A 57,671-nucleotide genomic window follows, 5' to 3' on the forward strand; every position below is an offset into this window, starting at 1 on the left:
GTGCGGGTCCACTGTTGCAGCAGGGCCCCGTCGGCGGTGGAGGCACCGCTGACGTCCAGGGCCTTGCCACTGGTGCGGTTCACCAGCACATACCAGGCGGACGTGTCCACCGTGGCGGCCGCAGCAGCGTTGGTGAACGGGTTGAGTACGGTCGCGGCGGCGGCCCCGGCGAGCACGCCGGCCCCGCCGATGAGCATCCGCCTGCGGCTCTTAGGGGTTTCCATCCAGGCCATGATGGCCTCCTTAGCTGAGGTTCGTCGGGTCATGGAGATGCAGGATCATTGCTACGGGTGGGACCGGACCGGGCGGTCGCGGACTGGCGGGTGCGCCACCGCGGTCCGGTCCCGGATCAGTCAGTCAGCGGAGGCCGCCGCGAGCGCGGCCATGCCTCGGTCCAACGGGACAGGATCGAGAAATCGCGTGCGGCCGATTTCATCAGCGGAGGTGGGTACAGAGAATGACTGTTATCGCTCACATATCGCAAATCTAGTCCCGAAACATCTGATGATTCTTTTCGGCGATTCGAACTATCGGGATATCTCTATGCGTAGTCAACGGCTCGACGGAAGTTCGTTGGTGCACCTAGCAGTTAAACTGCCGCGTCGAGTGTCGCCTTCACGGTCGTTTCCGAAAGCCCGCAAGTGATCTCCGGAGCGGCGTGGGCGCCTGAGTGCCCACGCCGCCTCGCAGGTTGCTGCTTAAGGATTGGTTCCGGTCACGGTCGTGCCGGTCTTGGTGACCGTGTAGTCGATCGTGCCGCCACCCCAGAAGTGGAACGTGAGGGTGACGGGCTCGTCGTCCCTGACCGCGTTGAAGAAGTCAGGGGTGAGGCTGATCGTGCCGGCATCGTAGTCGGGCCGGTAGGTCGCCCAGAACTCCTTGTAAGCGGTCCAGTCGTGGGGCCCGGCGTTGGTGCCGTCGGCGTACTTGGCCTCCATCGTGGCGATCTGGTCGCCGTTGAACTCGGTCGGGATCGCGAAGCACGAGGAGTTGCAGGGCTCCCACCCGGACCAAGGTTCGCCGTCCATGGTCCCGGACGCATCCGAGAGCTGCGCCTTGTCGTAGGTGATGATGTGGATCGCCCAAGGCAGGCCGTCCGAGAAGCGGGCTTCGATGGTCGCGTTGGTGCCATAAGCGCGGTCGCCCGCGAGACGGGTGAGCGCGGCGGCGGTCAGGGTGAGCGTGTCACCGGAGACGGTGTAGTCAGCGCCCTCGGTAAGTGCGGTGTCCCCCTGCCACAGGCCCTCGAAGTCAAGGCCGTTGCGGTTGAGGGTGAGCGACTCGTCGGCGATGGTCCCGGCCTTCTCGAGGTAGATCGAGTCGAACGAGGCGGTGCCCGAAAGCGTCGTAAAACCTGAGTCCATGTACGCCTTCAGGAGCGGGTCGCGCCATTCCAGGGTGTGGCGGTTGAGGTACGAACCGGCGTCCCACAGCATCAAGGTCAGCTGCTCTTCGACGGCCTGGTGCGCGGTGGCCTGGAAGAACTTCAGCAATTCGCCGTACTGCGGCGAGTTGGGCACGGTGCCGCGGGTGTAGTCGTAGCCGAGGACACCCCACTCCCCGACGATGACCGGCACGCCGTTGTCGACGAAGGTGTCATTGGTGCGCTGGAAGGTGTTCTCGAGGTCCTGCTGGGTCGCCTCGTCATAGGTGGTGACCCCGGCGACGTTGACGCTGAAGGGATAGAACCCGTAGAAGTGGACGGTCGCGGCGATCATGTCGTCGTCGAGCTCGTCGATGGTGGCCTTGAGCGCGTCCAGGTGCGGCTGCTCGGAGTTGGTGACCCACGTCGGCAGCACCAGGAGCCGGTCAGCGTTCTTCCCGCCGGTGGCGCGGACGGTCTCGTAGAAGTTGACGTTGAGCGTGGCGGTGTGGGCGTCCTGGTTGGCCGTGTCAGTGGGGAACTGCGGCTCGTTGATGCTCTCGAAGGACAGCTCGGACGGGTAGTCCTTGAACCGCTCGGCGATCTGGGTCCACATCGAGTTGAACTTCGCCAGCACGTTCTCGCGGTCGTCCGGCAGCTCCTTGGTGAACATCTGGTCGTGGATGTTGACCATCACTTGGAGGTCGTTCGCGATCGCCCAGTCGACGACCTGCGCTACGCGCTCCATGCGCTCGGAGGAGATCGTGTAGTCCGGTGCCGGGCCGGTGTGCTCGTAATCCCAGGCCACCGGGAGGCGGATCGAGTTGTAGCCCTCGGCCTTGATGGTCTGGAGGAGTTCCTCGGTGATCAGCGGGTTACCCCAGGCGGTCTCACCGCCGGTGTCGCCGCCGAAGGCGTCGAGGGTGTTGCCGACGTTCCAGCCCGGCTGCATGGCCGCGACCTGCTCCATGGCGGTGACCGCGTGGTCCGGCGGGGCGGTCGGCTTTTCTGCATTGGCGCTTGTGGCGCCGATCAGGCCCGCGGTCAGGGCGGTGATTGCTGCGGCGATCGCGCCGAGGCGCAGTCGTCTTCTACGGACAGTGACTGAATTTGTCACGGTTCTCCTTGTGAGGGTGGATACCGTGAGGGCGCGGCGTTCGCCGCTGGAGGGGGGTCGATCTCCTTGTGCGCCCCCACATTAAGTTGAACGATCAAACTTTGTCAATAGGTTGATCCTCGATACGGCCTCGTCGGCCGCCTGCCGCAGCGCAGACGCGTTCCGAGATTGCCTGCAGGCCTTGGGGAAGCGAGCGAGAAAACGAGGGCCGAAAGCAAGCGCTTAACGCTAGGTGTACCAACAAACTTTTCGTCAACCCGTTGACTATATATCGAGATTTCTCTATAGTTCGAATCTCCGAACAATCATCAGATGTTTCAGACCCACCCCGTGTCATGTGAGCGATAACAAGCGGTTCTGCCTGCTCACGGAAGGGAAATTCATGCAAAGAACACCGCGAAATCGCGTGCTGGGAGCGGCGACCGCGATCGCCGTGGCCACCACGCTGGCCTCGAGTGCACTCATCGCCAACGCCCAGACCACCGATGCCGGGACCGGCAGCGCCGACGAGGTCGGGGCGCAGGCCCTGCCGACCTCCTACCAGTGGGAGTCCACCGGACCGCTCATCGGCCCCAAGCCGGACGCGACGCACAACGTCGTCTCCGCCAAGGACCCCACCGTGGTCCGCTACAACGACGAGTGGCTCGTCTACAACACCGTGGCGAACACTCCCGAAGGGCACTGGAGCCTGGCCTTCACCCACTTCTCCGACTGGTCGCAGGCCGCGGACGCGCCCGTGACCTTTCTGGACACCAACCCGAACATCGGCTCCCGGTACGCCGCCGCTCCGCAGCTCTTCCACTTCGCGCCGGACGACGAGTGGTACCTCGTCTACCAGACCGGGCCGCCCTCGTACTCCACCAGCAAGAACCCCGCCGACCCGATGAGCTGGTCGGCGCCGAAGAACTTCATCGACGAAACGCCTCCCGTCGTCGAAGAGAACAGCGGCGGGTGGCTGGACTTCTGGAACATCTGCGACGACAGCATGTGCTACCTGTTCGCCGCCGACGACGACGGGCGCGTGTACCGCTCCGAGACTACGATCGGCGAGTTCCCGAACGGCTTCCGCAACACCCAGATCGTCCTGCAGGACACGCGCGACCTCCTCTTCGAGGGCGGCGCGGTCTACAAGGTCGACAACACCAACCAGTACCTGCTGATCTGGGAGGCGATGGGCTCCAACGGCCGCTACTACCGCTCGTACCTCGCCGACGGCCTCACCGGGCAGTGGCAGCTGCAGGCCGGCGACCAGAGCGCTCCGTTCGCCGGGATCGCGAACGTGACGTTCCCCGATGGCAAGTGGACGGCGGACATCAGCCACGGTGAACTCATCCGGCAAGGCAACGACCAGACCATGCAGATCGACACCGGCAACCTCCAGTTCCTATACCAGGGCCGCGACCCGAGCACCGACGGCATGGAGTACTCACAGCTCCCGTACCGCCTCGCGCTCCTGACCCTCAAGGGCGGCGCCTCCTGCTGACCGTCCTGAACCTCCCTCCGGCACTTGGAGAAAGCGCCCAGTGCTAACCCTCACGAAACCCTCATTCCCTGTCCGCGCATTCACTAAGGAGCACCCGATGGCATCGGACGCACCCGATATCTCGATCCTGTCCCGCTGGACCCGAGGCATGGCAGCGCTCGCTGCGGCGATCGTGATCGCGACCGCCGCACTGGTCGCCTTCCACACCGACCGCGCCGAGGCGCAGCCGCCGAGCACCAGCGACTGGTACACGATCGTCTCCCGCCACTCCGGCCTGGCCTTCGACATCCAGGGCGTCTCGACCGCGACCGGAGCGACCCTCACCCAGTACACCAACTGGGCGAATCCCAACCAGCAGTTCCGCTTCATCGACAGCGGCAACGGCTACTACCGGATCCAAGCCCGCCACTCCGGGCTGGTGCTCGACGTCTGGGACTTCAGCACCGCCGACGGCGCCACCGTCGCCCAGTACACCAACCTGAACGGCACCAACCAGCAGTGGCAGGTCAACAAGGACTCGGCCGGCTACTACTCCTTCATCAACCGCAACTCGGGCAAGGCACTCGACGTCTACGGCTGGTCCACAACAGCGGGTGATCCGATCCGCCAGTGGACGCCGACGGGCGCGGCGAACCAGCAGTTCTCGCTCGTCCCGGTGGGCGCCACCTGCGGCGCGGACACCGTCCTCGCCGACATCGCGGCGGCCTCTGCCGACTGACCGACTGGGACCGGACCGGGCGACGCACCCACCGGTCCGCGGCCGCCCGGTCCCATCCCTGGCAATGAGCCCGCATGTCCATGACCCGACGCATCGCCAACGTTCGGGGAAGCGAACCTCGATCAAGGAGACCTCCATGGCCTGGATGGAAACCCCCAAGAGTCGCCGACGCATCCTCATCAGAGGAGCCGGCGTGCTCGCCGGGGCCGCCGCCGCTACCGCGCTCAACCCGTTCACCGCAGCCGAAGCTCAGCAGACGAGCTTCACGAACCCTGTGATCTGGCAGGACTTCGCCGACGTCGAGCTCATCCGAGTCGGCTCGGACTTCTACATGACCGCGTCCACGATGCACTACTCGCCAGGAGCCCCGGTCCTGCATTCCCGGGACCTCGTCAACTGGGAGTTCATCGGCCACTCTGTGCCGAGACTCGACTTCAGCGACTGGTACGACCTGAACGGCGGCCACCGCTACATCGTCGGCATCTGGGCTTCCTCGCTCACGCACCGCGCCAGCGAGAACCGCTTCTACTGGCTCGGCCAGATCGACTTCCACCGCTCGTTCATGTACACCGCCACCGACCCGGCCGGGCCCTGGACCCGCCACGCGGAGTTCCCCCGCTCGTACTACGACGCCGGGATGCTCGTCGACACCGACGACACCATGTACGTCGCGTACGGGAACACCGAGCTCTACGTCGCGCAGCTCTCGGCCGACGGCAAGACCGAGGTCCGCAACGAGCACGTCTTCTCCAGCCCGTCCGAGATCGGCGGCCTGGAGGGCGCCAGGTTCTACAAGATCAACGGCAGCTACTACATGTTCCTCACCAAGCCCCCGAACGGCCAGTACATCCTTAAGTCCTCATCGCCTTGGGGCCCTTACGAAATCCGGGAGGTGCTGCTCGACATGCCCGGACCGATCCCCGGCGGCGGCATCCCGCACCAGGGCGGCCTCGTCTCCACACCCGGCGGCGACTGGTACTACATGGGGTTCGTCGACGCCTACCCCGGCGGGCGGGTGCCCGCGCTCGCCCCGATCACCTGGACCGCAGACGGCTGGCCGCAGGTGCAGACGGTGAACGGCGCCTGGGGGCAGACGTACCCGTTCCCGAACCTCACCCCGCATCCCGTGCCGTCCATGATCGGTACCGACACGTTCACCACCGCGACGCTCGCCGCCAAGTGGGAATGGAACCACAACCCCGACGACACCAAGTGGTCCACCGGGAACGGACTCAGGCTCCAGACCGCGACGGTCACGGACGATCTCTACAAGGCCCGAAACACGCTCACCCACCGCATCCAAGGTCCTTCTTCCACGGCCACCGTCGAACTCGACCCGGCCCAGATGGCGGACGGCGACCGCGCCGGTCTGGCGGTGCTCCGCAACGATTCGGCCTGGATCGGCCTGCGCCGCGAGAACGGCGTCACCCGCATCTCCATGACCGACGGCCACACCATGGACTCGGGCTTCAACACCGTCGGTAAGGGCATCGAACGCGCGAGCGCCGAACTGTGCGGGTCCACCGTCTGGCTGCGGGTCACCGCCGACATCCGACCAGGCGCCGAACGGCAGGCGCATTTCTCCTACAGCGAAGACGGATCGAACTTCATCCCGCTCGGGACCGCGCACACCCTCGGCACCAGCCCCGCGTTCTTCATGGGCCCACGGTTCGCGGTCTTCAACCACGCCACCCGATCCCTCGGCGGCGCCATCACCGTCAAACGCTTCACGGTCACCGCATAAGCACCCGCAACACCCGATTCGCGCATCCTGCGCGACACCCGTTGGCGCGCGAGCGCCGGAGAGGTTCCCCATGAAGACACCCCGACCGAGACGCCGCCTCGCGGCGGCGCTGGCCGCAGCGTTCGTCGCGGCCCTGCTGAGCGCCGCCGCCGACCCAGCGCCCGACCCGGCACAGGCCGACAACCCGATCGTCCAGACCATCTACACCGCCGACCCCGCGCCGCTGGTCCACAACGGCCGCGTCTACCTCTACACAGGGCACGACGAGGACGGCTCGACCTCCTCGTTCAATATGAAGGACTGGCGGGTCTACTCCTCCGACGACATGGCCAACTGGACCGACCACGGCTCGCCGCTCAGCCTCGACACGTTCAGCTGGGCGGGCGCGAACGCCTGGGCGGGCCAGGCCATCGAACGGAACGGCATGTTCTACTGGTACGTCCCCACGTCGGAGCGGACCACCGGCCAGTTCGCGATCGGCGTGGCCGTCTCCAACAGCCCCACCGGCCCGTTCTGGGACGCCCTCGGGCACCCGCTCGTCATGAACGGCGAGATCGACCCCACGGTCTTCATCGACACCGACGGGCAGGCCTATCTCTACTGGGGCAACCCGAACCTCTGGTACGTGAAGCTCAACGCCGACATGATCTCCTACTCGGGCTCCCCCACCAAGATCCCCCTCACCACGGAGGGCTTCGGCACCCGCCCCGGCGGCACGGACCGGCCGACCCTCTACGAGGAGGGGCCGTGGGTCTACAAGCGCGGATCGCTGTACTACAACGTCTTCGCCGCGCAGTGCTGCCAGGAGTTCATCGCCTACTCGACGGCCCCGAGCCCGACCGGGCCGTGGACCTACCGGGGCACGGTCATGCCGGCACAGGGCAACGCCTTCACCAACCACCCGGGCGTGATCGACTTCAAGGGATCGTCGTACTTCTTCTACCACAACGGCGCCCTGCCCGGCGGCGGCGGTTTCACCAGGTCCGTGGCCGTCGAGAAGTTCGTCTACAACCCCGACGACACGATCCCGCAGATGAACATGACCACAGCCGGGCCGCCGCAAGTAGGGACCCTCAATCCCTATGTGCGCCAAGAGGCCGAGACGATCGCCTGGGCCACGGGGGTCGAGACCGAGTGGACCGCCGCCGGCGGTATGAACGTCGGCTGGATCGAGAACGGGGACTCGATCAAGGTCAGGGGCGTCGCCTTCGGCACCGGCGCGCGCCAGTTCACCGCCCGCGTGGCCTCGGCTACCGGCGGCGGCACGATCGAGCTGCGGGTCGACGGCCCCAGCGGCCCTGTCGTGGGCAGATGCACCGTCTCGGGCACCGGAGGCTGGCAGACCTGGGCGGACGTCACCTGCCCGGTCAGCGGCGCGACCGGCACCCGCGACCTGTACCTGAACTTCTCCGGCGGCAGCGGTTTCCTATTCAATGTGGACTGGTGGCGCTTCGCCGTTTAGCCAGAACGGATCGGGCCTCCGCGAGGGAGGCCCGTTCACGTCGAGCAGCGCCTTCGGCTGGGTGGCCCCCCGAGCACGGGCCGCCCGTCGTCGGCCGCCCGCGCGATTCGGCCTTGGACGACCGCGCTCGGCGTAGTAAGTTGGGCCACCCGTAAGAACTCGGCCGCGATTCCCCTCCGAGAGGAACCGATGAACCAGCCCGCTGCACCTGAGACCTGCACCCGCTGGGGCGTGTACGAAGTCGCGCTCCACGGCCCCGCCGACGGCAACCCGTTCACCGACGTCGACCTGGCGGCGGTCTTCGACGACGGTGAGCGGGAGATGCGCGTCGGGGGGTTCTACGACGGCGACGGGACCTACCGGATCCGCTTCATGCCCGACACCGAGGGGCGGTGGACCTTCACGACCGCCTCGAACGTCCCCGCACTCGACGGCGCGACCGGTGAGTTCACGTGCACCGCGCCGGCACCGGGCACCCATGGTCCGGTCCGGGCCGAAGGCTTCCACTTCGCGCACAGCGACGGCACCCGCTACGTCCCGGTCGGCACCACCGCCTACGCGTGGACCCACCAGGTCGAGCGCCTGCGGGACCAGACCCGCCGGACCCTGGCCGCGGGGCCGTTCAACAAGGTGCGGATGTGCCTGCTGCCCAAGTGGTACCAGTACAACCACGACGAGCCCGAGCGCTACCCCTTCCCCAGCTCGGCCAAGGACGGCTGGGACACGACCCGGTTCGACCCGGCGTTCTTCCAACGGTTCGAACAGGAAGTGGCCGCCTTGCAGGACATGGCGATCGAAGCGGACGTCATCCTCCTCCACCCCTACGACCGGTGGGGATTCGCCGACCTCGGCGCCGAAGCCGACGACCGGCTGATCCGCTACACCGTTCGGCGCCTCGCGGCCTACGCGAACGTCTGGTGGTCCATGGCCAACGAGTACGACATGATGGGCGCCAAGACCGAGGACGACTGGGAGCGCCTGGCCACCGTCGTGACCGAAGAGGACCCGCACGGGCACCTCAACTCGATCCACAACTGCGGCCCGTTCTACGACTACGCCAAACCGTGGATCACCCACGCCAGCATCCAGCGCCAGGACGCCTACCGGACCGCCGAGTTCACCGACGAGTGGCGCGAGCGCTGGGGCAAACCGGTCGTGATCGACGAGTGCGCCTACGAAGGCGACATCGACCAGGGCTGGGGGAACATCTCCGGCGAGGAGTTGACCCGGCGCTGCTGGGAGGGCGCGGTACGCGGCGGCTACGTCGCGCACGGCGAGACCTACCTCAACGACGCCGAGGAACTCTGGTGGTCCAAAGGCGGCGCACTCGTCGGCACCAGCCCCGCCCGCATGGCCTTCCTGCGCGAAGTCATCGCCGCGTCGCCGACCGGGGTCCTCGACCCGCTCCCCTCCAACTGGGACGCGCCGGTCGGCGGAGCCGCCGGCGAATACGAGATCACCTACCTCGGGTTCAGTCGCCCCCGCTTCCGCGAACTCAAACTCCCCGAAGGCAAGCGCTGCGCGGTCGACGTGATCGACACCTGGAACATGACCGTCGAACGCCTCACCGATTCCGCCGAGGGCACCGTCCGCGTCCCCCTCCCCGGCCGCCAGCACATGGCCATCCGCGTCCTCACCGAGAAATAGCGAGGAACCAGAGCAAGGCCCCACAATCGAGAGTGGAGTGGTAAATGACATCGCAAGCCACGTCGCACCGTGACGAGGATCCGGTCTTCGAGTGGGCCCTCCCCGGGCTCCACCTGAAGTTCGACCACCGCGACGGCCGGCCCGTGCGGCTCGTGCGCCTCGCGACCGCACCCGAGGCGCCGTCAGCGGCCCAGCCCTGGGCGATCATCGACGTCACCACCGCGGGGGTCAAGCACGACGCCAGCGACGACCAGGGCCTCCTCTACGCGAGCGCCGGGCAGCGGCTCCGCTACGCGGGCCACGAATCGGATGAGACCGAACTGCGGATCCGCCAGCGCGCACCGGAGTTCGGCGTCGAGGTGCTCAGTGTCTTCCGCGCCGCCGGACCGGGCCTCCAGATCCGGCACACCGTCCGCAACGTGGCCGACCGGAGTCTCGTACTGCTCTCGGTGAGCTCGGCGCTCGTGGCCGTGACCGGCGACGGCGGGCACGACCTCCTCTGGGGCGAGACCGAATGGCGGGCCGAGGGGCGCTGGCGGCAGCGCCCCTTGCGCGAGCTGCTGCCCGACACCGATCCCGCGATGCACGGCGGCCAGCACCCGCGCGGTCTCTTCTCGCTGACCAGCCATGGGAGCTGGTCGACCGGTTCGTTCCTGCCGACCGGGGTCCTCGCGGCCGAGACCGTCCCTTCGATCGCGTGGCAGGTCGAGACGAGCGCCGGCTGGCACTGGGAGGCAGCGCAGACCGGGGCCACGGTGACCGTGGGCGCGTACGGCGCGACCGAGAGGCACCACCAGTTCGCCGCGAGGCTGGCGCCGGGCGAGGAGTTCACCTCGGTGCCGGCGGGGCTCTGCGTCGCCGACGGCGGCCGGGACGCGGCCTTCGCGGCGCTCACCGGTTACCGGCGTGCGATCCGTGAGGTGCGTCCGGTCGACGGTCGGCTGCCGGTGGTCTACAACGACTACATGAACACGCTCATGGGCGAGCCGTCGACGGAGAAGCTGCTGCCGCTCATCGAGTCGGCGGCCGAGGCGGGCGCGGAGTACTTCTGCATCGACGCCGGGTGGTACGCCGTGCCCGGCAGCGCCTGGTGGATCGGTGCGGGCGAGTGGCTCGAGGCTCCCGAGCGGTTCACCGGCGGCTTGTCGTCGGTCGTCGACGCCATCCGCGCCAACGGCATGCGGCCCGGGTTGTGGTTGGAGCCGGAGTCGGTCGGGGTCGAGTCGGCGATGGCGGAGCGGTTGCCGGAAGAGGCGTTCTTCCAGCGGTTCGGTGAGCGGGTGATCGTGGCGGGGAACTTCCAGCTCGACCTGCGGCATCCGGCGGCGCGCGCGCACTTGGACGAGACGGTGGACCGGTTGGTGGACGAGTTCGGGCTCGAGTTCATCAAGCTCGACTACAACCGGAACATCGGCGGCGGGACTGACGTGGACGCCGACGCGCCGGGGGCAGGGCTGCTCGGTCACACCCGGGCCTTCCGCGACTGGTTGGTCGGCGTGCACGCCCGGCATCCGGGAGTGCTGTTCGAGAATTGCGGTTCGGGTGCGCTGCGCATGGACTACGGCATCCTTTCGGTGGCGCATCTGCAGTCGACCTCGGACCAGGAGGACTTCCGGAAGTACGTGCCGATCGCGGCGGCGGCGCCTGCGAGCGTCCTGCCCGAGCAGGCGGGAAACTGGGCATATCCGGCCGCCGCGATGAGCCTGGAGGAGACGGCGTTCGCGATGACGGCTGGGGTCATGGGTCGGCTGTACCTCTCTGGGTTCCTCAATGAGTTGAGCGCGGAGCAGTCCGCGCTGGTACGCGAAGCGGTTGCGCTGCATAAGGACTGGCGGCATCGTATTGCCGGGTCGCATCCGGTGTGGCCGCTGGGACTTCCGGGCTGGGGGGACGAGGTGATCGCCTTGCAGCTCGACACCGGATCTGAGTCGCTGCTGGCGCTGTGGTCGCGCGGTGAGGCTGCGGAGGTCGAGCTGCCAGGGCTGCGCGGGCGGGACCTGAAGCAGGTCTACCCGATCGCCTTGCCGGAGTGGACGATCCGCACCGACGGCGAGACGCCGGTCGTCAAGCTCCCGGCGGGGCCCGACGCCAGGATCTTCACAGTGCAGCGGTGATTCGGGCTTCAGAGGTCAAAAGCCCTATGAGAATCGGTGGGGGACGCTGAAAATGGGATGGTTTGCAGTTATTCATCTGACCTTTTTCGCAGATAGCTCGGCGTCTACGAGCGTTGCAGGCTTGTGGTCTGGTGACTGTCAGCAGGGCTGGAGGCCGCTGGCGGGCGACGGTAACCGATGCCGGCCGCTACTACCTCGAACACGGCAGCCACCCTGACATCGAGGCTGGTGATGCAGAGTCGGCTGTCCAGCCTCAACACCAACGTGGCTGCCCTGGGTCTGCGGAGTCGTCCGACGCTGGAGGGGCTGCGGAGCGCAGGTCGCGGTACTCCCGAACGGCGGCTTCTGGCGAACGGCGAGACGATCCCATCGGCGCTCGTGACGCGACTGGTTCGAGACGGTGCCATCGACCTGTTCTCCCTCACCGAGTCGGAGCAGCGGCGACGGCGAACGACCGTCGACTACGCCAAACGGCACCATCTCGTACCCGAAGGGCATCGGATCGAGACCAGCAGCTTCGGCAGCACCGGCACGCTGACCATCCGACTCACCACCGCCATACGCACCGGCCGGAAACGCAACTTGGACCTGCCGCCCGTCATCGTCTCCGAGCAGTTGGACGACCTTCATCCAGTCGCCGCTCGGCTAAGGGACTCCCCAGAACGGCTCACCGTGCTGGCAGGAGCGCGGGAGCGGTGCCTGCGCATCCTGCAAGCCATCGCTGCCGCCGCGGTTGCCGGGGATGGGAGGTCGCCGAACATCCGGTCGATCTCGACGGTGCCCTCTCCGACGTGGTGCGAACCGCCCGCTATCGGGTCGGCGCCATGCGAATCGGTCTCGAGGGTCACACCGTTGCCGTCGCCATCGACCAGAAGCATCCGCTGTCTCCAGACCAGATCAAGGCCGCAGTCGGGTTGGGCACAAAACTTTGGCGGGTATTCGGCGGAAGATGGGCGGGACACCGCTGGACGGAACGGGTCATGGCTGGACGACGCGATCCCGTGTCCAGGCGTTTTCGCAGTTCAACGGCTTGCAACCGCTCATTCGAACATTCGGGTCAAAGTCGAAGGCCTGGCATTGAAGAAGCCCCGGTGAGCCTGCGTTTCCGCAGGTCAGCGGGGCTTTGTGGCGGAGGATATGGGATTTGAACCCATGATCGGGTATCACCCGAAACCCGCTTAGCAGGCGGGCGCACTAGGCCACTATGCGAATCCTCCAGGACGCGCCGGAGCGCGTACCAAGCACAGAGCATACCGGTCCGGTGCTCGCAGGCCCAAGCGGGTTCGGGTCGGTCAGAGCCAGCTCACGTGGGGTGCGACCAGGAGGTATCCGACGAAGGCCGCGATGTCGAGGAGGGTGTGGGCCCAGATCAGTGGCCCGGTGCGCTTCCAGCGGAGGTAGAAGAGCGCGAAGACGGCGCCCATGACGACGTTGCCGATGAAGCCGCCGAAGCCCTGGTAGAGGTGGTAAGTGCCGCGCAGGAGGGCGTGGGCGGCGATGATCGCGGGGACGCCCCAGGCGAGTTGGCGCAGGCGCGTGACGAGGTAGCCGAGGCCGACGACCTCTTCGATGACCGCGTTCTTGAGCGCGGCGAGGACGAGGATCGGGACGGCCCACCACACGTCGTTGAGGTTCGCCGCGGCGATCGAGGCGTTGAGGCCGAGCGCGCGGGCGGTGAAGTAGAGGCCGAGCCCGGGGATGCCGATGCACGCGGCGAGGCCGGCGCCGCTGAGCAGGTCGAAACCGGGGCGGCGGGCGTCGAGGCCGATGGCGCGGAAGGGGTTGCCGCGGTCGAGGCTGAGGAAGTGCAGGGCGAGCGCGACCGGCGCCATCGCGAGGGCGAGGCTGACGAGCTGCTGCGCGAGGTCGTACCAGGGCCGCTCGGCCTCGGCCTTCGCCGAGTTCATCGACTGGACGCTGTCGGCGAGGCCGCCCGGTTCGGTGAGGGTGCCGATGATGTCGACGATCGACCAGATCGCGGACGCGCCCAGCGAGAGCGCGAGGACGATCAGGATCTCGCGTTTGACGACGCGGGGCGCGAGCAGCGGCGGGGCCGTCGCCGGTTCGTCGGCGAGCGCGGTCTCGGGGTTCGGCATGCGTTCCAGCCTGCCAGAACTCGGACGCGGGCGCGACACGCCCGGGGCCGCAGGCGGGAATGCGGGCCGTCGCACCGAGTGTGCGACGCGGTCGCGCCCGGCGCGGGGATGATCATCGTGCGAGGCGAGGTGCTGTGAGGCTCATCCCACTCGGCGACGCTCACCGTTCACGGCACCTCGCTTTCCTACACCCTGTCGCGGCCCCGTGTCTGTCAGTTTGTTGACACTGGCGGCGACGAATCAGGTAAGGTTAGCCAGTCCTTACCTGAGAGGGGTACGCTATGCGGCTCGCGACTGCGGAGGCTCTGGTCTTGAGCTCCACCGCGCTCGATCGCCGTCCCGCCGTGCCCCTGGTCACGAACCCCGTCGACGCGCTGCGCACCGCCGCCGACCGCGTCGACCGCGAGGTGAGCGTCCATCCGCTCGCGGGCGTACGCGCCTGGCTCGACGGCGCGCCCGTCCGGGACGGCGTCGAGTTCCCCGCCGCCGAGCTGGCCGCCGGGAAGCGGATCGACGAGCTCATGGGCACGGCCGCCGCGCTGTGGGGCGGCTCGGCCCACGCCAATGCGGCCCTCGCCTGGAAGACCTACTGCTACTGGACGCTCGCGCCGGTCGTGCTCGGCTACGTCGCCGCCCGCCGCGTCCCCGTCCTCGACGCCGCCAACGCGGTCTTCCGCGTCGCCGAGGACGCCCCGATGTTCTCGGTGCGCCAGCGCCGCCCGAAGTTCTTGGCGCTGCCGCACGATCCGTGCGCCGCGCACCCGGACGTGGAAGTGGTCGCGAACGGGTCGGTCCTGCTGGACCGCTTGCGCGCCACCGTGTTCGAGGGCCACCTGGTCCCGGTCTTGGACGCGTTCCTCGCGAACGCCCGGGTCGGCCGGCGGACCCTGATGGGCTCGGTCGCCTCCGGCATCGCGTACGCGGTCGCGTCGATCGCGCAGGTCGTGCCCGACCCTGACGACGTGGTGGCCAAGACCCTGCTGGAGCTGTTCGACGTCGGCGACCTGGTCGACATCAGCACCGACGAGGAAGGCCGCCTGGTCTACCGGCGGCGCACCTGCTGCCTCGCGCTCACCATCGAGGGCAACCGCACCTGCTCCACCTGCTGCGTCCAGTCAGAGCGGCCCTGACCGCGGTTTGATAGATTGGCGCTTGCCTCACAGGCCCTGGAGGGGTCGCATAGTGGACTAGTGCAGCGGTCTTGAAAACCGCCAAGGGTGTCAAAGCTCTTCGTGGGTTCGAATCCCACCCTCTCCGCCATCCGCCGCCGTTCTCTGGCGGCGACATTTCCGGCGCATCTGCGCGAGTATCCGATCGAACCGACCTCGGCAGCGCTGTGCGCCTGGGGTGTTCACGAGCTGCGCCCTCGAACCCTGGGCATGAAAAAGGACTCAGCACCCCGGCACGGTGCTGAGTCCACGATTAGGGTAACCCCATGGCGCAACATGCTTCACTTCCGGGTCGGGATATTCACAGAATCGTTACGATGGCGCACCGCTGCGAGGAGGTCGACGGCGTCGCCCCGTTCAACGAGCAGACCACCCTCGCGCTCTCCCGCCGTCCTGAGAAGCATCGCAGGCATTTCGTTGTGCCCCTTGGTGAAACGGTGATCGCGTACGCGGGCGCGGCGCTCGTCGGGGACGCCGCCGAGGCCGAGATCGCGGTCGATCCGGCGCACCGCGGCAAGGGGGTCGGGAGCCGGCTGCTCGCCAACGTCCTGGATTGGATTGAGGCGGATATCACGAATCTGCGGGTGTGGGCGCACGGGGATCTGCCCGTTTCGCAGCGGTTCGCGGCAAAGCACGGCTTCACGCGCGACCGCGTGCTGTACCAGTTCTCGCGCGACCTGGACGGATTCGCTTGGCCCGCGGCGTGGCCGGAGGGCATCGGCCGCAACTGGCCCGTCGGCGACGGCCCGGCCGCGGTGCTGCCCGCCGGGGTGCGCTTGCGGCCCTTCAGGGTCGGGCGGGACGAGGCGGAGTGGCTGCGGGTGAACGCGGCGGCGTTCGCCACCCACCCGGAGCAGGGCCGTTGGACCGCAGCGGATCTCGCCGCCCGTCAGGAGGAGGTCTGGTTCGACCCGGACGGCCTGCTGGTCGCCGAGGACGACGAGGGGCTGCTCGGCTTCCACTGGACGAAAGTGGAGGAGGGCGTCGGCGAGGTCTACGTGCTCGGCGTCGACCCGCGCGCCCAGGGCACCGGCCTCGGCCGGACGTTGACGCTCGCCGGGCTCGCCCACCTTGCGGCGCACGGCATCCGGCAGGTGGACCTGTACGCGGACGAGTCGAACGCCAAGGCGGTCAAGCTGTACCGCTCGCAGGGATTCGAGGTCGTCCGCACCGACGTGCAGTGGGCGAAGCGCCTGCGATAACGCAAGGATCGCTCGCTTGCCGCCCCTGTCGGACCGTCCCGGTACGTTGGTTGACGAGGGGGCCTGCGTTAGGGACATTTCCGTAATTTCGGAAATGCGACTCAGGCCGCGGCGAGCGCGTCCGTCGGGTAGCCCTCTTCGCCGGGGAGCACCAGGCGGGCGTCCTCGCCGTCGACGGCGACGCGCGGCAGGATCGGCGCCATGTCGCGCTGCTCGGCGGCGGCGAATACCTCGCCCACCGTCGAGTACCGCGCGAGCTCGGCGAGCGTGGTCGCCTCCGGGATCGACATCTGGCCGCCGTACTGGCACACCGCCTGCTCCGGCCCGATCCACGTCGCGTACTCCGGTTCGCGCACCCGGATGCGCGGCTGGAAGCCCTCGGCGAGCGTCGCCACGTAGATCCACGAGTCGAACCGCACCGGCTCGTACTCGGGCGTCACCCAGCGCGCCCAGGCGCGCTGGAGGGCGACCATCGCGCCGGTCTCCTCCTCGACGGCCCGCAGGCCGGTCATGGCCACATCGGGGTCGTCGGGCTTGTGGCGCCCGCCCGGGAAGCCGTACTGGGCGCCGCCGCGCGGGCCGTTCATGGCGTGCTCGTAGTGGTCGACGTCGAGGTGCGACCAGCGCTCGCGCACCTGGAGGGTGTCGGCGCGCCCGATCGAGGGGAGCCCGAACGGCTCCTTCGCGGCGTGCCGCAGCAGGAACACCCGCAGCGGGGCCTCGCGGAGGAGGACGACGGCGGCGGCGCGCTCGGGCTCGGCGGGAGCGCCCTGCTTGCGGAGGCGGGCGAGAGCGCGAGCGGCCGACGTGGAGTCGACCGCTCTGAAGTCCCATTTCCCGAAGCGCTGGATGGACATGCCATCACGCTAACCCAGATCGGGCGTTTCCAGTGCGCAACGGCTGAAACGACAGCGGCCCGGCCGAAGCCGGGCCGCGCGCGGAAGCGTCCTAGCCGATGAACTGGATCGGCAGGTAGAACAGGGCGCCGACGAGCGCCGCGATCGGGAACGTGATGATCCACGCGATCACGATCGAGCGGGCCACGCCCCACCGCACGGCGCGCTTGCCGCCGGTCGAGCCGACGCCCATGATCGCCGAGGTGATGGTGTGGGTGGTCGAGATGGGGGCGCCGAGCAGGTAGGTGTTGGCGTACAGCACCGAGCTGGCCACGGTCTCGGCCGCGAAGCCCTGGGGCGGGCCGAGGTCGATGATCTTGCGGCCCATGGTCTTGATGATGCGCCAGCCGCCGGCGTAGGTGCCCGCGGCCATGACGGCGGCCGAGACCCAGTAGACCCACTGCGGGATGTGCGTGGCGTCGTCCTGGATGCCGCCCACGTAGAGGGCGAGGACGATGACACCGATGATCTTCGCGGCGTCCTGCATGCCGTGGCCGAGGGCCATGGCGGCCGCGGAGGCGGTCTGGGCGTGGCGGAAGCCGCGGTTGAGCTTGTCGGGACGGCCGCGGCGGAAGAGCCAGTAGACGGCGATCATCACGAGGAAGCCGAGCGCGAAGCCCACGAGCGGGGAGATCACCGTGGGGAGCACGATCTTCTCGACGATGCCGTGCCAGAGCACCCAGACGTTGGCGTTGCCCATGATGAGCCAGCCGCCGGCCATGGTCGCGCCGACGATGCCGCCGAACAGGGAGTGCGACGAGGAGGTGGGGAGGCCGAAGTACCAGGTGATGAAGTTCCACGTGATGGCGCCGAGGAGGCCGGACATCACGATGAGGAGCCCGTCGAGGCCGGTGGGGAGGGACACGATGCCCTCGGCGACGGTCTTGGCCACCTTCGCGCCGAGGTGGGCGCCGATGAAGTTGCCGATCGCGGCCATGCCGAGCGCGACGCGGGGCTTGAGGGCGCGGGTCGAGATCGAGGTGGCGATGGCGTTCGCGGAGTCGTGGAACCCGTTGGTGTAGCCGAAGAGGAGCGCCGCGGCGATGCAGCCGAATACGGCGATGAGGACAGTGTCCACGTTCAGGATTCCTTGACGTAGACCGACTCGACGACGTTGGAGACCGACTCGAAGGAGTCGCAGGCGGCCTCGAGCTCGTCGGCGACCTCTTTGAGCTTCATGACGGTGAGGGCCGGGTACTCGCCGGAGTACAGGCGCACCAGGAGCATGCGGTAAGCGCGGTCGCCGTCGTTCTCGAGGCGGTTGCACTCGACCCAGAACTCCTTCATCGAGGCGTTGAGGCCCTTGAGCTTCGGCATGTACTCGGCGAGGAGCTCGGCCTGGGAGACGAGGACGGTGATCTGCTCGATCATCTCGCGGGGCAGGGCGGGCAGCTCGGAGAGGCCGTAGAGGTAGACGAGGTTGGCGGCGGCCTCGATGTGGTCGAGGATGTCGTCGAGCTTGCCGGCCAGGTGGTACATGTCGGTGCGGTCCATCGGCGTGACGAAGGTCGAGTTGACCTTGTTGAAGAGCCGGTGGGTGAGCTGGTCGTTGTCGTGCTCGACGTCGACGAGGCGCTCGGAGATCTTCTGGTAGTCGGCCGACTCGTCGCCCAGTTCGGCCAGGATCGACACGCCCCGGCGGATGTTGTCCGCCGCGTCGTTGAAGAAGGCGTAGAACGCGTCGTCCTGAGGCTTCAGCGAGAACCGCACTGGGCACCCCTGCTTTCGGTCGTTTTGACTGTCCTCACTGTACCGATCGGCTCAGGGGACGGGTGGAAATCGTCACCGCGAAGTTAACATCCAGGTGAACGCGACACAAGCTCGTGAAGTCTCCTGTGTGAGACTCCACGAAACCGCTCCAAGCTGGGGTTATGCAAAGGTTTCATTTGAATTCACCTTCTGTTCACCTTTGACTTCCGGGGCGCTCGCAACGCACCCCACTGCGCCCTTCTTGCCGTGTCGGCAAGACGGGTGCCCAGAGCGGGCGGCTCTCAATCAGCGTTCGGCATCAGTCATTCGCGGTCTCGGCGAGGCGCCCCAATGCGCCCACGACCGAATCGGACTTCGTCGTGTACCAGAACGGCGGCAGGGAATCCCGCATGAACTTCCCGTAGGAGCGGCTCGTCTCCAGCCGCGAGTCGAGGATCGCGACCACGCCCCGGTCGGTGGTTCGGCGGATGAGCCGTCCCGCGCCCTGCGCGAGCCGGATCGCCGCGGCCGGGACCGAGACCTCGGCGAACCCCGAGCGGCCCGCCGCGTCCGCCGCCTCCGACCGCGCCGCCGTCAACGGCTCGGTCGGGCGCGGGAACGGGATGCGGTCGACGACGACGAGGCGGCAGGTCATGCCCGGCACGTCCACCCCCTGCCAGAGGCTCATCACCCCGAGCAGGCACGTCGACTCCTCCTCCTTGAACCGCTTCACGAGACTCGCCAGGGTCTCCTCGCCCTGCAGGAGGATGTCGTAGTCGGTCTGCGCGCGCAGCAGCTCGGCCGCCGCCTCGGCGGCCTTCTTCGACGAGAACAGGCCGAGCGCCGCACCGCGGCTCGCCTCGACCAGGCGCACCAGCTCCTTGCCCGACTCGTCCGACAGTCCCGACGCGGTCGGGCGCGGCAGCGACGCCGCCACGTAGAGGATGCCCTGCTTGCGGTAGTCGAACGGGGAACCGACGTCGAGCGCGTCCCACCCCGGGCCGCCGGGCGTCACCTCGCCCTCCGCAGGGGACACGGCCCGCTTGCGGTCCTCCTCGCCCGTCGGCGAGGGCAGGCCGAGACCCCTGGCCACCATGTCGAACCGGCCGCCCAGTGCGAGCGTCGCCGACGCGGCGATCACGACGCGCTCCTCGTACAGCCGCTCGGTGAGCAGGCCGCCGACCGACAGCGGGGCGGCCACGAGGGTCGGGCCGTGCGGCTCGGACCAGATCACGTCGTCGGGCGACGGCGCCGCGCAGCGCCCCGCGGTCGTCTGCGTCTCGGTGATCCCCGCCTTGACCTGCTGGGTGCTCAGCTGCTTCTTAGTCTCGTCGTCCAAGGTGTTCAGCACCGTCGTCGCCTTGACGCAGGCGCGGTTGATCAGGTTGAGCGCCTGGACGAGCGGCTCGGGGAGGGCGTCGGGGAAGCGCCGCTCCCCGGCGAAGTTCAGGGCGTTCTCGAGCTCGTCGGCGGCCTCGCGGAGCTCGTCGGCGACACCGGTGTCGATGAGGCGCCGGCCGCGCTGCGCCAGCCAGCGCAGCCGCGCCGGACTCAGCTCGGCGCGCGCCGCCGCGGTCACGCGGTCGACCAGTTCGTGCGCCTCGTCGACGATGAGGACGGTGTGCTCGGGCAGGACCGTGCGGCCGTGCATCATGTCGATCGAGAGCAGGGCGTGGTTGGTGACCACGATGTCGGCCTCGCGGGCGCGGGCGCGCGCGAGCTCGGCGAAGCAGTCGGGCCCCTGCTGGCAGTTGTTCGCGCCGACGCATTCGGTCGCCGATGTGGAGGCCTGGCGCCAGGCGCGGTCGGAGACGCCCGGGTCGAGGTCGTCCCGGTCGCCGGTGTCGGTGTCGTTCGCCCAGTCGAAGAGGCGCTGCACCTGCTTGGAGAAGGACGCCTGCTGCCCGGCCCACTTCAGCGTCTCGGTGCCCTCGAGGAAGCCCTCCTCCTCGTCCTCTTCACCGGCGAGCTTGCGTTTGCAGACGTAGTTGTGGCGGCCCTTGAGGAGCGCGAAGGTCGGTTTGCGGCCGAGCATGGGCTCGACGGCCTCCACGAGGCGCGGCAGGTCGACGGCGACGAGCTGGTGCTGGAGCGCGAGGGTCGCGGTGGAGACGACCACGGTCTCCCCGGCGGCGAGTGCCGCGCAGAGGTAGGCGAGGGACTTGCCGGTGCCGGTGCCCGCCTGGACGAGCAGGTGGCGGTTGTTCGCGATCGAGTCGGCGACGGCCGCGCACATCTCGCGCTGGCCTTCGCGGGCCTGGCCGTGCGGGGTGGCGGCGACGGCGGCGTCGAGGATGGCGAGGGCGTCTCGTTCGGCCTTGGTGGCGGTCTTGCTCTTGGTCTTGTTCGCGGTCTTCGTCGCGGTCGCGTTGGCGCTCATGCCTCCTGGGCCGCCTGCTCGCCCGCGTCGGTGCTGTTCTTGCGGCCGTTGCCGCTTTCTCGGCCGGGGCCGTCGTCGGGGTCGCCTCCGGAGCTGACTCTGACCGCTTCGGCGGTGGCGTCCTCGCCTTCGAGGCCGCGGGCCTGGGCTTCGCGGCGGGCCTCGCGGTAGCGGTTGAGGGCGCGGACGGTGCCGTTGACGATCGCGAGGATCGGGACGGCGACGAGCGCGCCGATGATGCCCCACACGAAGCCGCCCGCGGTGACGGCGAGGACGATCGCGAGCGGGTGGAGTTTGACGGCGCGGCTCATCAGGAAGGGCTGCAGGAGGTTCGACTCGAGCTGCTGCACGGCGAGGACGATGCCGAGCACGATGAGGGCGGTGACGATGCCGTTCGGGGTGCCGACGAGGGCGACGACGACGGCGATGATGCCCGAGACCGTCGCACCGATGATCGGGACGAACGCGCCGAGGAAGATCAGCGTGGTCAGCGGCAGCCACAGCGGCACTTCGAGGAGGTAGAGGCCGAGGCCGATGAAGATCGCGTCGACCGCGGCCACGACCACGATGGTGCGCATGTACTGCACGAGGGTCGACCAGCCCACGCCGCCGGCGTAGCGGAGCGGCTCGGAGGCGGTGCGCGGGAGCATCCCGGTGAGGAAGGTCCAGATCTTGCGGCCGTCGCGGATGAAGAAGTAGGTGGTGAACAGGACCAGGAACAGGCCGGTGACGAAGTTGCCGAGGCCGGAGGCGGTCGAGCCGGCGACGTCGAGGCCGGTCTGGACGATGGTCTGCTGGTTCTCGTCGTACCAGTCGGTGATGTTGCCCTGGATGTCCTCGAGGAACACGGCGACCTGCGCGCCGTCGAGGCCGTAGGGGCCGGATTCGAGCCAGGCCTGGGCGTCCTTGAGGCCGGTGAGGATCGAGTCGTAGAAGTCGGGGATGCCGGCGATGAACTGCTGGACGACGAAGGTGAGGATCGCGCCGACGGCGGCGAGGCCCGCGACGAGCATGAGGATCGAGGCGAGGGACTTGTTCCAGCCGTGGCGGATGAGCCAGGCGGCGGCCGGCTGGAGCATCGCGGCGAGGAGGAACGAGATCGCGACGGGGATGACGACGACGGTGACGTAGCTGAGGAGGTAGAGCGCGACGGCGATCACGACGCCGATGATGAGGAGCCGCCAGGACCAGGCGGCGGCCACGGCGAGCCCGGTGGGGACGAAGCGGCGCTCGGGGTGCTCGCCGTCGCCGGACTGGTCGAGTTCGGGCGGTATGTCGCCCACCCCGTCGGCGATGACGACGGGGATCTCGGGTTCGTCGTCGGCCTCGCGCGCGGCGAGCGCGCGTTCGGTGACCGGGTTGAGGCGCATGCCGATCCACAACTGACGTGCCCGGGCGGTGGTGCGGCGGAATCGGCTCACGGTCTCTCCAAGGACGGTTCCTCCGGAAGGAGGTGGGTGCAACGTCAACACGTACCGTACCGGTTCGGTGCGACTCTTCCGATACAGCAGCCTGTACCGAGTTACGGTGGGCACGCCCGAAAGCGGCACGCGGCGAAGGGCGGGGGCCGCCCGGCTCCGAGATCGCAGTCCGGTCGCACCGACTGGTTTTCGACGGAGGTCTCGGCGCTCGGCGCTCGGCGCTCGGCGCTCGGCGCTCGGCGCTCGGCGCTCGGCGCTCGGCGACGAATTGTCGTACCCGCCAGGCACCCTGGTATTCGGGGGTGCTCGATTCCGCCACACCCGACCCCGTGGGGCGGTGGCACTCGTTGATCGCTGGATTGTCCTACCCACGAGGCACCCTGGTATTCGGGGGCGCTCGACTCCGCCACACCCGACCCCGTGGGCCGGGAGTGAGACTCCCCGCTCGCACTGCGCTTCGCGGCGCCGCTGCCGGTAAGCTGGCGCGCTGTGACCGATACACCGTTGGACTCCACGACCGGCCTGCCGGTCCGGCTCCTGCACGACCGCCTCCTCGTGCGCGAGGACGCGGACTCCGAGCGCCGCTCCGCCGCCGGCATCGTCATCCCCGCCACCGCCGCCATGGGCCGCCGCCTGCACTGGGCCGAAGCCGTCGGCGTCGGCCCCCTCGTGCGCTCGGTCGAAGCCGGCGACCGGGTCCTGTTCGACCCCGAGGACAAGGCCGAGGTCGAGCTGCAGGGCAGCACCTTCCTCCTCCTGCGCGAGCGCGACATCCACGCGGTCGCCGCCAAGCGCGTCGACAACGACGGCACGGGGCTCTACCTCTGATGCGCGTCGCGGTCATCGGGCTCGGCCTCATCGGCGGCTCCGCCGCGCTCGCCCTCGCCGAGGCCGGGCACGACGTGCTCGGCTTCGACCCCGACCCGGCCGCCCGCGACGCCGCCGCCGCGCACTTCCCCGTCACCGGCGACCCCGCCGGCCTCGCCGGCACCGAGCTCGCGGTGGTCGCCGCCCCGTTCCGGCACCTCGCGGCCGTCGCCGCCGAGACCCTGGACGGCTACACCGGCCTGGTCACCGACGTCTCCTCGGTCAAGGCCGAGCCCGCGCGGCTGTTCGCACGCCACCGGTTCGTGGGCGGGCATCCCATGGCGGGCAAGGAGACCGCCGGGTTCGCCGCCGCCGAGCCGGACCTGTTCCGGGGCCGCAAGTGGGTGCTGTGCCTCGAAGCGGACACCGACCTCGGCGACTGGACCGCGCTTGCCGCGCTGTGGACCTCGATCGGCGCGCACGTCGTGCCCGCCACCGCCGCTGCGCACGACCGGGCCGCCGCCCGCATCTCGCACCTGGAGCACCTGGTCGCCGCCGCGCTCGTGCGCGTCGCCGACGAGCCGCTCGCCCGGACCCTCGCGGCGGGCTCGTTCCGCGACGGCACGCGCGTCGCGGCCAGCCCGACCACCCTGTTCACAGGCATGGTCGAAGGCAATCGCGACGAGCTCATGGCGGCCGCCGACGACCTCGCCGCGGAACTCGGGACGGCGCGGCGGCACCTCGACGCGTACACCGATTGGCCAAGTTCAATCAGTGAATGGTTCGACGAGGCCCGCGCCCGTCGCGCGGACTGGCCTCCGGAACCCCTTGCGGCACAACGTATCCCGCTCACGCGCGAAGCGCTCGCGGAACTCGGCGCGGCCGGCGGATGGCTCGAAGCGGTCGAAAGCGAGGTCGCGCTCGCCCGGCGCCCTCGCGTAAAGTCCACTTCATGAGAAGCATCGATCGCATCGCCGACCAGTACGTAGAGGACGTCATCGCCCTGAGCCCCCTCACGGCCACGAGCATGGGCGTCCCCGGACACGACCACGAGATCGACGACCTCTCGCCCGCCGGGCTCGAGGCCGAAGCCGCCCTGACTCGCAAGGCGATCGCCGACCTCGAGGCCGCCGAGCCCGTGGACGAGCGCGAGCGCGTCGCCAAGGAGGCCATCCTCGAGCGCCTGCGCCTGCAGATGGAGCGCCACGAGGCGGGCGACACCTACTTGAGCCTCAACGTCCTCGCCTCCCCCGTGCACAGCGTGCGGCAGATCTTCGACCTCATGCCGAAGGACGGCCAGGAGGCCGCCGAGAACATCGCGGCCCGCCTCGAGGCCGTCCCCACCGCGTTCGAGCAGTACACCGAGACGCTGCGCGCCGAGGCCGCCGAGGGGCGCGTCGCCGCCAAGCGGCAGATCCTCGAAGTCGCGCTGCACTGCGACAACTGGAACGGCGCCAAGGGCATCGAGACTGACTTCTGGGCGAACCTGGTCAACGGCGTCACGGTCGACGGGCAGCCGATCAAGACCGGGGCCCTGCGCATCGCCCTGAGCGACGGCGCGACCCGCGCCCGGTACGCCGCCACCCGTTTCGCATTGTTCCTGCGCGAGGAGCTGGCCCCGCAGGCGCCCGAGAACGACGCGGTCGGCCGCGACCGGTACTCGCGCGCGTCCCGGTACTTCATCGGCTCCGCGATCGACCTCGAGGAGACGTACGCGTGGGGCTGGCAGGAGCTGGCCCGCATCGAAGCCGACATGCGCGCGACCTGCGAGAAGATCAAGCCCGGCGCGTCCATCGAGGAGGTCGTGGCCTTCCTCGACCAGGACCCCGAGCAGAACATGACCGACAAGGCCGTGTTCCGCGACTGGATGCAGGACCTCGCCGACTCGACGATCGCCGACCTCGCGGACAAGCACTTCGACATCCCCGAGCAGATCCGCACCATCGACTGCAAGATCGCGCCGACCGAGGACGGGGCGATCTACTACACCGGGCCGAGCGAGGACTTCTCCCGTCCCGGCGCCATGTGGTGGTCGGTGCCGGAGGGCCAGAAGCTCTTCGGCAAGTGGCGCGAGAAGTCCACTGTGTACCACGAGGGCGTGCCGGGCCACCACCTCCAGGTCGGCCAGACCATGGCGCGCATCGAGCTCCTCAACCGCTTCCAGCGCCAGATGATGTGGTGCTCGGGCCACGGCGAGGGCTGGGCGCTCTACTCCGAGCGGCTCATGGACGAGCTCGGCTACTACGACGAGGACCCGGCCGGGCGCCTCGGCATGCTCGACGCGCAGGCCTTCCGCGCCGCCCGCGTCGTGGTCGACATCGGCCTCCACTGCGAGTTCGCGATCCCCGAGGACAACCCGTTCGGCTGGCGCGCCGGCGAGACCTGGGACGGCGAGAAGATGTTCGAGTTCATGCGGGCCCACACCCGCACGATCGAGGACGACATGCTCCACTTCGAGGTCAACCGCTACCTCGGCTGGGCCGGCCAGGCCCCGTCGTACAAGGTCGGCGAGCGCCTCTGGATGCAGGCCCGCGAGGACTACAAGAACCGCAAGGGCGCCGACTTCAGCCTCAAGCAGTTCCACTCGGACGCCCTCAACCTCGGCTCGATGGGCCTCGCCCCCTTCGCCGAAGCCCTGGGCCGCCTGTAACGCGAGCAAGCCTCAGGGACCGGTGATGTCGGACCCGAGGGGTATAGGTAATTGACGAGGGGGCCTGCGTGCGGGACATTTCCGGAATTCCGGATTTGTCCTTCACACAGGCCCCCTCGTCAACCAAGCTACGGCACGGCACCGACACGGACCGTAAGCGAGCGGACCTCGCGGTACCCGAGTCAAGGGGCGGCCGGAACCGCGCGCGGCGCCGAGCGGCAGGCCGGGCTCAGGCCTCGTGGTCGAGGACGAGCTCCATCTCCGGCTTGCCGTACCAGGCGCGCAACCGGTCCGCGCCGCGGCGCAGCGCCGCGATCTCGGCGGCCGTGAAGCCCCGGACCCGCCACGTCTCGATGAGCACGGACTCCTTCTTCGGCGTCGCCTTCCAACTGCCGATCACCTGCCCGTCGAGCAGGATCACCGCCGAGTACCGCGCCCGGCCCGGGAAGCGCGTGCGCGGCACCGAATGGTGCATCACGAACTCCTTGGAGTCCGTGTACGCGCACAGCATCTCGTCGAAGCCCTGCACGAAGTCCACCACCGGCCCGCCATCACGCGCCGCCGGCGGCTCCTGCGAGTAGTAGAGCACCCGGTCGCCGACCCGCAGCTCCTTCAGCCCGAGCCCGTCCAGCGCGGCCTTCGCGTCGGCGACCTTCAGCGTCGCCCAGCGCGTGAAGTCCTTGAGCGTCGCCGGCCCGCGCGAGGTGAAGAACCGCTCCGCGAGCGCCCGGATCGCCTCGTCCTGCTCGATCGCGCCGGCCGGGACGCGCTCGTCGAAGTTCGCGTACGTCTGCTTGCCGCCCTTGGGGGTGCCCGAGCAGATCGCCGACTTCAGCTCCGCGTGCATGAGCATGTGGATCAGCCGCGTGCTCGTCGGGTCCGCGATCCCGGCCGCGGCCAGCGCCTCCGCGGCCTCTTCGCGCGTCAGGTGCTGCCCGCCCGCGGTGGCCGCGGCGAGCACTTCGGCACAACGGTCGAGGGTCCTGTCGTCGAGTCCCCAGGCGCGGTTGTTCGTGCCCATGAGGTTGAGGACGCGGTCGCCGCCGGCGGCGAGCATCATCCGCACGTCCTCGATGGGGACGGTGTGCCAGGTGGTTCGCAGGACGTGGGTGCGGACGACCGCGCCCTTGTCGATGAGGGCGTCGATCGAGTCGACGGCCGCGTACGGCAGCCCCTCGGCGTCGGGCCGGGTGCGCATCGCGGGGGTGAGCTTCGAGGGCTGGTACTCCTGGGACTGGACCGCGCCGAGGTGCCTGAACGCGTCCATCGGGGTGGCGAATCGCTCGCCCCAGAGGCGCTGCGAGTAGGCGCGCCAGGCGGCGACCGCGCCCGGCTCGAGATCCGTGCCGTTCTGGCCGGTGGGTGTTGCCATCTGCACATGCTAACCGCCACATGCGACATGAGGGCTCCGCCGATCCCCGTGTTTCGGCCGTGGCGGCGCATGGCCCGAATCACCTCGCCCGCACGCCGTTCGGCGGGTGGACGCGGTTGCGAACAACGGCCACAATTGCGGCATGTCCCTTCCCCACGCGGTCCTGCGGCTCTCCACCGACGTCCTCGCCGAGATCAACGACGACGAGCGCCTGGCGTTCGCATATGCGCACGGCCCCGCCCTGTCCGGTTTCGGGGAGGAGGCGGAGCTGGTCTGCGTGTGGGAGACCGACGCGGTCCCCGCCGACGCCAGCGCCGAGGCCGTGCACCTCACGGTCGCGCGCTTCCAAGCCCACCTGGAGGCCCTGGACCGCGGCGAGGGCTGGCGCTACCCGGGCGACGAGGCGCTGCACGTCATCTCCCGTTTCGCCGAGGGCACGCTCTTGGCCGACGACTCGGAGCTGGGCTCGAGGGCCCGCGCGGAGGCGACCGAGTTCCCGCAGGCCTTGGCCGACGCGTCCCGTGAGGCGGTCGCCGGCGAGGTCGAGGTGATCGCGAAGCGCCTGGGTGACGCCTCGGACCCGTGGGAGCTCTCCGAGACCCTCACTGAGGGCCTGCACCGCGCCTACGTGGCGCTGTTCGCGGCGGGCGGGTACTTCTTCCCCGGCCACGAGCACCGCGCGGCCTTCGTCGAGCGCTACGTCCTGGGCGACGAGGTCCCCGAAGCCGAGGCGGCGGTCTGGGCGGCCGCGACCGCTCCGCTCCCCGAGCGCGCCGAGGCCCTGCCCGCCGCCTGGCGCGCCCTGGCGAAGACGGTCCTCGACAACTGCTGACGTCCGTCCTGATGACCCAGCGCACATCCGCATACCCGGTTGCAGATCCGATTTCGGCCCAGGTAAGGTTATCCCCGGCCTGATCGAAGCGATCAAGTCGCCAAAATGCGCCGCTAGCTCAACGGATAGAGCATCTGACTACGGATCAGAAGGTTGGGGGTTCGAATCCCTCGCGGCGCACCATAGCGAAGAGCCGGATCTGCGGATCCGGCTCTTTTGTGTCTTCGAGGTCCCGTTCGGCGACCATTGTGGGTGATCGATCAGGCGCTGGCGTTGATGTGGCGGGCGAGGAGTTCGTCGAGGGGGTAGGGGCGTTCTTCGGGAAGGAGTGCGCGGGCTGCTTCGGTGTCGCCGGTATTGAGGTGGGTGGCGATTTGGTGGGCGAGGAGCGTGGCGTCTTCGATCTTGGTGATCCAGGTGGTCACGTAGTGGTCGACGGCTTCCGGGGCCAGGCCGATCTGGATGGAGCGGTGCTCGAGGCGGTTGAGGTGGAGGTCGCGTTCGGGGTCCCATTGGATGCGGACGGGGGCGTTCGCGAGGCGGGTCTGCCAGGTGTCGTGGATTTCGCCGGGGGCGGGGGTGCTGCCGCAGGCGTGGGTGAGGGCCCATTCGAAGCCGGCACGGGTGATGGAGAGGGCGAGGACGCGGGTCTGGCCGGGCTTGGCGGCCCAGCCTGAGCGGTACATCATCCAGAGGAATGAGGGCTTGACCCAGGTCATGCGGGCGCGTTTGAAGGGCGGGACGAAGGTCTGGGCTGCGAGCGCGGGTTCGGCGATGGCGGGGTCGTAGGCCTGGTAGACGGTGATCGTGTCGGCGTCGTAGCGGGCGCGGATCTGGCGGGGCGGGGTCATGCGGCGGATGCTGCCACGGAAGGGCATTGCGCGGCAAGGAGTTTTGGGCCAGGCGGCAACGTTCGGGGCGTGGGGGTTTGGACTGGTTCGGGTGTCGCACACTGTTGGGTGGTCCGGGTCCCGGATCGGGTTCGGATGGCTTCATACCCCCCACGAGGAGCAGCAGATGAGACGACGGAACCTATTGCGAGCGGTGGCGATCGGGGCGCCGTTGGCGGTGGCCGGGGCGGTCGGGGTCGGCGTTGCGGCGGCGGACACGGCGAACTTCAAGGTGATGGTGACCGAGCAGGTCCAGAACAAGGTCATGGTGTTCGACAAGAACGCGGCGTTCAGCGACGCCAACCGGTACAAGAGCTGGAGCCCCGGCACGGGCGGGTGGTCGAACCTGTCGGACTGCCGGATCCGGGACACGGCGCAGTTCGGGGCGATCGGGCTGGCGGCGGCGTCGGGAGGGAAGGTCGGGATCTGGAACATCACCGACGAGAAGGATCAGGAGCTCAATGATGTGCTGTGGAGCGCTACACCTGGTGGCAATCCGCATGCGTTGGAGCGGATTCCGAATGTCGGGGCTTTCGTCGCGGCTTCCTCCGACGGGTTCTTGACCGTGTACGGGCCGACGGCCGTTTCGGATCCTTCCACACTCGCCAAGGTGCAGACCGTTTCGCTCGCGGGCGCGCACGGGGTCGTGTGGGACCCGGACAACAGCCTGCTGTGGGCCTGCGGCAACAAGGTCGTGCAGGCGTACACGGTGTCGGGCACGTACCGGAACGTGCGCCTCAATGCGTCGAGCAAGAAGGTCGCGCTCTCGGGGCTCGGGCACGACCTGCAGCCGGACTTCTCGAACAAGGCGAAGCTGCTGGTGTCGGACTCGTACGGCGTCTACTCGATCGACAAGGGGACGCTTGCGAAGACCACCCTGCACACGACGACGCGCATCAAGGCGTACGTCAAGATGAGCACCGGCGAACACTTCTACGTGCGCGGCGACAACGCCGGCTCGCGCGACTGGGGTTCACCGACTGTCGTGTTCTCGCAGTCGGCCGACCGGACTCGGAGTGGTGCGGAGTTCTACAAGGCGCGGTACTACACCACTGCCTACAACTAGTGCTTCATAGTGAACGGCCCGTCTGCCGCAGTGCGCTGGACGGGGCCGTTCACTGTTCGGTGACGGTTACTTCGTCGCCCTTGGCGACGGTGCCTACGGCTCGGATTTCGGCGTAGAAGCCGAAGCAGGTGGCCCGGCCGAAGGCCGGGACGTCGATGCGATGGTGGGTGGCGAGGGTCTTGAGGAGGGCGCGGTCGGCGGGGGCGTCGCCGTGGGCGAGGGACGGGATGACGCAGCGCGGGGTCGGGATCGCGACTTCGAGGACGACGTCGGGACCGATCGAGATGCGTTGTCCCGGTATGGGGTCGGCGGGGAGGTCCAGGATGAGGTTGGGGCGGAAGCGGGCCGGGTCGACGTCGCTGCCGTGCTCGGCGCTGAGGCGTTCGAGGGCGCCGGTGGTGACGAGGTGGACGGCGCCGTAGTCGAAGAAGCGGCCGCCCTCGGCGTCGTGGCGGGCGGCGACGACGTCGTCTCCGCCGGGCTCCTTGTCGGCGGCCCAGTCGGGGATCATGCCGGGCTCGTCCGGCCACCAGTGGTGCCGTTTGAGCTGACTCGGTGGTCGGCGGGTGAGACTGACTCGGCGGCCCATCCAGGTTGTGATCGCCTCGTCGGCTTCCGCGGTGCCGGCAAGGGCCCGAGTTCCGCCAGGAGTCGTGATGGTGACCTCGCCTGCTTCGTAGGCGGCGCCCACGGCGAGGAGCCTTTCCCACAGGCGCGGCTGCTTGGCGCTGCCGATGGTGCCGTCGGCGTCGAGGCAGGTCCAGGTGCGGTCGCCGTCGAGGCCGTGCTTGCCGATGAAGGCTTCGTCGACGTGTTCGGCGGCGGCCGATTTGAGCGGGTGGCGGCGGATGCCCAGGACGCGGTTCACGCCCGCGATCCTATGCCGTCCCGTTCACACCCCCCTCGGGGATGAAGTAAAGGACCGGCGATTCGGCGATCGCCGCGGGGAGTTCGGCGGTCCAGGTGCTTTCGCCGCCGTATTCGATGAACTCGAGCGCGGGGCCCTCGCGGGAGACGTAGCCGTCGGCGTGGAGCGTCGTGCAGCCGTCGTCGGCGGGTCCGACGGCCTCGCCCGAGGCGAGGTCGACGACGCTCGTTCCCGACTCGGCGCGGATCGTGAAGCCGCCCTTGGCGGCGCCTTCGAGCTCGTAGCCGTCGACGACGCAGGCGTAGCGGCCGGCCGGGTCGACGTTGACGAGGCCGATGGTGGCCGGTTCGGCGCCTTCGAGGTCCGCGACCGGGATCGTCTCCAGCACTGCCCCGTTCGCGTCGACGCGGTAGAGCTCGTCGAGTTCGAGGTCGTGGTAGAGCGCCTGTGCGGAGCCGTCCTCGGCGGTGTACCAGCGCATCCGGCAGCCCGGAGTCTTGAGGTCCATAGTGGTCGGCAGGCGGCCGGCCTCCGGCGAGTACCACTCCGTCTCGCCCCAGGACTCGACCGGGAACGGGATGTCGTCGGTGTCCTGGTCGCTGCTGGCGCCCCATACGGATGCGCGGTGGGCGAGGATCGCGGAGCCGTCGGGGAGCCAGGCCGGGTCGAGGCAGGCATGGTCGACGGGGTATTCGACGGCGGTGGTGATCTCGCCGGTCGCCAAGTCCCCGAAGCGGAGTGACGCCTCCGGGCTCGCCCCGTCGACCCAGGCGGCGCGGCTGCCGGTCGGGTCGACGCTGAGGGACGAGCGCAGCACGGTGCCCACGTCGCCCTCGCCGTCCCAGACGCCGCTGAGGTCGAGCACGGCCTCGGGGTCGGCCTCGGCGGCCGGCTCCCAGCGGTAGAGCCGGTGGTCGTCGCCGAGGGCGTAGAACGCGCCCTCGGCACTGCCGTCGCTGGAGACGGTGTCGATGTCGCAGGCGGCGGCCGTGCCCGCCAGCGCGAGCACGGTGACGACGGCCAGGGGCTTCCTGCTGCGGTGCGGATCCAAGGCGGGCTCCTTAGGTCAGTCGCTTGCGGCGGTCCGGGTCATGGCGGCGTCGGCCCGGAATGCTCCGGCGTCGAGGTCGGCGATGCCGTGGCGGCCGATGAGGTTGAGCCAGACGCGGAAGTTGTCGCCTGATGCGCAGGGGTCGATGTCGCCGGTGCCGAGCTGCTCGCGGAGGACTTTGTAGGCGCGCCTGGTCTTGGGACCGAAGTCGCCGTCGACCGCCAGGTCCTTGACGCCCGCGAGATCCCTGGCGGCCCATTGGATGATGCTCGTGTCGGACTGGTATTCCCAGTTGGCGGCGACGGCCAGGCGGCCGCGGTCGGCGTGGATGTGGTTCCAGTGGGAGCCGTCGGGGTCGTGGTTGCAGTGGAGGACGGTCCCGAAGTGCTTGCGGCAGGTGGCGATCACGGCCAGGTAGCGGCGGCGGAAGGTGAGTCGCTTCGACTTGCCGTGGACGGCGGTGTCGACGAAATGCCCTGAGCCCCAGTCGAAGCGGGTGAAGTCGATGGCGGCGCCGTAGCGGTGGTAGCCGGGCTTGCAGACCTTCGCGCCGGCGAGGCCGGTCCACTGGTAGGACCAGGGGATGTCGGTGCGGGCGTAGTCGACGCCGAGGTTGTGGAGGTCCCGGATGACCAGGCCCGCTTTGGTGTGCGCCTCTTCGTGCATGGTGAAGGAGGTGACGTTCGGGTGGACGCCGAAGCCGTCGCGGTCGTAGTCGGTGCGGTAGCGGGTCTTGAGCTCGCGCTGGTGGATCCAGTCGCGGGTGATGTCGGGCAGGTCGCAGTTCGAGCGCGCGAATGCTTTGCTGCTGCTGGGAAAGGGCATCGGTCCTCCTGCTGGGGTCAGTTCGCGCCTCGGATGCGGATGGTCCGGCCGTCGGTCTCGAGCCAGGCGCCGGGCCGGCCCGGGACGGCCAGGACCTCGCCCCGGCACGCGCACGAAGGTGCGGCTTCGAGGAGCGATCCGGTCGGTGTGTACCGGGTTTCGGTGACGGTGCCGTGGTGGTCGGAGAAGACGCTGACGTGGTCGGCGGCCGCTACGGCGGCCATCGGGCGTCCGGCTTCGGCGGTCTCGGCGGCCCGGGTGGGCGCACTGCGGCCGGCGGCGGTGCGGATCGTCTGCGTCCCTTGGCCGTTGGCGGTGGCGATGAACAGGCCGGTGCCGTGGGCGGTGAGGACGGTGCCGTAGCCCTCGCCGAGGCCGTCGGCGAGCGTCCGGTCGGTCCAGGTGCGGCCGCCGTCGGCGGTGCGGGCGAGGTGGGCGCGGGTGATGACGGCCAGGTGCGGGTCGGGGCCGCCTTCGATGACGACGGCGAGGCCGCGGGGGCCGACCGGCGCGATGGCGGTGGCGATGCCTGAGCGGATCGTCTTCGGCACGGGCAGCGCGGCGTAGGCGGCTGTGTTGTCGCGGACGCGGACGAGTGCGGGCCGGGCCCGGTCGGGCGCGAGTTCGGCGGCGCCGGTGATCCAGAGGGTGTCGCCGAGCGCGGCCATCGAGTGCGGGTGGAAGTCGAGTGGGAGCGACAGTGGCAATGGCGGTCCGAGCTCGGCGGGCTCGGTGCCGTGGAGCAGCCGGAGGGCGTAGTCCTCTTCGGTCGCGGAATCGGCGGTGAGCACGAGGACTTCGCCGTCGCGGCCGGTCCAGCCCGCGGCGGCGGCGCGGATCTGCGTCAGGCCCGCGGCGCGGGCGGGAGCAGGGACGGCGAGGCCGGCGGTGCCGGCGGCGAGGAGGGCGGCCGCTCCGGTGAGGACGGAGCGGCGCGTGAGGCCCGGTGTTTCGGGAACGGCCATGTGAGCACTATGACCAACAGTGTCGGTTTATATCGGGAAACCGCGAAATTTCATTCCATAGTGCACTTGCGTGCCGAAGCCCGGTCGCGCTCCGGAGGAGCCGGTGGCGACGGCGGTGATGTGGACGGTCGCGAGGGAGCGCCGGCGAGTTCGCCCTCCGGCCGTAATCCGGTAGCGGCCGGGTGGGGGGCTGCGGCAGACTCGCAGACATGGTCTCTGAACTGCAGAACGTCGCGATCGACTGCGCGAACGCCTACGAGCTGGCGCAGTTCTGGAGCAAGGTGTTCGACCGTCCCCTGCACCCGGAGGACAAGCCCGGTGACGAGGAGACGGAAGTGATGCTGCCGGGCGGCCCGGCGATCTTCTTCAACCAGGTCTCGGAGCCCAAGACCGCCAAGAACCGACTGCACCTGTGCCTGCGTCCGAAGACCACGCGCGAGGAAGAGGTCGAGCGGCTGCTCGGGCTCGGCGCCGCTCTCGTCCACGATCGACGGAACGCCGACGGCACCGGATGGGCGGTGCTCGCGGACCCCGAGGGGAACGAGTTCTGCGTCCTCAGCAGTGCCGCCGAACGCGCGGCGGCGTCTTCTTGAGGCGCTCCGTCAGGAGTCGCTTTCGTGTGCACCGACATCGAGCCGGCCTACTCGGGTCCGGTCGGTTACCGCACCGTCGCGACCCGGAACGACAAGCTCGCCGTCCACTCCGAGGCCACGGTCCATCCTTCTGGACTGAATCCCTCATTCCTGAACGCGGCCTAGAGCCAGACGAGGACGGCGAGGCCGACGAGCGTGCCCGTCACCGCCAGCAGCGCCCCCATCGCCGTGAACCTGCCGATCGGGACGCGGAGCAGCTGGTTTTCGGGCACGCCGGGCCTGCGGCCGGAGACGAGGTCGAACCACAGCAGCGTGGCCATGGACGCCCACGGCAGGATCAGCGGGCCGACGTTCGCGCCGATGAGCACCGCGAGGAGCGCGTCCTCCCGGCCGGCCGGGATCACCGACTCGACGGCCGCGTACGCGGGCAGGTTGTTGACCAGGTTCGAGAGCCCGGCCGCGGTGAGCCCGGCCTGGAACATGCCCGCGTCGCCCTCGCCGCCCCCGGCGAGCGCGGCGACGAGCGTGTCACCGCCGTGGCGCATGACGGTGGGGACCAGCAGGAACAGTCCGGCGGTGAGCGCGATGAGCCGCCACGGGAGGAGTTCGGCGGTGAGGAGGTGGCGGCGGCGCACGAGGCAGTAGCCGATGAGCACGGCGGCCGCGGCGGTGGAGACGAGCTGGATCGGGACGTCGGCGACGACCGCGAGCACGAAGCCCGCGCACACCGCTGCCGCCGTCCAGAAGAGGCGCCGGTCCTCGATGTGCGGCCGCCCGGCCGGGACGAGGTAGCGGTCGCGTTCACGGTGGCGCCTGCGCCAGAACCCGATCCAGAGGCACGCGGCGGTGGCGGCGAGCACCGCGAGCTGCGGGGCCCACATGCGGGCGGCGAAGTCGAGCGGGCCGAGGCCGATGCGGTCGGCGGCGAGGAGGTTCGTCAGGTTCGAGACGGGCAGGAGCAGGCTCGCGGTGTTCGCGAGCCACACCGTGGTCATCGCGAGCGCGAGCGCCGGGGCGCGGGTGACGGCGGCGAGCGCGAGCATGACAGGGGTGAGCAGGACGATCGTGGTGTCGAGGTTGAGGAACGCGGTGGTGGCGGCGGCGAGGAGGACGCAGGCGGCGAAGAGGGCGGCGTGGCTGCCGCGCGCGAAGCGGGCGAGGCCGAGTGCGGCGATGTCGAAGAGCTGGGAGGCCTGGACGATCGCGACCATGGCCATGACGGTGCCGAGGAAGAGGATGAGCGGCGCGACGCGGGCGAGACTGTCGAGGGCGTCGCCGTTGGGGAGCGCTCCGGTAGCCCAGGAGACGAGCCCGGCGGCGAGGATGCCGAGGCTGACGAGGTCGAGGGGGTCAAGGGAGCCGAGGCGGAGGGCCTTCGCGCGGGCCGGGGCATTCGTCACTGAGGCAATGGTAGGGACGGACGCACCGGGTGGCCACGATAAGTGAGCAGGTCGTGGGTGTGGTGAGCGGACGGGTGACCGGAACGACACGGGAGCCGCGCCATTCGGGTGTGTCGGACGGGTCCTCGGTGAACCGGCAGACATCTCCGGGTCACTGTCACGGTGGCTTGCGGTTAGAGCAATCAGCGACGAAGAACTGAGAGAAGGACATGGGTCGGTTGGCGGGTCTCGGGCGGGGCGGGGCGGGGCGGGGCGGGGCGGGGCGGGGCGGGGACACGCCCGAGCGCGGGGCTGGACTCGACCATTTCTCTTGGCGCACAGTGGGTTCAGGCCGGAAACGTGAGGGACTTGTACACCTGCGGGTGATGACAGAGGATGCCTGCACAGGGGATACTTGAAATACGTACAGGGATAGGGAATTGGTACAGGTGTCGAGTAGGTGCAAGCAGACTACGACAAGCCTCTGGCCGATCCGGCAAACCAACCATTTCCGAGGCGACGACCCCGCGAGCTGGGGTTCCCTCCCCCGATCCGGGGGCGTCCGATCTCACCTCCGTGCTACCGGACCGCAGCTGTCCGCGCCCCGATGGGCCGTGATTGGGTGGACGGTTTCCCTGTTGGGATCACCCCAACCGGACGGAAGCGCCTCACACGGAGGCCGCTTCGACCAATAGCCAGACCCGCCAGCGTTCAAGGACGGGCACCAGACCAGGCATTAGAAGACCTGGCCCGGCCGTCCCTCGTCCACGTCTATGGCGACACCATCAGCATCGTGCCCGCAAGGCTGCCATGCCCCCATGCCCGCAGCGGACGCACCACCACTCAGCGAAGGGAGCAGACCCGAGCCCGAGATCCGAGACCACCGCTTTCCGCGCGTGTTCAAGGTGCCTGAGCGACTTCAACGGAAGCTCCGCGCCTGCGAGGACCAATCCCAGCTGATGCTCTGGCTCAGAGGTGCTGCCGTGACCGACGACGTCGAGCGACCGCTTCGCGGTGGCGCCACCGGTCTTTCAGGCCTCTTCGATGTCAACGAGTCGGAACACCACGCGGTCGCCCTTGAACAGCGACGAAGGGCTCGCACTCCAATCGATGGGCGGCCACCAGCGCGGATGTTGCCATGACTGGGTCAGCTCTCCCACTGCGGCACCGTCAACGACGATCGACCAGCGCCGCTTCCCTCCCGTGATCGCGGGGAGCGCCGGGCGGCCCAGCACCGCCACCACAACTTCCTCCAGGCTCCGGATTCCTTCGGTCCGAACCACCACGGTGATCGGGCATCCTCCTCGTCGGGGGCACGATCCAGGACTCGGAGATGCCCGGAGCCATGTCACCGCGCTTTGGCGGGAGGGGCCGCTCGGTGGCTCTGTCCTTGACCCACATCATCAGCGGAAGGATGCCATCCGAGCAGGTAGGCCAGGAGACCGCTCGCCATGCCGGCGGCTTCGACCATGCTCAACGATTGCAACAGGGCGAGCAGACCGCTCACCATGCATATGAGCAGGAAAACCTGGAGAGCGACAGGATGGCAAGGCACACGACTTACTGCCAGAACACCAGCGGCCCAATCCGGCGAATCGCGCGGCTCATGCGGAGGTTCCCTGTTCGATCCGCATGCGCAGGGTGTCGTCTGCGGGGAACGGCTCCTCTGGGTCGCCGATCCAGTCGACCGGCGGCCACCAGCGCGGGTGCTCCCAGGTCTGTGTCACCACGGCCACCGGGACGCATTCGATCATGATCGACCACTGTCGCTTCCCTCCCGAGATCGTGGGGAGCACCTGGCGGCGGAGCACCGCGGCGACGACCGCTCGAAGGCTCAGGGTGCGGTCTACTCGGACGGTCACCGTTATCGGGCGTCTCCTTCGCCCGGGGGCGCGACCGCCAAGACCGCCAACTCGGCGATGCCGTCGGAACTGTACTTCGGCGGCAGCGGCTCGGTGCTTTTGGCACGGGCCCACAACATGGCGGGAAAAACCAGGCAGAGGTGCCAGCAGATCAGGTACGCGGCGACCACTAGCGCAAGGATCAACTCAGTTGTGGGCATGAGGGATGCCCACAGCGTAGTGCCGCGGAGTGCGGAGCGTGGTTCAGCCGATACGGGCAGGGACCGCGTGACGCGGTCCCTGCCGGGAGTTCGATCAGGCTTTGGTGACGGTGAGTTTGTCGCCTTGGTCGCTCACGCCGACTTCGACGGTGTCGCCGTCGATGATCTTGCCTTCCAGGAGTTCCCGGGAGAGCGGGTCGCCGATGGAGGACTGGATGAGGCGGCGGAGGGGGCGGGCGCCGTAGACCGGGTCGAAGCCGCGGTCGGCGAGCCACGATTTCGCGGCGTCGTTGACGGCGAGCTTGAGGCGGCGGGTCTCCATGCGGTGCTCGAGGAAGCGCAACTGGACTTCGACGATCGCCTTCAGGTGGTCGTGCTCGAGCGCGTGGAAGATGACGATGTCGTCCAGGCGGTTGAGGAACTCCGGCTTGAAGTGGGTGCGGATCGCAGCCAGTACCTGGTCGCGCTTCGCGGTCTCCTCGAGCAGCGGGTCGACCAGGGCCGAGGAGCCGAGGTTCGAGGTCATGATGAGGATGACGTTGCGGAAGTCGACCGTGCGACCCTGGCCGTCCGTGAGGCGGCCGTCGTCCAGGACCTGCAGGAGCGTGTCGAAGACCCGCGGGTGCGCCTTCTCGACCTCATCGAGGAGGACCACCGAGTAGGGGCGGCGGCGCACCGGCTCGGTGAGCTGGCCGCCTTCCTCGTACCCGACGTAACCGGGCGGGGCGCCGATGAGGCGGGCCACCGAGTGCTGCTCGGTGTACTCGCCCATGTCAATGCGGATCATCGCGCGGTCGTCGTCGAACATGAACTCCGCCAGCGCTTTTGCGAGCTCGGTCTTGCCGACGCCGGTCGGCCCGGCGAAGATGAACGAGCCGGTGGGCCGGTTCGGGTCGGAGAGGCCGGCGCGGGCGCGGCGCAGGGCGTCGGAGACGACAGTGACCGCTTCGAGCTGGCCGACGACGCGTTCGCCCAGGACCTCCTCGGCGTGGAGGAGCTTGTGCGTCTCGGACTCCTGGAGGCGGCCAGCGGGGATGCCGGTCCAGGCGGAGACGACGTCGGCGATCTCGTCGGCGTCGATCTCCTCCTTGAGCATCGGCTGGTGCGCGGGGTCGGTGTCGGCGCTGGCGAGTTCGGCTTCGGCGTCGGCGAGCTGCTGCTCGATTTCGGGGATGCGGCCGTAGCGCAGCTGGGCGGCCTTCTCGAGGTCGTATTCGCGTTCGGCGCGTTCGGCCTGGGTCTTGAGGTCGTCGAGTTCTTCTTTGAGTTCGGAGACCTTGCCGATGCGGCCCTTCTCGGACTCCCACTGGCGAGAGAGTGCGGCGAGCTTCTCGCGTTCGTCGGCGAGTTCGCGCTGGAGGGACGCGAGGCGGTCGGCGGAGGCCGGGTCGTCCTTCTCGTTCTGGAGGGCGGTCTCCTCGATCTCGAGGCGGCGCACGGCGCGCTCGATGGTGTCGATCTCCTCAGGGCGCGAGTCGATCTCGATGCGCAGGCGGCTGGCGGCCTCGTCGACGAGATCGATGGCCTTGTCGGGGAGGCGGCGGTCCTGCAGGTAGCGGTCGGAGAGCTGCGCGGCGGCCACGAGAGCCGAGTCGGTGATGCGCACGCCGTGGTGGACCTCGTAGCGTTCCTTGAGGCCGCGGAGGATCGCGACGGTGTCCTCGACGGACGGCTCGCCGACGAAGACCTGCTGGAAGCGGCGCTCCAGGGCGGCGTCCTTCTCGATGTGCTCGCGGTACTCGTTGAGAGTGGTGGCGCCGATCATGTGGAGCTCGCCGCGGGCGAGGGCGGGCTTGAGCATGTTGCCCGCGTCGAGGGAGCCCTCGGACTTGCCGGCGCCGACCATGGTGTGGAGCTCGTCGATGAACGGGATGATCTCGCCGTCGGAGGATTTGATCTCCTCCATGACGGACTTGAAGCGCTCCTCGAACTGGCCGCGGTACTGCGCGCCGGCGATCATGCTGGCGAGGTCGAGGAGGATGACGCGGCGGTCGCGCAGCGACTCCGGCACGTCCCCGGCGACGATGCGCTGGGCGAGGCCTTCGACGATCGCGGTCTTGCCGACGCCGGGCTCGCCGATGAGGACCGGGTTGTTCTTAGTGCGGCGCGACAGGACCTGGATGACACGGCGGATCTCAGTGTCGCGGCCGATCACGGGGTCCACTTTGCCCGAACGGGCGGTCTCGGTGAGGTCGACGCCGTACTTCTCGAGGGCCTTGTAGCCCTGCTCGGGGTCGGCGGAGGAGATCTTGCGGTCGCCGCCGCGCAGGGTCGGGAAGGCGCTGATGAGCTTCTTGTCGGTGGCGCCCTGCGCGGTGAGGAAGGTGCCGACGTCGCCGCCCGCCTGGGCGAGGCCGGTGATGAGGTGCTCGGTGGAGACGTACTCGTCGCCGTAGTCGGTCGCGATCTTGTCCGCGGCGTTGATGGCGCGCAAGGACTCCCGGGCCATCGAGGGCTCGGAGACGGACGGCCCGGAGGCCGAGGGGAGCTCGTCGATGCGGCGCTCGGTCTCGGCGGAGACGGTGCCGGGGGTGACGCCGACGAGCTGGAGGAGCCCGGGCGCGGTGGAGCCGTCGACCGTCAGGAGCGCGTCGAGCAGGTGCCACGGTTCGACGGCGGGGTTCCCTCCGGCGGCCGCCGTGCGCGCGGCCTGGGAGATCACTTCTCGGCTCTTGGTGGTCAGACGGTTGACGTCCACGGTTCCCGTGCTCCTCTACGCTGTCGAACGAATGCTGTCCAAGGTGCGGGCCTCAAGCGCTCGACGGTCGGCGCACCCGGGCGCGGCTGCCGAAGCGACCCGAAGTTGAGTGTATCCGACTCAACTTCCGCGGACGGCTCGATCCGTTTCGCCCGTAGCGTAAAGCCCCGGGCCTACCGGCCCAGGGCGTATAGCGGACGTGGCGCCCGCGAACCGCTCGCAAAGCGCGCCGAAGCTACGGCGAAGGCCCCGAGCCGTTCGGTTCGGGGCCTTCGCGGTGCTTGCGGGCGTTACTTCTTGGCGGCGCTGAGGCCGAAGATCGACTTGATCTTGTCGAGGAGGGACGGCTTGGCGGACTTCTCGCCGCCCTTCGCGTCGGTCTCGATGGCGGGCGCCTCCGCCTGGGACGGGACGGTCTTCTCGGGATCGGCCGGGACGTCCTCGGGCTCGTCGATCGCCTCGGCGACCGGCTCGGGCTTCTCGTCAGCCTTCGGCTCGGCGGCCTCGGGCTCCGCAGCGGCCTCGGGCTCGGGGTCGGCGATCGGGTCGGGCTCTTCGACCGGCTCCTCGGACGCGGTCTCCGGCTCGGGGTGGCTCGGCTCGTCGGCCGGCTCGTCCGCGCGCTCGGGCTCGGGGTGGGCCGGCTCGTCGGCGGGCTCGGGCTCCGGTTCGGGCTCGGTGTCCACCACGGCGACGGGCGTCTCGGCGGGCGCGGCTTCGAGCTCGGCCTCGACGACCTCGTCGACCTCGTCCTCGGCGCCCGCGACCAGCAGCGCCTTGAACTCGTCGACCGAGAGGACCGGGACGCCGGCCTCTTCGGCCTTCTTCACGCGGGCTTCGGTGGGCTTGACGGTGTCGTCGACGACCAGGTGGGTCACGGTCTTGGTGAACTGTTTGGCGAGGGCGACGTCGGCGTCGGACTCGGCGATGAGTCGGGCAGTTTCGGCGTCGGGGCCGGTACCCAAGACGATGATCCTGATCTTGTCTCCCGTCTTCGTCGGCACGGGGACCTCCCTTATTCGATGGTTAGCGGCTGCAGGGGCACACGCGGGCTACGCGCCAAGCTTTTGCTCAAGAGCGTACCGGGTCGCAAGGGAGGTCTGGGCCAGCGGAGAGGACTTATTCCCGTTCGATCCCACTCCTTTGTTGCAGGACGGTTTCGATGCCCTTCACGCGGTCGGAGAGCAAGGTGATGGCGCCGACCGCTCTCGACATAGGATCGTCGCTCGCGCCGCCGAGGGTCTGCTCGCGGCGGTACGCCTCCTTCACCGCCTCCCAGCGGGCGGCCCGCTCGGGGGTGAGGCGGCCGCGGAGGTCGGCGAGTTTGAGGAGGTTCGCCTCCGCGCCGGAGGCGAGGGTCTGGGCCTCGCCCGCGTAGTGGTCGTCGATGACCGCTTCGAGCTCGTCGTCGTTCATGACCGGGACGACGCGCTCGGCGAGCCGGTTCATGTTGCGGTAGGAGCCCTGGAGGAGGAACGGCGGCTCGGTGCGCGCGCTGTCGTCCATCGCGGCGGAGGCGATGTAAGCGAGGTTGTTGGCGAGCACGGTCTTCTGGATGCGCACGAGTTTGCGCAGCACCGACAGGACCTGGTCGAGCTCGCCTGCGCTGTACGGGTGGCGCAGCGCCTCGGGCGCGGCGGTCGGGTCGCCGGAGGCGAGGCGGATGAGGACGGCGGTGTCGGCGCGCTCGCGTCCGGCGAGGGGCGCGGTGACCTTGTTGGAGGTGAGCGCGTTCTCGATGTAGGACTGGGCGAAGACCTGGTCGCGGCCGGAGAGGACGTCGCCGAGGTTCCACACGTCGGCGCGGTTGGCGAGCATGTCCGGGATGCGGAACTTCTGGCCGGCCTCGGTGTACGGGTTGCCGGCCATGCACACCGCGAACCGCTTGCCGCGCAGGTCGTAGGTGCGGGTGCGGCCGTTCCAGACGCCCTCCATCTTGCGCTGCGCGTCGCACAGCGAGATGAACTTCTGCAGCAGCTCGGGGTTGGTGTGCTGGATGTCGTCGAGGTAGAGCAGCACGTTGTTGCCGCATTCGAGCGCGAAGTTGATCTTCTCGACCTCGGCGCGGGCGGTCGCGTTCGGCGCGTCCTCCGGGTCGACCGAGACGGTCTCGTGCCCGAGCGCGGGGCCGTTGACCTTGACCAGGAGCATGCCGAGCCGGTCGGCGACGTACTCCATGAGGGTGGTCTTGCCGTAGCCGGGCGGGGAGATGAGCATGAGCATGCCCGACTGGTCGGTGCGGCGGCCCTCGCCCGAGCCGGCGCCGATCTGCTTGGCGAGGTTCGAGCCGATGAGCGGCAGGTACACGTCGTCGATGAGCTGGTTGCGCACGAACCCGGCCATGGTCTTGGGCTTGAACTCCTCGACGCGCAGCGCGCGGCGGTGCCCTTCGATGAGTTCGCCGCGGCGGCGCTGGTAGGCGCGGTAGCCGGGCAGCACGGTGCGGCGGAAGCGGCCGGTGCGGGCCAGGAACTCGTCCAGGCGCAGCGGGAGCACGCGGGACTCGACGCGCGGGTGGGTGCCGAGCAGGCCGGTGACCTGGCTGGAGAGCTCGGCGGTGACGTCGTATCCGTCCACTTCGGCCAGGATGACCGCGAGCGCTTCGGGCAGGTCCGCCTCGTCGAAGCCCTCGGGTTCGGCTTGGCGCAGAAAGGACTCGAGCCAGACGGCCGCGAGCTCCCATTTGGAGGTCATGTCGCTCTCGAGGGCGCGCAGGTCGGATTCGAAGTCCGCCTTGGCGCCCGGGCCGACCTGGCGTTCGAACGCGGCGAGCAGCGAGCGCGCCCGCTGCGAGACGGCGAAGCCGCCGCTGGGGTCGGCCAGCTCCTCCGCGAGGTACTCCCCCGCGAGGTCGGGGTCGACCTCGAGCGGCAGCAGCGTGCTGTTGAGGTAGTGGTTGACGGCCTCGCCGAGGTCGGCGGCGAGGTCGGCGAGGGCGTCGGCGCGGCCGAACACGGCGCGGGCGCGCGCGAGCGACCGGGCCTGGGTGCGGATCGCGATCCGCTCCTCCTTCGGGATGCCGTGGCCCCAGTACAGCTGGGCGGCGGCGCGCTCGGCGGAGCGGTAGCGGAGCAGGCCCGAGGCGGCGTAGAGGCGCAGCACTTCGGCGAGGATCGCGGCGGCGTCGGCGTCGTGGACACCGCGCTCGTACCCTTCGTCGTAGCGTTCGGCCGCGGCGGCGGCGGTGAACGCCGGGAGGTCCTCGGCGAGGAGCTTCGCGGGGCCGTGCTCGGCGAGGAGGGCCGCGGCCAGGTGCTCGGCCCGGTAGACCTCGTTGCTCTCGGAGGGCAGGAACTGGTGCCAGTATGGCTTCGTGTCGGCGAAGCCGGGGTCGTCGACGACATGGCGGTAGTCGGTGCCGGTGAGCGAGAACGCGAGCGCGCCGCCGGAGGGCACGAGGGTGAGGTCGAGCGGCTGGGTGTTGACGGGGATGCGGTGCTCGCCGAACTTGACGGCGTCGCCGTCGAAGAGGTCGAGCCGGTCGCTGAGCGCGCGGCCGGCCTCGGCGCGGGCGGCGGCGATGCGGCCCTCGATCTCCTCGGCGCGCACGGTGTCGTCGAGGCCGCGCAGCTCGGCGATGACCTTGCGGAGGCGCTCCACCATCGGGTCCGTGGCGAAGTAGGTGTTCACTTCATCCAGAGAGGACAGTGTGGCGGTTCGTCGGGCCACGGCCTCGAGGATGCGGTCGGCCGACTGCGCGAGCTGCTCGGCGCGGCGCGCGGCCTCGTCGAGGAGGTGCTGCTTGCGGGAGGAGAACGCCTCGTAGACGTCGGTCCGCTTGTCCCCCAGCTGGGTCAGGAACTCGTCGAAGTCCGCGAAGCGGGTCTCGAGGTTCTCGACGGTGAGCAGGAGGCGGCCCAGCTGCTCGTCGCAGGCCGCGGGCGTGTCGGCGGCGGCGATGGCGGCCGTGACGGACTGGCCGAGGAGCGCGAACTCGGCCGCGAACTCGGCTTTGCCCTCGCCCACGGCGAGTTCGCGGCGGCGCGCGGCGAGGGTGGCGCGGGCGCGGTTGACGGCGGCGAGCACCTCGGAGACGCGGCCGAGGATCGCGGTGCGCACCACGGCGTCGCCGATCTCGAGGGTCGCGACGACCTCGGTGAGGGTCTCGAGGCCGCGCTGCCGGTCGTCGAGGTCGGCCAGGAGCGGGTCGGACTCGGCGACGGAGGCGATGGCCTCGGCTTTGCGCTCGAGGTCGGCGACCTGCTCGAAGTAGGCGGTGAACGCGTCGTCTCGCTCTAGGAACGAGACGGCGCGTCTACCAGTGGCGTCGAGCGTCTCGGTGACCTCGGCGGCGAGCGCGTCGAGCCCCGCGAGGTCGATGTAGCGGGTCTCGCGGAGGGTGACGAGGTGGCCGCCGGCGCCGCGCAGCTCGGCGAGGAGCGCGACCCAGTCCTCGGCGGACTTGGGGGCCTCGCCGCGGGCGCGGCGCAGGAGCTTGACGGTGCCGGTCTGGGCCTCCTCCAATGCCTTCCGGGCCTCGGCGGTGAGCTCGGCGACGGTGGCGTACTCGTCGAGGACGGCCTCGGCGGTGTCGCGGACCTTGGCGAGGCTCTCGTCGAGGCCGTGGAGGCCTTCGTCGCCGAGCCACGGGTAGTCGTCGAGGCAGCGGGTGGCGGCGGCGATGAGCGCTTCGAAGACCGCCTGCGCCGGCTCCATCTCGCGGACCATGCGGGCGACCGAGAGCGCGTCGGAGACGGCGCGCACGGCCTCGGCGTTGCCGATGCGGTGCACCGGGGTGTCGCCGGTTTCGGTCGCGGCGGCGTAGGCCTCGCTGCAGAAGGGGGTCGACCAGATCTGCATCGGGTGGACGCGGGTGGCCTCCTCGCCGGTGAAGCGGAAGGCCGCGAGGGTGCCGTCGTCGAAGACCGCGTAGCCGTGGACGCTCATCGGCGCGGCCACTTCCTTGCGGATGACGTTGTAGGGCAACAGGAGTGAGCGGCCCTCGGCCTCGTGGTAGAAGACGTAGAGGACGTCTTCGCCGTTGGGCGAGCGGATCACGCGCTTGAAGCGGAGGTCGGCGACGTCGTGGTCGAAGGTCTTGAGCTTGCCTTCGTTGAGGTAGTAGCCGCCGGGGAAGATGAGGCCGTGGTCCTCGGGGAGGCGGCGGCAGGCCTGGCCGATCGCGTCGGCGCGGACGATGGTGCCGGTGCGGGAGTTGAAGATCAGGTACCGGGTGACGGTCTCCTTGTAGGGGAGGATCTTCAGCAGGATGAGTGGGCCGATGCGGGCGTAGGCGATGTCGGCGTCGGCGAGGGACTGCAGTGGCTCGGCGACGGGCTCGGTGTAGACGCCCTCGCCGGAGTCCGTGTTGTCCTCGATCTTGACGGTGAGGTCGCCGTTGATGCACTCGACGAAGATCTCGTCTTCGATGGAGACGTGGGGGTGGCGGCCGGTGACGTGGTGCTCGCGGCCGGTCGGGGTCCACTCGAAGTCGTAGGGCTCGGGCCAGACGGCGTCCGCCTCGCCTCGGGCGTCCATATAGGCCGGTTCCTTGCCGGCGGCGAGCTGCCAGCGCATGACGCGCTGGTCGGTGAGCTGCTCACCGATCTTGAAGACGGCGAGGAGGCGGCCGTCGACCTCGCGGACCTGGAGGAGCTCGGTGGACCGGTAGTACCGGTACATCTCGGTGAAGTCGGCGGTGAACTTAGGCTGGTCGAGGAGGTGCCCGGGTTCGGTGACCTCGGTGAACGCGAACTCGGCGCCGTCGCGTCGGAAGTCGTGGAGGGCGAAGACGTCGCCGACGCCGGTCTGGGACTTGAGTCCCATATGGACGTTGTAGCCGAAGAGGAGCCGGTCGCCGACGCGGGCGATGTCGCGGGGCACGCAGTTGTTCGCGGTGCGGATGCGGGTGGTGCCCAGGAGGGTGAGGCCGGTGGCGCCGAAGGCGTCGGTGCGGGCGGTGTTGAGCGCCTCGGCGCGACCCGCGAGCTCGTCGGCGAAGTCGGCGAGGCGGGTGGAGAGGACCTCGTAGGTGCCGGCATCGAGAGCGGCGCCTTGGGCGCCTTCAGCAGCGGTTCCGGTAGCGGTCTCTTCGGCCATGGGTTCCTCTGGTGATGTTCGGTTGCGGGCCTGGGCTCAGGGCGGGAGGCGGACTGGGCGGGCGCGGGCCTGCGGCCCGCTGGCGATCGCTCGCGGGTCGTCGGGCGCGGGCCTGCAGGCCCGCGCCCGTTGCGTCTACTTCGCGATCTCTAGGGCGGGCTTCTCGGCGACGCCGAGTTCCCTGGCCTTGCCGAGGAGGCCCGAGAGGACGTCGTGGTCGCCGCCGCCCTGCATGAGCTTGACGAGGGCGGCCGAGACGGTCAGGTTCTTGACGTCCTCGCTGCCGACGCCCGACAAGACGCCCTTGAGGTCCTCGGCGAACGACGTCGAACCGTTCGACCACGACGCCGCGACGCTCTGCGCCACATCGGAGTGCGCCACGAAACCGTCGACGGCCTTGCCGTAGCCGATCGCGCCGACGACCCGGTCGAAGAACTGGGTGTCGCCGCCGACCAGCGAGATGTCGGCGTTGCTGAGCCCGGCAGAGATGACCCCGGCCTGCTGCTCGGCGATCGAGCGGCGCGCCTCGATCTCCATGCCGCGCAGCTCCTTCTCCATCTCCAGGCGCAGGCGGTACTCCTCGTGCCCACGGCTCGCGTCGGACAGCGCGTCCATCGCGACGGCCTTCTCGGTCAGACCCGCGGACTCGGCGAGCAGCTTCTCGCGCAGGGCGTTCGCCTCGGCGGCGCCCTTCGCGGCCTGGGCCTCGGCTTCCGCCTGGCCCTTCGCGGCCGTGGCGGTCGCCTCGGCCTTGCCGATCGCGGCGTACGCCTCGGCTTCGGCGAGACCCTTGGCCTCGGCGGCCTTCGCCTCGGCGAGACCGCCCTTCTCGATCGCGTCCGCCTCGGCCTCGCGGACCTGGACGGCGGCCAGACCCGGGGCGGCCGCCATGGCCTGGTCCCCTTCGGCCTGGCGGATCTTCGCGCGCGCTTCGAGCTCCGCGGCCTGCTGCGCCGCCTCGGCCTCGGTGAGGCGCCGGCGGGCGAGGTGCTTAGCGGCGACCTCGGCGGCCTCGGCCGCCTTGATGTCCTTGACCAGGTTCTCCTGGGCCTCGGCCTCGGCGAGAATGATGACCTTCTGACGCTCGCGCTCGGCCTCTTCGGTGGCGCGCAGGCGCTTGATGCCCTCTTCCTGCTCGGCGACGGTCTTCTCGACGGCGATGCGCTCGCGGATGACGTCGGCGATGTCGCGCTTCTGCGCCTCGAGCTCCTTGTTCGCGGCGATGCGGGCGAGCTCTTCCTCGCGCTCGCGGGCCACGACCTCGAGGATGCGGTCCTTCTCGATCCGCTCGGTCTCGACGGCGATCACGCGCTCGCGGTTCTTCTCGGCGACGGCGATCTCGCGCAGGCGGTTCTCGTGCTGGATGCCGGTGGCCTCTTCGGTCTTGATGCGCGCGGTCTCGCTCTTGAGGCGCTCCTCGGCCTGGACCTTCTGGGTCTCGGCGGCCTCGCGGGCGCGCAGGGTGTCGATCTCGCGCTGCTGGCGGATCTCGGCCTCGGTCTGGCGGCGCTCGAGTTCGAGCACGGCCTCGCGGGCCTCGACGTCCTGGCGCTTGATCTCCTTCTCCTCGGTGCGGCGGTGCTCGTTGGTGGTCACCGCTTCGATCGCGGTGAGCTGGGTGATCTTGCGGATGCCCTGCGCGTCGAGGATGTTCTTGGGGTCGAGCTGGTCCATCGGGGTCTGCTCGAGGTAGTCGATCGCGGCGTCCTCAAGGGAGTACCCGTTGAGGTCGGTGCCGATGACGTTGAGGATGCGGTCGCGGAACTCGTCGCGGTTCGTGTACAGGTCGGTGAAGTCGAGCTGCTTGCCGACGGTCTTGAGCGCCTCGGCGAACTTGGCGTTGAACAGCTCCTGCAGCGTCTCCTGGTCGGAGGCGCGCTTGGTGCCGATCGCGCCGGCGACGTTGAGCACGTCCTCGACGGTGGCGTTGACGCGCACGAAGAACGTGATCGAGATGTCGGCGCGGATGTTGTCCTGGCAGATCAGGCCGTCCTTGCCCGCGCGGTTGATCTCGATGGTCTTGACCGAGATGTCCATGTACTCGGCGCGGTGGATGATCGGCAGGACGAGCGCCGAGGTGAAGGAGACCTTGCGGGTCCGCAGCTTCGTCACGACCAGGGCCTGGCCCGGCGCGACCTTCCGGTAGAGCCGGATGATCATGAGCAGCAGGCCGATGAAGACGACCGCGACGACCACGAACGTGATCAGCGTCGCCGAGTTGGTGGCGTCCATGCAGTGGTTCCTAACGAGACTTCGGGGGAACGGGGACTTGCGGGCGGGGCGCTCCTCGGCGCCTCCGCGGGCGGGCGTGACCACACCCTAACCAAGACTCGCCAGGCCGTGGGTACGCGAGGGTCCGGGAGGCACGAAACCGGGAGAGCGCAAACCGGGCGCAACGTGGCGATTCAGTGCGGTCCACTGTGACGCGGGGGTGAGATCGGGACCGGGAGGGCGGACCGGGCGGTACTGCGGCTCGGTCGCGTTCAGGCCTCGAGGACGACGTCCGGCGGGAGCGCCACCGGCACGACCAGGAACACCTTCTCGACCTCGTCGTAGTCGAACACCACGACCTTCGAGTGGCGCGCGAACAGCTCCTCGTCGATGCCGTCGGGCTCATGCGGGGAGCGGCGCACGTTGATGAGCAGGACGCTGCCTTCGTCGTCGGTGATCTCGGCCTGCCCCGCGTCGAGGGTGACGGTGCCGGTGCGCACCACGCACACCTTCCCGACGAGGTCGGCGTGCGCGGTCGCGGGCGCGTCCTCGAACAGCCGCCCGAGCGGGCGGGTGAGCAGCTTCGCGCCGAGCATCCCCACCCCGATCCCGGCCACGAGCACGGCCGTGCCCGTGAGCGCCGGCGGGACGAACATGTTCGCGCTTCTCACCCAGGAGGTGCCGAGCACGGTCACGATCCAGCCCAACGTGATCCACAGCGAGAGCACCACCGTGAACGGCACCGCGCCGAAACCGAACGCCGACCAGAAACCGCCCCCGGCATCGAGCTCGGCGTCGCCGCCGACGTCCACGATGTCGACGTCGAGCGCACCGACGATCACGATGAGCCAGTAAAGGACCACGACCACAAGGCCGAAGGAGAAGACGACCGGTGGGAAGGATAGGGCGATATCCAGGAACTCACTCATGGGGCACGGGTCCTTCTCGGCGTGACCGAAGACCGCCCGCGGGCAGCGGATGCGGGCGTCTGCGGTGCTGTAGGCGTTCGGCCGCGCTCTCCGGGTCAGCGAGATCGGGCCTCCTTCTAGGGTAATGCACGCGCCCCCTCCGGGGAAGGTTGCGCAAAGCGGACGATCCGACCGCCGCCGGGGCGACACTCGCGGCACCGCATCGCGATATGGTGTGACCTGTCGAATATCTCGCGCAAGGAGGTCCGGTGCCCGGTTTCCCGACCGCGCTGGCGAACGCGGCCGCGGGCTGCGACGCCGCCGCCGCCCGCCTCGCCCAGGTGGCGCAGCGCCTCGGCGACGCCGCCTTCCAGACCCCTGTGGACCCCGAACTGCTCGCGGCCGAGCGCCAGATCGCCGACGCGGCCACCGCCTCCGCGCAGCAGCTTCGCGCCGATCCCGGCCTGCTCCACGCCGGGCGCGTGATCCTCCACGAGGGACGAAGCATCCCGCTCATCGTGCCGTTCGGCGAACGCGGCCACCTCGCGACCTCGGTCGACGCCCGCGTCGAGGGCGTCGCGAACCTGGTGCGGACCGCGATCCTCCACGCCGTCTCGACCCGCGAACCCGGCGGGCTGCGAGTGGTCGGCATCGACACGGCGACGCTCGGAGCGTCGTTCGCGCCGCTGCGCCCGCTCGCCGACGCGGGCGTGATCGAAGCGGTCGCCACCGACACGCGCGCCGCCGCCGACGCCGTCGCCACGGCCGAATCGCAAGTGGCCGAGCACATCGCGGGCCGCCGCACCGACCGGATGCTGCTCGTGGTCGCCTCGCTGAGCGAAGCGCCGAGGACCCTGGTGGAGCGCATCGACGCGCTCGCCCGGTCGGGGCTCGCGCACGGCGTCACCGTCCTCGGCTGCGGCCTGCCCGACCTGCCGCAGGCCGCGGTCATGCGCGCCGTCGACGGGCGCGTGACGATCACGAACCCGCCCGCGGCGCCGTTCGGGCGCGGCGAGGGCCTGGCCGCGCCGGTCGACTGGCCCGAGACCCCCGACCCGTCGTTCGTGGCCGGCGAGGCGCAGCGGCTCGCCGAGCGCGCCAAGGCCGCCGCGACCCTCACCTTCGCCGACCTCATTCCGGCCCGGCCGGAATCGGGCGACCCTGCCAAGGGCCTGGAAGTCCTCATCGGACGCGACGCGGCCGGGGAGGTGCGGCTGCGGTTCGACGACGCGACCCCGCACTGGCTCGTGGGCGGGCGCACCGGCGGCGGCAAGACCGTGTTCCTCCTCGATGTCCTGTACGGGCTCGCCTCCCGTTACGCCCCTTCGGATCTGGCGCTGTTCCTGCTCGACTTCAAGGAAGGCGTCTCGTTCACCGAGTTCATCCCGACCGAGCGGGACCGGACCTTCATCCCGCACGCGCGCGCCGTCGGCGTCGAGTCCGATCGCGAATACGGGCTCGCCGTGCTGTCCACATTGAGCGAGGAGATGACGCGCCGCTCGACGGTGATGAAGCGGTACGGGGTCGCGTCCTTCGCGGGCCTGCGCGCCCACGAGGCGTACCCGCGCATCGTGTGCGTCGCCGACGAGTTCCAGGTGCTCCTCGCCGGCAACGACCGGGTCGCCTCCGAAGCCGTTGCGCTGCTGGAGAACCTGGCCCGCAAGGGCCGCTCCTACGGCGTGCACCTCGTGCTCGCGTCCCAGACGATCTCAGGCATCGAGGCGCTGTGGGCGAAGAAGGACTCGATCTTCGGGCAGTTCCCGATGCGCATCGCCCTGCCCGGCGCGCGCACGGTCCTCGAAGCGAACAACGATGCGGCCGCGCGGATCTCGCTCGGGCAGGTCGTGGTCAACACCGAGGGCGGCACGGCCGGGGCCGACCGGGTCGCGCGCTTCCCCGACACCGACGCGCACGTGATGCAGCGCCTCCGCGAGCAGCTCGGCGAAGCGCACGCGGGCGTCGGCGCGCCGCGCGTGTTCTACGGCTACCGTCCCGTCCACCTCAGCGAGACACTTCCGGGGGAACGGAAGCCGGGCCGCGCACTGCTCGGGCGCGAAGTGTCGCTGCGCCTCGACGCCGCCGGAGTCGACCTCGACCGGCGCCCCGGCCGGCACCTGGCGGTGCTCGGCTCCGACCCGGTCGGCGGCGAAGCCCTCGAAGCCGCCGTGGAGTCCTTGGCGGGCAATGGGAACCGCGTGCTCGCCATCGACTTCACCGGCAGCGCCGACCTGCGGGCCGCGGCCGACCGGATCGCGCCCGACGCGTTCGCCGCGACGCTCGCCGAGATCCCCGACGGGACCGTGCTCGCGGCGTGGGGGCTCGACGCGGCGGGCCTCGACATGAAGGGGCAGCAGGCGCTGAGAGCGCTGCTGCGCACCGGCCCGGCGCGGGACGTGCACCTGCTCGGCTGGTGGCGCAACTTCCGGCGGTTCACCGACGACATCGGCGGCACGGCCGGACGCGAGGACGTGGCGTGCGCGCTCGTCCTCAACCTGCCCGGCGGAGAGATCATGGGCCACTTCGGCACCCAGTTCCAGCACTGGAGCCCGCGGGCCGGGCGGGCGCTGCTCGTCGACCGGCACGCCGACACCGGCGCCGGGCGGCTCGTGGTGCCGTTCTCGCGCACCGAGGACCACGACGCGGTGCCCGGGCCGCAGCGCAGCGGCGGCAGCGCCCCGATCGAGAGGACCCGCCCGTGAGCGCCTTCGACGACTACCTCGCGCAGCTGCGCCGCCTCGACGAGGCCCGCCGCACCGCGGACGAGTCAGCGGCCCGCACCGCCACGGCGGCCGAGTCGCTCGGGCAGCGCACGAGCCGCCTCGCCGAGCAGGCCGCCGCGCAGCGCGCGGCCGTGGACGAGCTCGCCCGCGCGGCCCGCGTCGCGCCGCCGCAGCGGGTGCCCGCGCCGCCGCTGAGCGGGGACCCGGCGGCCGACCTCGACACGGCCGAGGCGGACCTGCGGGTGGCGGCCACGGAGCTGGAGGAGGCGCGGTACCTCGCGCACCGCGCGCCGCTGCTGCCGCGGTGGCGCGCGGACGAGCGGAACGGGCTGATCTACGGGCTGTTCGCGCTGGTGTGCGTGGTCGTGCAGCTGTTCGTGCTGCGGGAGGTGCGCGCCGAGGGCGGCCCTTTGAACGTGGCGCTCCTGGCGGCGGTCCTCATCGCGTGCCCGCTGGCCGCGTTCCTGTTGGGCTGGGCAACGATCGGCGTCGCGGCCCGCCCGAAGATCGGCGACGAGGAGAAGCGCCTCGAACGCAACTACCGCCTGGGCCTGCTCATCTGCGGCTCGACGCTGATCGTGGCCTGCCTGGGCTTCTTCAGCTAACCGACGATACGGCCCTGAACTGGGCTAATGCCCTGCACTCGGTGAAATGTCGGACCCGTGGGAGAGTCGTGTCATTTCTTCGGTAGGTCGGAGGTGGATGCGGGTGGGGAGGGGCATGCCCTATAGCCCGCCCGCGGCGGCGGGCCGCAGGCCCGCCGGCCGCCCGCGGTCGGCTCCGCCGTCCCCGGCCACGAGGGTCGAGCGTCGCTCAAACGCGGACGACCATCTTGCCGGTGTTCTTGCCGCGCATCATGTCGAGGAACGCGTCGACCGCGTGCTCCACACCGTCCACGATGGTCTCGTCGTAGGCGATGGCGCCCTGGCCGAACCATTCGGTCATGCGCGCGCCGAACTCCTCGCGCAGGTGCAGGTAGCCGCCGAGCGTGAAGCCCTTGATGGTGAGGCTCTGCTGGACGATCCTGCTGAGGTTGTCCGGGCCGGGGGTCTTCTCGGTGCTGTTGTACACCGAGATCGCGCCGCACACGGCGATGCGCCCCTCGCGGTTCATCACGTCGAGCGCGGCTTCGAGGTGGTCGCCGCCGACGTTGTCGAAGAAGACGTCCACGCCTTCAGGCGCGAGCGCCGCGAGCTGCTCGCGAACGGGCGCGTCCTTGTAGTTGAACGCGGCGTCGTAGCCGTACTTCTCAGTGAGCAGCCGCACCTTCTCCGGGCTTCCGGCGGAGCCGATGACGCGGCCCGCGCCGAGGAGCTTCGCAATCTGCCCGACCGCGGTGCCGACGGCGCCCGCAGCGCCGGAGACGAAGACGGTGTCGCCGGGATTGAGGCCGGCGATGGCGGTGAGTCCGACATAAGCGGTCATGCCGGTCATGCCGAGGATGCCGAGGTGCAGCGAGAGGGGCACGCCGGGGATCTCGGGCACGACGGTGAAGCCGGCGGCCTCCTCCTGGACGAGGTCGCGCCAGCCGTACTGGTGGAGCACGACGGCCCCGACCGGGAACCCGTCGGCGGCCGATGCGACCACGCGGCCGATCGCGCCGCCGGTCATGGTCTTGCCGAGTTCGAACGGCGGGATGTAGCTTTCGGCGTCGTTCATGCGCCCGCGCATGTACGGGTCGACCGAGAGGAACGTGTTCGCGACCCGGATCTGCCCCGGCGCGAGCTCGCCGTAGGCGACCTTCTCGGTGCGGAAGTCCTCGTCGACGGGCCAGCCCTGGGGGCGGCGGACGAGCTGGATCTGGGTGCTGACGGCCTCGGTCATGGTGATGTCTCCTGCCAGTTTTGTAATAACCGTTCCACAAACATATACTGGAACGACCGTTCCGCAAAGCCGTTCGGAGCGCATCGCAGAGAGAGGTTCGCCATGGGTCGCACGCAGACGTTCGACACCGCCGAGGTCGTGCGGTCCGCCCGCGCCGTCTTCTGGCGCCACGGCTACGAGGCCGCCTCCGTGCCCGCGCTCGAAGCCGCCACCGGCCTGCGCCGATCCAGCATCTACCACGCCTTCGGCAGCAAACGCGGCCTCTTCGACGCCGCCGTCGAGTCGTACCTCGACGAGATCGTGCGCCCCCGCCTCGCCCCGCTCGCCGGCGTTCCGGCACCCGACGCCATCCTCGACTACCTGTACGGGCTGCGCGAGGCCCTGGAACGCGCCGGGTCGGTCATCGCCGCCAACGGCTGCCTCCTCATCAACGCCGCCGGCGCCGCGATCGCCGACGACGCGGCCGTGCGCGAGACCATCACCGCCTACCGCGCCGAACTCGGCGCGGCCATCGGCAACGGCATCCGCGCCCACTGCCCCGACATCGAGGACGCGCAGCGGCTCACCGACACCGTCACCGCCCTCGTCGTCGCCGCCTACGCCCTCGCCCGGGCCGACACCCCCAGCGCCGTCCACAGCCTCGACGCCGCGATGGACCTCATCGAACGCGCTTAGGCCTTGCGGCGCTTGAACAGGTAGACGAGACCGACCGCCGGGAGCACCAGCGGCACGTACCCGTACCCCGACCCGAAATGCGACCACACCGACGGCTCCGGGAACCACCCCGGAACCGCGAAGCTCAACGCCCCCACCGCGAGCACCCCGGCCATCTCCACGCCCACCGCCAGCAGCGCCAGCGCGCCCGCGCCGCGGATGATCGCGATCGCCGCCACGAGGTAGATGAGCGCCGCGATCGCGCTCAGCGTGAAGCTCACCGGCGCCTCGCCGAACTTCGTGACCACCTGGAACACCGCCCGCACCCCGGCCGAGACCGCGAAGACCACGTAGACCAGCACGATGAGGCGTCCGAACCCGGCCGCGAGCGCCCGCGGCGCGGCGTCAGCGCTCGTCTCAGACATGGATCTGCAGCTCCCAGATCTGGTGGACGCGCAGCATGAGCGCCGCGACGATGAGGCCCGAGGCCGCCACCGTCCCGATCCCCCACCGGCTCCGGTCGATCGAGCCCCAGAAGCAGGCCGCGACCGGCACCAGGACCGTCGTCACCAGGTACGAGAAGAACAGCGCCTTCCCGCCGCCCGGCTCGCCCGGCACGATCGCGATCGACACCGCGAGCTGCACGAGGAGCAGCAGTTCGAGCACCGCGACGCCCACGAGGTGGCGGTTGCCGACGAGCTGGGAGCGGGCCGTGTCCACGAAGAACCAGGCGCTCATCGCCAGCGCGGCGGCCTGGACGGCGAGGTAGAGCCATTCGATCACGCCTCGACGCTAATACAGGCCCGCCGAGGCGAATCCGAGGCCGCACCGCGAAGTGGCCGCCGCGGTCCTCGACCCTTTTCGTCGCACCCGCGGGCTAGCCTGGAACCACCCGCTTTGGAGGCTGCTTCCGATGCGTGCGATCAAGATCGGCCTGTTCGCCTTGGCCTGCCTGGCATGGCTCGCCTTCTCCGCAGCACTGGTCGTATGGCCTGGAAGCTACCTCGTCGCCGGCGAATGGCGGGAGGCGACCGTGGTCGGCGAGCCTTACGACAAGGCCGTCTGCGTGTGGTCGGAGTGCGGCGAGGGTAGCTCGGCCGAGTATGTCGAGGTCGAGTACGAGGAACTGTCGGGCGAGAGGAACCGGGCCTCGGTGCTCGCCGTCAGTGTGCGGGACGGCAAGACCCAGGTGCTGGTAAGCCCGCTCATCGACCATGCGATCGCAACGCGCTTCGAGGCGTTCGTGGGGATCGGCATCGGGCTCGTGGTCGCGTGGTGGACCGCGAAAGGGCTGGCCGCGCTCGGGGAGGAGCTGTTCTGGCTGCGCGATGTCCGGTTATTCGGCGGCGTCCGAGTCCGCGACTAGACTTCGCGGCATGGCTGACCTCACGCACGTCGACTCGTCCGGGGCCGCCCGCATGGTCGACGTCTCCGAGAAGGACGTGTCGCACCGTTCGGCGCTCGCGACCGGGCGCCTCGTCACCACCCCCGAGGTGGTCGCGGCGCTGCGCGAGAACTCGCTCGCGAAGGGCGACGCCCTCGCGACCGCGCGCATCGCGGGGATCATGGCCGCCAAGCGCACGCCGGACCTGGTGCCGCTGTGCCACCCGATCGCGATCAGCGGCGTGAAGGTCGACCTCACGGTGACCGACGAGGGCGTCGAGATCGCCGCGCGCGTGAAGACCGCTGACCGCACCGGGGTCGAGATGGAGGCCCTGACGGCGGTGTCCGTCGCGGCGTTGACGTTGGTGGACATGGTGAAAGCCGTCGACCCCGCCGCGGTCGTCACCGACATCCGGGTGGAGGAGAAGCTCGGGGGGAAGACCGGCAAATGGGAGCGGTGAAGGCCGTCGTGGTCGTCGCCTCGAATCGGGCCGCCGACGGGGTTTACGAGGACGAGTCCGGGCCGATCCTCGCTGAGGGACTGCGCACGCGCGGGTTCGACGTGGTCGGGCCGGTCGTCGTCCACGACGGCGAAGAGGTCGAGGCCGCACTGCGCGTCGCCGTCGGCGACGCGGCCGATCTGGTGGTCACCTCCGGCGGTACCGGCCTCACTTCGAAGGACCTCACCCCGGAGATGACGAGCCGCGTCGTCGACTACGAAGTCCCCGGGATCGCGGAGGCGATCCGCGCCGCAGGGCTCGCGAAGACCCCGCACGCGGCGCTCTCGCGCGGCATCGCGGGGGTCGCCGAGCGGACGCTGATCGTGAACCTCGCCGGGTCGAAGGGCGCGGCGAAGGACGGGCTCGCGGTGCTCACCGCCGAGCTCGTCGAGCACGCGGTCTCGCAACTGCACGACGGCGACCACGACCGCGGCGAGGGCGGCGGCGAGCCGGCCGAGGGCGACGCGCCGAACAGCGGTCCCGGACACGCCGCCGAGTCGGCGGCCGCGGGCGGTGCCGCACCAGGCCGCGGCGCCGCGCACACGAGCGACACGGGCATCGCCGGCCCGTCCCATCCCGGGATCGACGACGGAAGGACCACCGCATGACCGGCACCCCGCTCCCCTGGGCCGAGGCCCGCGAAACTGCTTGGGCCGCAGGCTATGCCGCCAAGCCCGCCGCCTCCGAGCTGCCGTTCGGCGAGGCGGTCGGATCGGCGCTGGCCGCGCCGCTCGTGGCCGTATCGGACCTGCCCGCGTTCCCGACCTCCGCGGTCGACGGCTGGGCCGTCGCCGGGCAGGGTCCGTGGCGCATCGACGGGGCCGTGCTCGCCGGCCAGGTGCCGGAGGCGCTCAAGCCCGGCCAGGCCGTCAA

At 69.8% G+C, this 57,671-nt stretch carries 49 protein-coding genes and 3 tRNA genes (1 of these 52 running past the window's edge); 25 read left to right on the top strand and 27 right to left on the bottom strand.

Going from position 1 to position 57,671, the window contains the following annotated elements; all coding sequences use genetic code 11:
* Together J5V16_RS22110 and J5V16_RS22115 are read right to left on the bottom strand one after the other, a co-directional pair.
* Positions 1-224: RICIN domain-containing protein (locus J5V16_RS22110; RefSeq protein ID WP_408612512.1), on the bottom strand; the 224-nt coding region annotated here is incomplete at its 3' end.
* Positions 225-698: 474 nt separating this feature from the next.
* A complete protein-coding gene (locus tag J5V16_RS22115; RefSeq protein ID WP_208499158.1) occupies positions 699-2,480 on the bottom strand; it encodes a cellulase family glycosylhydrolase in 1,782 nt (593 codons plus the stop codon).
* Between the two features lie 382 nt (positions 2,481-2,862).
* Between J5V16_RS22115 and J5V16_RS22120 the strand changes: the two genes are divergently transcribed.
* The 7 genes from J5V16_RS22120 (at position 2,863) to J5V16_RS22150 (ending at position 12,743) form a co-directional block, all read left to right on the top strand.
* On the top strand, positions 2,863-3,963 hold the full coding sequence (locus J5V16_RS22120) for a non-reducing end alpha-L-arabinofuranosidase family hydrolase (RefSeq protein WP_208499159.1): 1,101 nt from the start codon (positions 2,863-2,865) through the stop codon (positions 3,961-3,963).
* 97 nt (positions 3,964-4,060) lie between these two features.
* Positions 4,061-4,681, top strand: coding sequence for an RICIN domain-containing protein (locus J5V16_RS22125; RefSeq protein ID WP_208499160.1), 621 nt, complete (start codon positions 4,061-4,063; stop codon positions 4,679-4,681).
* Positions 4,682-4,817: 136 nt separating this feature from the next.
* Positions 4,818-6,425: a glycoside hydrolase family 43 protein gene (locus J5V16_RS22130; protein WP_208499161.1), complete on the top strand. Its 1,608-nt coding sequence runs from the start codon at positions 4,818-4,820 to the stop codon at positions 6,423-6,425.
* Positions 6,426-6,495: 70 nt separating this feature from the next.
* Positions 6,496-7,887 carry a glycoside hydrolase family 43 protein gene (locus J5V16_RS22135; RefSeq protein WP_208499162.1) on the top strand — a complete coding sequence of 464 codons (1,392 nt, stop codon included), beginning with the start codon at positions 6,496-6,498 and terminating at the stop codon, positions 7,885-7,887.
* A 189-nt stretch (positions 7,888-8,076) separates the two neighbouring features.
* Positions 8,077-9,534, top strand: a complete 1,458-nt coding sequence (locus tag J5V16_RS22140; RefSeq protein WP_208499163.1) for a DUF5605 domain-containing protein — start codon at positions 8,077-8,079, stop codon at positions 9,532-9,534.
* A gap of 44 nt (positions 9,535-9,578) precedes the next feature.
* Complete coding sequence (locus tag J5V16_RS22145) at positions 9,579-11,648, top strand: glycoside hydrolase family 36 protein (RefSeq protein WP_208499164.1); 2,070 nt, start codon at positions 9,579-9,581, stop codon at positions 11,646-11,648.
* A 231-nt stretch (positions 11,649-11,879) separates the two neighbouring features.
* Positions 11,880-12,743 carry a hypothetical protein gene (locus tag J5V16_RS22150; protein ID WP_208499165.1) on the top strand — a complete coding sequence of 288 codons (864 nt, stop codon included), beginning with the start codon at positions 11,880-11,882 and terminating at the stop codon, positions 12,741-12,743.
* Positions 12,744-12,774: 31 nt separating this feature from the next.
* On the opposite strand, the gene J5V16_RS22155 is transcribed toward J5V16_RS22150, so the two are convergent.
* Both J5V16_RS22155 and J5V16_RS22160 read right to left on the bottom strand, forming a co-directional pair.
* Positions 12,775-12,865: transfer RNA gene (locus J5V16_RS22155), tRNA-Ser, on the bottom strand.
* 75 nt (positions 12,866-12,940) lie between these two features.
* Entirely contained in the window at positions 12,941-13,744 is an 804-nt protein-coding gene (locus J5V16_RS22160; protein WP_208499166.1) for a CPBP family intramembrane glutamic endopeptidase, read from the bottom strand.
* Between the two features lie 311 nt (positions 13,745-14,055).
* On the opposite strand from J5V16_RS22160, the gene J5V16_RS22165 reads away from it, so the two are divergent.
* The 3 genes from J5V16_RS22165 (at position 14,056) to mshD (ending at position 16,115) form a co-directional block, all read left to right on the top strand.
* A complete protein-coding gene (locus tag J5V16_RS22165) occupies positions 14,056-14,874 on the top strand; it encodes a hypothetical protein (RefSeq protein WP_208499167.1) in 819 nt (272 codons plus the stop codon).
* A 38-nt stretch (positions 14,875-14,912) separates the two neighbouring features.
* Positions 14,913-15,004, top strand: a tRNA-Ser gene (locus J5V16_RS22170).
* Between the two features lie 226 nt (positions 15,005-15,230).
* Positions 15,231-16,115 carry a mycothiol synthase gene (gene mshD / locus J5V16_RS22175; protein ID WP_208499168.1) on the top strand — a complete coding sequence of 295 codons (885 nt, stop codon included), beginning with the start codon at positions 15,231-15,233 and terminating at the stop codon, positions 16,113-16,115.
* 101 nt (positions 16,116-16,216) lie between these two features.
* On the opposite strand, the gene J5V16_RS22180 is transcribed toward mshD, so the two are convergent.
* The 5 genes from J5V16_RS22180 to J5V16_RS22200 form a co-directional block, all read right to left on the bottom strand.
* Positions 16,217-16,972 carry an NUDIX hydrolase gene (locus J5V16_RS22180; protein WP_208499169.1) on the bottom strand — a complete coding sequence of 252 codons (756 nt, stop codon included), beginning with the start codon at positions 16,970-16,972 and terminating at the stop codon, positions 16,217-16,219.
* Positions 16,973-17,063: 91 nt separating this feature from the next.
* The gene (locus J5V16_RS22185) at positions 17,064-18,089 is read right to left on the bottom strand and encodes an inorganic phosphate transporter (protein ID WP_208499171.1); all 1,026 of its coding nucleotides are present in this window, start codon (positions 18,087-18,089) and stop codon (positions 17,064-17,066) included.
* Between the two features lie 2 nt (positions 18,090-18,091).
* The gene (locus tag J5V16_RS22190) at positions 18,092-18,721 is read right to left on the bottom strand and encodes a DUF47 domain-containing protein (protein WP_208499173.1); all 630 of its coding nucleotides are present in this window, start codon (positions 18,719-18,721) and stop codon (positions 18,092-18,094) included.
* A gap of 298 nt (positions 18,722-19,019) precedes the next feature.
* On the bottom strand, positions 19,020-21,080 hold the full coding sequence (locus J5V16_RS22195) for an ATP-dependent DNA helicase (RefSeq protein ID WP_208499175.1): 2,061 nt from the start codon (positions 21,078-21,080) through the stop codon (positions 19,020-19,022).
* Complete coding sequence (locus J5V16_RS22200; protein WP_208499177.1) at positions 21,077-22,501, bottom strand: AI-2E family transporter; 1,425 nt, start codon at positions 22,499-22,501, stop codon at positions 21,077-21,079. Before J5V16_RS22200 ends, J5V16_RS22195 begins: the two co-directional genes overlap by 4 nt.
* Positions 22,502-22,990: 489 nt before the next feature.
* Here J5V16_RS22200 and J5V16_RS22205 point away from each other — a divergent pair, with 489 nt between their 5' ends.
* The 3 genes from J5V16_RS22205 to J5V16_RS22215 are packed head-to-tail and all read left to right on the top strand — an operon-like array spanning position 22,991 to position 25,958.
* Positions 22,991-23,329: a GroES family chaperonin gene (locus J5V16_RS22205; RefSeq protein WP_208499179.1), complete on the top strand. Its 339-nt coding sequence runs from the start codon at positions 22,991-22,993 to the stop codon at positions 23,327-23,329.
* Entirely contained in the window at positions 23,329-24,264 is a 936-nt protein-coding gene (locus J5V16_RS22210; RefSeq protein WP_208499181.1) for a prephenate dehydrogenase, read from the top strand. The genes J5V16_RS22205 and J5V16_RS22210 overlap by 1 nt, the downstream gene beginning before the upstream one ends.
* A complete protein-coding gene (locus J5V16_RS22215) occupies positions 24,261-25,958 on the top strand; it encodes a DUF885 domain-containing protein (protein ID WP_208499183.1) in 1,698 nt (565 codons plus the stop codon). The genes J5V16_RS22210 and J5V16_RS22215 overlap by 4 nt, the downstream gene beginning before the upstream one ends.
* A gap of 229 nt (positions 25,959-26,187) precedes the next feature.
* On the opposite strand, the gene J5V16_RS22220 is transcribed toward J5V16_RS22215, so the two are convergent.
* Entirely contained in the window at positions 26,188-27,330 is a 1,143-nt protein-coding gene (locus J5V16_RS22220; RefSeq protein ID WP_208499184.1) for a winged helix DNA-binding domain-containing protein, read from the bottom strand.
* 142 nt (positions 27,331-27,472) lie between these two features.
* On the opposite strand from J5V16_RS22220, the gene J5V16_RS22225 reads away from it, so the two are divergent.
* Positions 27,473-28,162, top strand: a complete 690-nt coding sequence (locus J5V16_RS22225) for a hypothetical protein (protein WP_208499186.1) — start codon at positions 27,473-27,475, stop codon at positions 28,160-28,162.
* Between the two features lie 107 nt (positions 28,163-28,269).
* A tRNA-Arg gene (locus J5V16_RS22230) sits at positions 28,270-28,345 on the top strand.
* A gap of 77 nt (positions 28,346-28,422) precedes the next feature.
* Here the strand turns inward: J5V16_RS22230 and J5V16_RS22235 are convergent.
* A complete protein-coding gene (locus J5V16_RS22235) occupies positions 28,423-29,013 on the bottom strand; it encodes a DUF4291 domain-containing protein (protein ID WP_243901571.1) in 591 nt (196 codons plus the stop codon).
* Between the two features lie 193 nt (positions 29,014-29,206).
* Between J5V16_RS22235 and J5V16_RS22240 the strand changes: the two genes are divergently transcribed.
* The gene (locus tag J5V16_RS22240) at positions 29,207-30,118 is read left to right on the top strand and encodes a DUF6528 family protein (protein ID WP_208499190.1); all 912 of its coding nucleotides are present in this window, start codon (positions 29,207-29,209) and stop codon (positions 30,116-30,118) included.
* 49 nt (positions 30,119-30,167) lie between these two features.
* Here J5V16_RS22240 and J5V16_RS22245 read toward each other — a convergent pair whose 3' ends face one another.
* The 4 genes from J5V16_RS22245 to J5V16_RS22260 are packed head-to-tail and all read right to left on the bottom strand — an operon-like array spanning position 30,168 to position 33,827.
* Entirely contained in the window at positions 30,168-30,986 is an 819-nt protein-coding gene (locus J5V16_RS22245; RefSeq protein WP_208499191.1) for an MOSC domain-containing protein, read from the bottom strand.
* A 10-nt stretch (positions 30,987-30,996) separates the two neighbouring features.
* Positions 30,997-32,037: a hypothetical protein gene (locus J5V16_RS22250; protein WP_208499193.1), complete on the bottom strand. Its 1,041-nt coding sequence runs from the start codon at positions 32,035-32,037 to the stop codon at positions 30,997-30,999.
* 15 nt (positions 32,038-32,052) lie between these two features.
* The gene (locus J5V16_RS22255; protein ID WP_208499195.1) at positions 32,053-32,862 is read right to left on the bottom strand and encodes a hypothetical protein; all 810 of its coding nucleotides are present in this window, start codon (positions 32,860-32,862) and stop codon (positions 32,053-32,055) included.
* Positions 32,863-32,879: 17 nt separating this feature from the next.
* Positions 32,880-33,827, bottom strand: a complete 948-nt coding sequence (locus J5V16_RS22260; RefSeq protein WP_208499197.1) for a hypothetical protein — start codon at positions 33,825-33,827, stop codon at positions 32,880-32,882.
* Between the two features lie 209 nt (positions 33,828-34,036).
* On the opposite strand from J5V16_RS22260, the gene J5V16_RS22265 reads away from it, so the two are divergent.
* Together J5V16_RS22265 and J5V16_RS22270 are read left to right on the top strand one after the other, a co-directional pair.
* On the top strand, positions 34,037-34,420 hold the full coding sequence (locus J5V16_RS22265) for a VOC family protein (protein WP_208499199.1): 384 nt from the start codon (positions 34,037-34,039) through the stop codon (positions 34,418-34,420).
* A gap of 24 nt (positions 34,421-34,444) precedes the next feature.
* Complete coding sequence (locus tag J5V16_RS22270) at positions 34,445-34,585, top strand: hypothetical protein (protein WP_208499201.1); 141 nt, start codon at positions 34,445-34,447, stop codon at positions 34,583-34,585.
* Here the strand turns inward: J5V16_RS22270 and J5V16_RS22275 are convergent.
* The 9 genes from J5V16_RS22275 to J5V16_RS22315 form a co-directional block, all read right to left on the bottom strand.
* Positions 34,582-35,820 carry an ArsB/NhaD family transporter gene (locus J5V16_RS22275; RefSeq protein WP_208499202.1) on the bottom strand — a complete coding sequence of 413 codons (1,239 nt, stop codon included), beginning with the start codon at positions 35,818-35,820 and terminating at the stop codon, positions 34,582-34,584. The two genes, J5V16_RS22270 and J5V16_RS22275, sit on opposite strands and share 4 nt — an antisense overlap.
* A 1,010-nt stretch (positions 35,821-36,830) precedes the next feature.
* Positions 36,831-37,085 carry a hypothetical protein gene (locus tag J5V16_RS22280; protein ID WP_208499204.1) on the bottom strand — a complete coding sequence of 85 codons (255 nt, stop codon included), beginning with the start codon at positions 37,083-37,085 and terminating at the stop codon, positions 36,831-36,833.
* Positions 37,086-37,403: 318 nt separating this feature from the next.
* The gene (locus tag J5V16_RS22285) at positions 37,404-37,661 is read right to left on the bottom strand and encodes a hypothetical protein (protein WP_208499207.1); all 258 of its coding nucleotides are present in this window, start codon (positions 37,659-37,661) and stop codon (positions 37,404-37,406) included.
* 2 nt (positions 37,662-37,663) lie between these two features.
* Positions 37,664-37,831, bottom strand: a complete 168-nt coding sequence (locus tag J5V16_RS22290; RefSeq protein ID WP_208499209.1) for a hypothetical protein — start codon at positions 37,829-37,831, stop codon at positions 37,664-37,666.
* A 124-nt stretch (positions 37,832-37,955) separates the two neighbouring features.
* Positions 37,956-40,559 (bottom strand): ATP-dependent chaperone ClpB, encoded by a 2,604-nt coding sequence (clpB, locus tag J5V16_RS22295; protein ID WP_208499211.1) that lies wholly within the window; start codon positions 40,557-40,559, stop codon positions 37,956-37,958.
* 290 nt (positions 40,560-40,849) lie between these two features.
* Positions 40,850-41,563, bottom strand: a complete 714-nt coding sequence (locus J5V16_RS22300; RefSeq protein ID WP_208499213.1) for a BRCT domain-containing protein — start codon at positions 41,561-41,563, stop codon at positions 40,850-40,852.
* 115 nt (positions 41,564-41,678) lie between these two features.
* On the bottom strand, positions 41,679-46,598 hold the full coding sequence (locus J5V16_RS22305; RefSeq protein ID WP_208499215.1) for a DNA repair ATPase: 4,920 nt from the start codon (positions 46,596-46,598) through the stop codon (positions 41,679-41,681).
* A 135-nt stretch (positions 46,599-46,733) separates the two neighbouring features.
* Complete coding sequence (locus tag J5V16_RS22310; protein WP_208499217.1) at positions 46,734-48,830, bottom strand: SPFH domain-containing protein; 2,097 nt, start codon at positions 48,828-48,830, stop codon at positions 46,734-46,736.
* 251 nt (positions 48,831-49,081) lie between these two features.
* A complete protein-coding gene (locus tag J5V16_RS22315) occupies positions 49,082-49,738 on the bottom strand; it encodes a hypothetical protein (protein WP_208499219.1) in 657 nt (218 codons plus the stop codon).
* A gap of 248 nt (positions 49,739-49,986) precedes the next feature.
* On the opposite strand from J5V16_RS22315, the gene J5V16_RS22320 reads away from it, so the two are divergent.
* Positions 49,987-52,416 (top strand): FtsK/SpoIIIE domain-containing protein, encoded by a 2,430-nt coding sequence (locus J5V16_RS22320; RefSeq protein ID WP_208499221.1) that lies wholly within the window; start codon positions 49,987-49,989, stop codon positions 52,414-52,416.
* On the top strand, positions 52,413-53,042 hold the full coding sequence (locus tag J5V16_RS22325; RefSeq protein ID WP_208499223.1) for an MFS transporter: 630 nt from the start codon (positions 52,413-52,415) through the stop codon (positions 53,040-53,042). Before J5V16_RS22320 ends, J5V16_RS22325 begins: the two co-directional genes overlap by 4 nt.
* A gap of 208 nt (positions 53,043-53,250) precedes the next feature.
* Here J5V16_RS22325 and J5V16_RS22330 read toward each other — a convergent pair whose 3' ends face one another.
* A complete protein-coding gene (locus J5V16_RS22330) occupies positions 53,251-54,261 on the bottom strand; it encodes an NADP-dependent oxidoreductase (protein WP_208499226.1) in 1,011 nt (336 codons plus the stop codon).
* Between the two features lie 102 nt (positions 54,262-54,363).
* On the opposite strand from J5V16_RS22330, the gene J5V16_RS22335 reads away from it, so the two are divergent.
* Positions 54,364-54,936, top strand: a complete 573-nt coding sequence (locus J5V16_RS22335; protein ID WP_208499227.1) for a TetR/AcrR family transcriptional regulator — start codon at positions 54,364-54,366, stop codon at positions 54,934-54,936.
* Here J5V16_RS22335 and J5V16_RS22340 read toward each other — a convergent pair.
* Positions 54,933-55,340: a hypothetical protein gene (locus J5V16_RS22340; RefSeq protein ID WP_208499229.1), complete on the bottom strand. Its 408-nt coding sequence runs from the start codon at positions 55,338-55,340 to the stop codon at positions 54,933-54,935. The genes J5V16_RS22335 and J5V16_RS22340 overlap by 4 nt on opposite strands.
* Positions 55,333-55,698 carry a hypothetical protein gene (locus tag J5V16_RS22345; protein ID WP_208499231.1) on the bottom strand — a complete coding sequence of 122 codons (366 nt, stop codon included), beginning with the start codon at positions 55,696-55,698 and terminating at the stop codon, positions 55,333-55,335. Before J5V16_RS22345 ends, J5V16_RS22340 begins: the two co-directional genes overlap by 8 nt.
* A gap of 130 nt (positions 55,699-55,828) precedes the next feature.
* Between J5V16_RS22345 and J5V16_RS22350 the strand changes: the two genes are divergently transcribed.
* The 4 genes in view from J5V16_RS22350 to J5V16_RS22365 are tightly spaced (at most 10 nt apart) and all read left to right on the top strand, a layout consistent with a single transcriptional unit that may run on beyond the window.
* Positions 55,829-56,281 (top strand): hypothetical protein, encoded by a 453-nt coding sequence (locus tag J5V16_RS22350; RefSeq protein ID WP_208499233.1) that lies wholly within the window; start codon positions 55,829-55,831, stop codon positions 56,279-56,281.
* A gap of 10 nt (positions 56,282-56,291) precedes the next feature.
* Positions 56,292-56,759: a cyclic pyranopterin monophosphate synthase MoaC gene (gene moaC / locus J5V16_RS22355; RefSeq protein WP_208499235.1), complete on the top strand. Its 468-nt coding sequence runs from the start codon at positions 56,292-56,294 to the stop codon at positions 56,757-56,759.
* Complete coding sequence (locus tag J5V16_RS22360) at positions 56,747-57,406, top strand: MogA/MoaB family molybdenum cofactor biosynthesis protein (RefSeq protein ID WP_208499237.1); 660 nt, start codon at positions 56,747-56,749, stop codon at positions 57,404-57,406. Before moaC ends, J5V16_RS22360 begins: the two co-directional genes overlap by 13 nt.
* Positions 57,403-57,671 carry the beginning of a molybdopterin molybdotransferase MoeA gene (locus tag J5V16_RS22365; RefSeq protein WP_208499239.1) on the top strand. It continues 892 nt past the right edge of the window, so the window shows 269 of its 1,161 coding nt (coding positions 1-269); the start codon lies at positions 57,403-57,405; its stop codon lies off the right edge, out of view. Before J5V16_RS22360 ends, J5V16_RS22365 begins: the two co-directional genes overlap by 4 nt.

It is taken from the genome of Glycomyces niveus (assembly GCF_017592475.1).
GTDB classification, from domain to species: domain Bacteria; phylum Actinomycetota; class Actinomycetes; order Mycobacteriales; family Micromonosporaceae; genus Glycomyces; species Glycomyces niveus.

Bases quoted from the DNA above. Each gene is read 5' to 3' on its own strand.
- J5V16_RS22120 (WP_208499159.1), top strand. From the start codon at position 2,863: ATGCAAAGAACACCGCGAAATCGCGTGCTGGGAGCGGCGACCGCGATC.
- J5V16_RS22125 (WP_208499160.1), top strand. From the start codon at position 4,061: ATGGCATCGGACGCACCCGATATCTCGATCCTGTCCCGCTGGACCCGA.
- J5V16_RS22130 (WP_208499161.1), top strand. From the start codon at position 4,818: ATGGCCTGGATGGAAACCCCCAAGAGTCGCCGACGCATCCTCATCAGA.
- J5V16_RS22135 (WP_208499162.1), top strand. From the start codon at position 6,496: ATGAAGACACCCCGACCGAGACGCCGCCTCGCGGCGGCGCTGGCCGCA.
- J5V16_RS22140 (WP_208499163.1), top strand. From the start codon at position 8,077: ATGAACCAGCCCGCTGCACCTGAGACCTGCACCCGCTGGGGCGTGTAC.
- J5V16_RS22145 (WP_208499164.1), top strand. From the start codon at position 9,579: ATGACATCGCAAGCCACGTCGCACCGTGACGAGGATCCGGTCTTCGAG.
- J5V16_RS22150 (WP_208499165.1), top strand. From the start codon at position 11,880: ATGCAGAGTCGGCTGTCCAGCCTCAACACCAACGTGGCTGCCCTGGGT.
- J5V16_RS22160 (WP_208499166.1), bottom strand. From the start codon at position 13,744: ATGCCGAACCCCGAGACCGCGCTCGCCGACGAACCGGCGACGGCCCCG.
- mshD (WP_208499168.1), top strand. From the start codon at position 15,231: ATGGCGCACCGCTGCGAGGAGGTCGACGGCGTCGCCCCGTTCAACGAG.
- J5V16_RS22180 (WP_208499169.1), bottom strand. From the start codon at position 16,972: ATGTCCATCCAGCGCTTCGGGAAATGGGACTTCAGAGCGGTCGACTCC.
- J5V16_RS22195 (WP_208499175.1), bottom strand. From the start codon at position 21,080: ATGAGCGCCAACGCGACCGCGACGAAGACCGCGAACAAGACCAAGAGC.
- J5V16_RS22210 (WP_208499181.1), top strand. From the start codon at position 23,329: ATGCGCGTCGCGGTCATCGGGCTCGGCCTCATCGGCGGCTCCGCCGCG.
- J5V16_RS22215 (WP_208499183.1), top strand. From the start codon at position 24,261: ATGAGAAGCATCGATCGCATCGCCGACCAGTACGTAGAGGACGTCATC.
- J5V16_RS22220 (WP_208499184.1), bottom strand. From the start codon at position 27,330: ATGGCAACACCCACCGGCCAGAACGGCACGGATCTCGAGCCGGGCGCG.
- J5V16_RS22225 (WP_208499186.1), top strand. From the start codon at position 27,473: ATGTCCCTTCCCCACGCGGTCCTGCGGCTCTCCACCGACGTCCTCGCC.
- J5V16_RS22235 (WP_243901571.1), bottom strand. From the start codon at position 29,013: ATGACCCCGCCCCGCCAGATCCGCGCCCGCTACGACGCCGACACGATC.
- J5V16_RS22255 (WP_208499195.1), bottom strand. From the start codon at position 32,862: ATGCCCTTTCCCAGCAGCAGCAAAGCATTCGCGCGCTCGAACTGCGAC.
- J5V16_RS22260 (WP_208499197.1), bottom strand. From the start codon at position 33,827: ATGGCCGTTCCCGAAACACCGGGCCTCACGCGCCGCTCCGTCCTCACC.
- J5V16_RS22265 (WP_208499199.1), top strand. From the start codon at position 34,037: ATGGTCTCTGAACTGCAGAACGTCGCGATCGACTGCGCGAACGCCTAC.
- J5V16_RS22305 (WP_208499215.1), bottom strand. From the start codon at position 46,598: ATGGCCGAAGAGACCGCTACCGGAACCGCTGCTGAAGGCGCCCAAGGC.
- J5V16_RS22310 (WP_208499217.1), bottom strand. From the start codon at position 48,830: ATGGACGCCACCAACTCGGCGACGCTGATCACGTTCGTGGTCGTCGCG.
- J5V16_RS22315 (WP_208499219.1), bottom strand. From the start codon at position 49,738: ATGAGTGAGTTCCTGGATATCGCCCTATCCTTCCCACCGGTCGTCTTC.
- J5V16_RS22330 (WP_208499226.1), bottom strand. From the start codon at position 54,261: ATGACCGAGGCCGTCAGCACCCAGATCCAGCTCGTCCGCCGCCCCCAG.
- J5V16_RS22335 (WP_208499227.1), top strand. From the start codon at position 54,364: ATGGGTCGCACGCAGACGTTCGACACCGCCGAGGTCGTGCGGTCCGCC.
- J5V16_RS22340 (WP_208499229.1), bottom strand. From the start codon at position 55,340: ATGTCTGAGACGAGCGCTGACGCCGCGCCGCGGGCGCTCGCGGCCGGG.
- J5V16_RS22350 (WP_208499233.1), top strand. From the start codon at position 55,829: ATGCGTGCGATCAAGATCGGCCTGTTCGCCTTGGCCTGCCTGGCATGG.
- moaC (WP_208499235.1), top strand. From the start codon at position 56,292: ATGGCTGACCTCACGCACGTCGACTCGTCCGGGGCCGCCCGCATGGTC.
- J5V16_RS22360 (WP_208499237.1), top strand. From the start codon at position 56,747: ATGGGAGCGGTGAAGGCCGTCGTGGTCGTCGCCTCGAATCGGGCCGCC.